The organism is Pseudomonas sp. DG56-2 (genome assembly GCF_004803755.1).
In the GTDB taxonomy this organism is placed as follows: Bacteria; Pseudomonadota; Gammaproteobacteria; order Pseudomonadales; family Pseudomonadaceae; genus Aquipseudomonas; species Aquipseudomonas auratipiscis.
Genome location: NZ_CP032311.1, coordinates 5043609 through 5100904, shown reverse-complemented (window position 1 = coordinate 5100904; position 57296 = coordinate 5043609). Strand labels below are relative to the sequence as shown.

Below are 57296 nucleotides of genomic sequence, written 5' to 3'. Positions count from 1 at the left end.
CAGTCAAGACAGCCTTTGCCTGGCTGGGCCAAGGCGACCCAGACAAGGCCTTGGTCGCTGCTGCCAAGGCGTATGAAGGAGATGGCCAGAACAGTTTTGGAGAACGCAGTGAAAGCACCGCATTGGCACGTCAGTTCACCGACTTCGCGGCCCTGACGGCTAGCGAAGAGTTCGAGGGCTGGTGCGAAGCCTTGTACCGACCGATGTTCGATGCGCCCTGGCAGACCTTGGGCAACGAGGAGAATGCTCAATGAGTCGCAACACGCCACTGGCACTGACCTTCCCACTGCACGGCAGTCAGCTGATCGAGGCCAGCGCCGGTACCGGAAAGACATTTACCATTTCTGCACTCTATTTGCGCCTGGTGCTAGGCCATGGCGGCGAGCAGGGTTTCGGGCGCGAATTGTTACCGCCGCAAATTCTGGTAGTGACCTTTACCGACGCGGCGACCAAGGAGCTGCGTGAGCGAATTCGTACCCGTCTGGCTGAAGCTGCGCGTTTCTTCCGCGGCGAATTGACGGCGGTCGACCCTTTGCTGCAATTGTTGCGTGACGACTACCAAGCAGACCTGTGGCCTGCGTGTGCCAATCGTCTTGATGTAGCCGCGCAGTGGATGGACGAGGCTGCAGTCTCAACCATTCACAGTTGGTGTCAGCGCATGTTGCGCGAACATGCTTTCGACAGCGGCAGCCTGTTCACGCAAACACTGGAAACCGACCACAGCGAGTTGCTCGGACAGGTCATGCGCGATTACTGGCGGCGCTTTTGCTACTGTATGCAAGGTGATGCGCTGGCCTGGGTGCGGAGTAACTGGGTGAGTCCCGATGCTTTACTGCCCCGGGTGCGTGCCCTTTTTGGTCGCCAACGTATCGAGAGCACCACAGAAGAACCGCAGGCATTGATCGAGGCGGTGTTGCAGCAGCGGGCAGAGCAATTGCGCAAGCTCAAGGCTCCATGGGGGCAGTGGTCCGGCGAATTGCTGCAGATTTGTCGAGACGGCTTGGCTGCCAAGCAAGTCGACGGTCGCAAGATGCAGGCGCGTTACTTCGAGCCCTGGTGCGAGAAGCTTGCCCAATGGGCGGCCGACGAACAGGCACTGGAACTTGATCTGGGCACCGGTTTCACTCGCCTTACGCGCTTCGGCATGGCCGAAGCGTGGAAGGGCGAACCGCCAAGTCATCCGGCACTGCAGGCCATGGAAAGCCTGAAAAAGGAACTCACGGCGCTGCCTACTCCCGATGCCTGTCTGCTGGAACACGCTGCCGCCTGGGTCGGCGCGCGCTTCGAGCAGGAAAAGCGTCGTCGTGCAGAGATGGGCTTCGACGATATGCTGGTACGCCTCGATCACGCCTTGCAAGGCGATACGGGTGAGCGTCTGGCGGGTTTGATCCGCGAGCAGTTTCCTGTGGCCTTGATCGATGAGTTTCAGGACACCGACCCTGTCCAGTACCGGATCTTTCAACGTATCTACCGTATCGAGGACAACGTCCGGGATACGGGCTTGTTCATGATAGGTGACCCTAAACAGGCAATCTACGCCTTTCGGGGGGCCGATATCTTTACCTACTTGGGCGCCCGTCGCGCTACCAGTGGACGCTTGCATAGCCTAGACACCAACTACCGCTCCAGTGCTTCGATGGTCAGCGCAGTCAACCATGTGTTCATGCGCGCCGAACTGAATGAGCTTGGTCGCGGCGCTTTTCTGTTCCGAGAAGGTGGTGACAATCCGGTGCCTTTCGTCGAGGTCAAGGCCCAAGGTCGCGGTGAACAGTTCCAGGTTCATAGACAAACGCTAGCCGCTCTCAATCTGTGGCAGTTAACCAGCGACGAGCCCGTTTCCGGCGCGGTCTATCGACAGCAATTGGCTGCCAGCTGCGCCAGCCAGGTTGTTGCGCTGCTCAACGGTGGGCAGCAGGGCCATAGTGGATTTCTCCAGGCCGACCAGTCGCTACGTGGCTGCCTGCCTTCAGATATCGCCATCCTGGTGCGCGATGGTCGTGAGGCGCAGTTGATTCGGGCTGAACTGGCCGCTCGCGATGTACGCAGTGTGTACCTCTCAGACAAGGATTCGGTTTTCGCCGCGCAGGAAGCCCAAGACCTGCTGGCCTGGCTCAAGGCTTGTGCCGAGCCGGATGTCGAGCGCCTGCTGAAGGCTGCACTGGCCAGCATCACGTTGAATCTGCCGCTGGCGGATCTGGAGCAATTGAACCAGAACGAGCGGGTGTGGGAGCGCTGGGTCATGCAATTCCGCCAGTACCGGTTGATCTGGCGAACCCAGGGCGTATTGCCGATGCTGCGACGATTGCTGCATGACTTCCAACTGCCGCAGGTGTTGATCGCTCGCAGCGATGGCGAGCGAGTGTTGACCAACCTGTTGCACCTGGCCGAGCTGCTGCAGCAGGCGGCCACGGAGCTGGATGGCGAGCAAGCTTTGATTCGCCACCTGGGCGAGCACTTGGCCAGCGTCGGACAGGCGGGAGAAGATCAGATCTTGCGTTTGGAAAGCGATGAGCAACTGGTCAAAGTGGTGACTATCCACAAGTCCAAAGGGTTGGAGTACCCGCTGGTATTTCTGCCGTTCATCTGTACCAGCAAACCGGTAGATGGCCAGCGCTTGCCGTTGGCCTGGCACGACAGCGACGGGCACGCGCATCTCACCTTGACCCCGGACGCGGAGCAAATCGCCCTGGCCGACGATGAGCGGCTGGCTGAAGATCTGCGTCTGCTCTACGTCGCCCTGACCCGTGCCCAGCACGCGTGCTGGCTAGGCGTTGCAGACCTCAAGCGCGGCGCTGGCAAAACCTCGTTGTTACACCGTTCGGCGCTGGGCTATTTGCTGGGCGGGGGTGCCCCACTGGCAAACTCCAGTCAACTCAATGACTGGTTGCAGGCATTGCAAGCCGACTGTTCGGCGATTGCTTGCAGCGCCATGCCCGAGCCAGATGAGCAGGCCTATAGCGCGCCACTCAATCACTCGGAGCTTTTGCCCGTACGTGAGCCCAAGCGTCGTGCTGCCGAGAACTGGTGGATTGCCTCCTACAGTGCCTTACGAATAGGCGAGGACGCGATGACCCTGGCAGCAGACAGCTCTCAGGCTCAACAACTACTGGATGACGAACGACCCGATCCGCAGCAACTGCGCGAAGTTGCGCCCGGCAGCGGTGATATCCATCGCTTCCCGCGTGGCCCGAATCCCGGGACGTTCCTTCACGGCTTGCTCGAATGGGCAGGGCTCGAAGGCTTTGCGCAGGTGACGGCCAACGACGCAGCGCTCAAGCGTACGGTCGGCCAGCGCTGCAACCGTCGTGACTGGGAGGGCTGGATCAACACCCTCAGCGACTGGCTGAAACAATTGTTGCTGCAGCCCATGGCGCTGGAACCGGCGAGCCCGATGGTCGCCTTGAATCAGCTGAGCCAGTACCAGATCGAGATGGAGTTCTGGTTTGCCAGCCATAGGGTCGACGTCGGTCAACTGGATCGCCTGGTGTGTGAGCACACCCATCAGGGCGCGAGCCGAATCGCGGCTCAGCCGGCCCAGCTCAACGGTATGTTCAAGGGCTTTATCGACTTGGCTTTCGAACATGATGGGCGCTTCTATGTGGCCGATTACAAGTCCAACTGGCTGGGCCCCGATGATCTGGCCTACAGCGAGCTGGCCATGGAGTCGGCGATTCTAAGTCACCGCTACGATCTGCAATATGTGCTGTATCTGCTGGCCTTGCACCGTCAGTTGCGTGCGAGGCTGCCGGACTACGACTACGACCGGCATGTGGGCGGTGCACTGTTCATCTTCTTGCGTGGCGTGCACTCGGCGAGCGGTGGCGTGTATTTCGTCAAGCCGCCACGGGAACTGATCGAGCGCCTCGATGCTTTGTTCCGCGGTGTCAGTAAACCGCAGCAACATGACCTGTTCCTGGGAGATGCACCATGAGCCGTACGCTCGATGATCTGCTGCCGACACCGCTGGATGCCCGGCATTTGGCGGCACTTGAGCCATTGAATAACAGTGCCGATCTGCTCGCGCTGCTTGATCGCTGGGTTGAGCGCAATTGGCTGCGCGCCCTGGACCGGGCTTTTGTCGGATTCCTCGAGGAGTTGGACCCGCAAGGTGATTCCCTGGTCCTGCTCGCCGCAGCGCTTGCCAGCCATCAGTTGGGGCATGGCCATGTTTGCCTGGACCTGGGCGAAACGTTGGCCGAGCCTGACTTTGCCCTGTCGTTGCCGCCGGAGGGTGATGCCCTGGCCGGCCCCTTGTTGCTACCGTCGCAATTGCTTGAGCAACTGACCTTGGCAACCTGGTTGCAGCGTCTGGCCGACAGCCGTCTGGTTGCCAATGGTGCCCGGAAGGAAGATGCCGCTCGGCCCTTGGTGCTGAGTGGCCAGCGCTTGTATTTGCGCCGTTACTGGACCTATGAACGACAGATCGACGGCGCCTTGCGCCAGCGCCTTGAACAGGTCGAAGCCATTCCATCCGATTTGCCAGCGCGCTTGGCGCAGTTGTTTGCCACGGGCAGTCAGGCAAGGCAGGTGGACTGGCAAAAGCTGGCCTGTGCCCTGGCCACACGCGGTGGGTTCAGCATCATTACCGGCGGTCCGGGTACCGGCAAGACCACGACCGTGGTGCGTTTGCTGGCCTTGCTTCAGGCGCCAGCGGTAGAGGCCGGACGGCCGCTGCGTATACGGCTGGCAGCACCTACAGGCAAGGCGGCGGCGCGTTTGACCGAGTCGATTGGCCAGCAGGTCGAACGTCTGTCGGTTGACGCCCAGGTGCGGGAAAACATCCCTACCGATGTCTCGACCGTGCACCGCTTGTTGGGCAGTCGCCCCGGATCGCGGCATTTTCGTCATCACGCGGGCAACCCTTTGCCGTTGGATGTATTGGTGGTCGACGAAGCCTCGATGATCGATCTGGAAATGATGGCCAATCTGCTTGCCGCGCTACCCGCTCATGCCCGTCTGGTGTTGTTGGGCGACAAGGATCAATTGGCATCGGTGGAAGCCGGCGCCGTGCTTGGCGATCTGTGCCGCGATGCCGAGGCCGGACGCTACAGCCCCCAGACTCAGGCCTGGCTTGAACAGATCAGTGGTGAGTCATTGGCGGGCAGTGAACTGCAACCTGGCAGCCGTGAGCAATTCCCACTGGCGCAGCAGGTGGTGATGTTGCGCTTTTCCCGACGCTTTGGTGAGAGCAGTGGTATTGGCCGGCTGGCACGCCTGGTCAATCTGCAAGACGCTGAACAGGCCCGGGCATTGCTCAAGCAAACTCAAGATGATGTGTACGGTTTGACCCTGCGCGGCGAACAGGACCGCGCCCTCGACCGTCTGCTGCTTGATGGTCTGGGTAGCAGCGATGGGCCGCAGGGCTATCGCAGCTATTTGCAGGCAATTGGACGCCAGCGCCCTTCACTGGCCACGCCAGCGCTAGACCCACGCTGGGAAGCCTGGGCGATGGCGGTGTTGCAGGGATTTGAAACGTTCCAGCTGCTGTGCGCCGTTCGTAAGGGGCCGTGGGGCGTCGAAGGGTTGAACCAGCGTGTTGCTCGGGTATTGGGTGCCGCCGGATTGATCGATGTCGATCAGCCTTGGTATGAGGGGCGCCCCGTACTCATGACGCGCAACGACTATGGCCTCGGCTTGATGAATGGCGACATCGGCATAGCCTTGCGCCTGCCGGATGAGCAACAGCCTGGTCAGCAGGTGCTGCGGGTAGCCTTTGCTCGAAATGACGGCCGCGGCGGCGTACGGTTTGTACTGCCTAGTCGCCTGAACGATGTGGAAACCGTGTACGCAATGACCGTGCACAAATCCCAGGGCTCCGAGTTCGACCATACTGCCCTGGTGCTGCCCGATGTTCTCAATCCGGTGTTGACCAAGGAGTTGATTTACACCGGTATTACCCGGGCAAAAAGCTGTTTTACTTTAATCGAGCCGCGTCAGGGAGTGTTTGAAGACGCAGTGCGTCGCAAGGTCAAACGTATCTCCGGACTCATGCTGGAGCAGGTATGAACAGGGTGAATCGGACTTTGAGCGGATTTTCAGGAGGGCGTTCCCTCACTGGGAATATGGCCATTGTGCTATCGTTGCGACATGATTTTCTAGCGTTCTGAGATTTCCTTCATGAAAGTGGCCGCCTCGACATCGGGACGTGTAACGAGTCCTGGGCGCTCGCTGGTGGCCGCTTTTTCCTTGCTGTTTGCCACCCTGGCCTGCGCCGAATCAACGCAGACTTCAAGTATGGCCGAGCAACGTGCTTCTGCCGTAACTCAGGTAGTGCTGGGCATACTCAGCTACGCGCGCTGGCCGGTGGAGCCGACGCAGCTGCGTTTGTGTCTGGTTGGCCCCACCGAGTACACCGACGACCTGGTAAAGGGCACCACGCAGGCTACAGGCCGTGCATTGGTGGTAAGGCGCTTGCTGGCCGGGGATCCGCGCATTGCCAATGAATGCGACGCGGTTTATCTCGGCCAGATGAGCGAGGATGAACGACGCCAGTTGTTCAGTGCCATTGCTGGTCATCCGGTCTTGAGCATCAGTGAGGCCGACGACCTTTGCACCGTCGGCAGTGTGTTTTGCCTGCGTGTTAGCGACCAGCAGGTGGCGTTCGACGTCAATCTTGATTCAGTCTCGCGTAGCGGCGTACGCATCCACCCCTCTGTGTTGCAATTGTCGCGTCGGCGGGCGGCACATCCATGATCGGTTTTGGCTGGGGAAACCAGCGTCCGACCTTACGTGCGGTGCTTGGGCGTCGCCATTTGAGCGTGGCCTTGCTGGCCGTCGGCTTGGCAGGTATTTCCCTGACGTTGCTGGGGGTGCTGGCGTTGCGGTCATATGCCAACCACAACCTGCACTTGATCGCGCGCTCGATCAACTACACGGTCGAGGCCGCCGTGGTGTTCAATGACAGCAGCGCGGCCAATGAAGCCCTGGCCTTGATCGCGTCCACGGAAGAACTGGCCGACGTCAAGGTGTTCGATGACAGCAACCAACTGATGGCGAGCTGGCATCGCAGTGACGACAGCCTGCTGGCGCGGATGGAACAACAAGTTGCGCACATGTTGCTGGATGAGCCGGTCACCTTACCGGTAATGCATCAGGGGCAGCAGGTCGGTCGCATCGAATTGATCGGACAGGGGGGGAGCTTGATGCGCTTCCTGCTCAGTGGCTTGGCCGGCATCATTTTTTGCACAGCGCTCAGTGTCGTGGGGGCCTTGTACCTGTCGCGGCGTATGTTCGGTGATATCGTCGGGCCTTTGCGCAGCTTGGCCACGGTCGCCCACGCTGCGCGCCGCGAGCGCAGTTTCGACCGCCGCGTGCCATCAGCACAGATTGCCGAACTCAATGAGTTAGGCAACGACTTCAATGCCCTGCTCGACGAACTGGAAAGCTGGCAGAACCATCTGCAGCGCGAGAATCGGAGCCTGGCGCACAAGGCCAGTCACGACAGTCTGACCGGTTTGCCCAATCGCGCCTTTTTCGAAGGCAGACTCAGCCGCACGTTGCGCAATGCCAGCAAATACCAGGAGAACATGGCGCTGCTGTTTCTCGACAGCGACAACTTCAAGGACATCAATGACAGCCATGGCCATGCCGCGGGCGATGAAGTACTGGTGAGTGTTGCCAACCGGGTGCGCTCACAACTGCGCGAGAGTGACCTGGTGGCCCGTTTGGGGGGCGACGAGTTTGCCGTGCTGCTGGCGCCGCTGCACAGTCGTGAAGATGCCATGCGCATCGCCGAGAAAATCATTGCCAGCATGCATGTGCCGATCTACCTGTCGGCAGGACAAAGTATTGTCACCTCGTTGAGTGTCGGTATTGCCTATTTCCCGGATGATGGTCTGACGCCATCGGACTTGCTTCAAGCCGCCGATGCGGCGATGTACCAGGCCAAACGCAACACCCGAGGCCAGTGGCAAACGGCAGAGACGGAGCACTCTGCCAATCAAGTAAAAAACAGGAGCTGAACCGTGACACACCTGAGTCAATATCTACGTTCTCACTTTATCTGGCTGGCCCTGATGCTGCTGGCCCTGGCGGGTTGCCAGAGCACACCACCCAAAGGCCTGACTGCTGAGCAGATCGCCATGCTCAAGCAACAAGGATTCCAATTGACCGATGAAGGCTGGGAGTTCGGCTTGTCGGGTAAAGTATTGTTCGGTAGCGACCTGGATTCACTCAACAGCGAGAGCCGAGCCATCGTCGAGCGTATTGGCACGTCGCTGTTGTCGGTGGGCATCCAGCGCGTGCGCGTTGATGGTCACACCGATTCTTCCGGCAAGGCGGCCTACAACGAGCAACTGTCGCTGCGTCGTGCAAAGAGCGTGGCCAACGTGCTCACGGCCATTGGCATGCGCGCGGAAAACGTCGAAACCCGAGGCTTGGGCAGTCGCGTACCGGTGGCCAGCAATGACACCCGCGCCGGCCGAATGGAAAACCGCCGGGTCGCCATCATTGTCGCCTCCGACTAATCGGCGAAGCTCATCGTGCGCGACTCGCCCATCAACAGTGGCGCGTTGCGCTCCGTCACCCCGCGGATGTAATCCCGCAACAGGGTAATCCGCTTCTAAGTCCTATCACTACAGACGCAATGGCAGATCGTGTTTCTCATGGGCTCTACGAATTTTTCAGTGAGTTCCATGCATTCGCTCACAATCCATTCGTTAGTCTTTGAATCCCGGCAAGCCCTGAGCAGCACGCCATTCCTTCACCACCCGCGTGACGTCTTGCGCCGATCCGCTTGATCCATTTTCTGGGTAGTAAATGAGGTCGGTACCATCTGGATGACCGGTAACTTCACAAAATTGGTCCAGCAGAACATCTAACACGTCATCAGTTGCTGATTTGTTTTCAGCCAGCAGCTTGAGCATGAAGCTGATGAATTCGTCTTCGGTGCAGTCGCTGATATCTTTTTTCATTATCAGTGTTAACCGTTTCTATAAATATCGATGTGGTGTTTGGGGGTTACGACGTTCGTGTTGTTTGATTACACCTCCAGCCGTGCGCACGACGCACCGTTGCGCTTGCTGGAACGCTATCGCGGGTATGTCAGGACCGACGATTACACAGGCATAATGTGTTGGCGTTGCCCCCGCGTCCCGCGACTCGCCCATCAGCAATGGCGTGATGCGCTCCGTCACCCCGCGGATGTAATCCCGCAACAGGGTAATCCGCTTCCAAGTCCTATCACTACAGACGCAATGGCAGAGTGTGTTTCTCATAGGCTCTACCAATTTTCAGTGAGTTCCATGCGCTCGCTCGCAATCCATTCGTCAGTCTTTGAATCCCGGCAGGCCCTGAGTAGCACGCCATTCTTTCACCGTTTGCGTAATGCCAGCCGCTGAATCATCGGCATCGTCTTCTGGGTAGAAAATCAAATCAGACCCAGCAGGGTGCTCGCTCACCTCTTCAAAGTGGAACACTAGCTTGTCCACTTCCGGCTGCGTGTCATCGTGACTAATGATGCGCTGTAGCAGGTCTACAAATTCGTTTTCTGTGTAGTCGCTGATTGTGTTTTTCATGGTTTCTACCAATTAATTCAGCGAGTTCCATGCGCTCACTTACAATCCATTCGTTGGTCTTTGAATCCCGGCAGGCCCTGAGCAGCACGCCATTCCTTCACAATCTGTGCCACGCCTTTAGGGGAGTTGTCTGCACCGCTACCTGATTTGTTGAAGAGCTATCAGTCGGCGAAGCTCATCGTGCGCGACTCGCCCATCAACAGCGGTGCGTTGCGCTCGGTCACCCCACGGATGTAATCCCACAACAGGGTAATCCGCTTCAACTTGCGCAAGTCCTCGCGGCAGTACATCCAGAATTGCCGGGTAATCTCCACCTCATCGGGCAGTATCGCTACCAGGCGTGGGTCTTGTGCGGCCAGAAAGCAGGGCAGGATCGCCAGCCCACGGCCCTGTTGAGCCGCCACGTACTGGGCGATCACGCTGGTGCTGCGCAGATTGGCACTGGCGGAGGGGATCAGGTTGGCCAGGTACAGCAACTCCGAGCTGAAGGCCAGGTCGTCGACGTAGCTGATGAATTGATGACGCGCCAGGTCGCTGCTGCGGGTGATTGGTTCATGGCTGTCCAGATATTCCTGGGTGGCGTATAGGCGCAGGCGGTAGTCGCACAATTTGCAGCATACGTAGGGACCGTGCTCTGGTCGTTCCAGGGCGATGACGATGTCTGCTTCGCGCTTGGACAGGCTGATGAAATGCGGCAGCGGCAGGATGTCCACCGAGATAGCCGGGTAGGCATCGACGAAGTGGCTCAACTGCGGTGTAACAAAAAAACTGCCAAAGCCTTCGGTGCAGCCCATGCGCACATGCCCGGACAGCGCCACGCCGGAGCCCGATACCTGTTCGCAAGCCATGTGCAGGGTGCTTTCGATCGACTCGGCGTAGCTGAGCAGGCGCTGGCCCTCAGCGGTCAGGACAAAGCCGTTGGTCCGCGATTTCTCGAAGAGCAGGGTGCCCAATGCGCTTTCCAGCGAACTGATGCGTCGGGACACCGTGGTGTAGTCCACCCCGAGGCGCTTGGCCGCGCTGCTGGCCTTGCGGGTACGGGCTACCTCCAGAAAAAACTTCAGGTCGTCCCAGTTCAAAGCGCCTAGCGAAGTGATGTTTTTTTGCATGTTGGTCCGGCTTTTATGTGCGTTTTTATTGGATCTTTGCACATCTATACTCCAAAACAAGCCCTAGACCCAAGCGCCCGTCGTGGTTGTCCCGGCGGCGTCGATCTCTCCCTAACAACAATTTCAGGAGAACGCACATGAACGCATCCCTTACTCCCGGCCAAACCAAGGTCGAGCAGGTCAAGCTGCTGATCGACGGCCAATGGGTCGAATCGAAGACCAGCGAATGGCGCGACGTGGTCAATCCGGCCACGCAACAAGTGCTCGCCCGTGTGCCGTTCGCCACTGTCGAAGAAGTTGATGCAGCCATCGCTGCCGGCCAGCGTGCTTTCAAGACCTGGCGCGACACGCCGATCGGCGCACGCATGCGCATCATGCTCAAGCTCCAGGCGCTTATCCGTGAGCATTCCAAGCGTATCGCTGTGGTACTGAGCGCCGAGCAAGGCAAGACCATCGCCGATGCTGAAGGCGATATTTTCCGCGGCCTGGAAGTGGTCGAGCATGCGTGCAGCATCGGCAGCCTGCAAATGGGCGAGTTCGCTGAGAACGTCGCTGGTGGTGTCGATACCTATACTCTACGTCAGCCAATTGGGGTGTGCGCGGGCATTACGCCGTTCAACTTCCCGGCGATGATTCCGCTGTGGATGTTCCCGATGGCCATCGTCTGCGGTAATACCTTCGTCCTGAAACCGTCCGAGCAGGATCCGCTGTCGACCATGATGCTGGTGGAGCTGGCTCTGGAAGCCGGTGTTCCGGCCGGTGTGCTGAACGTGGTACATGGCGGCAAGCAGGTGGTCGACGCCCTGTGCACTCACACTGACATCAAGGCCATTTCCTTTGTCGGTTCCACAGAGGTGGGCACCCACGTCTACAACCTCGCAGGTCAGCACGGCAAACGCGTGCAGTCGATGATGGGCGCGAAGAACCACGCCGTGGTGCTGCCGGACGCCAACCGTACGCAAACCCTGAACGCCCTGGTCGGTGCCGGCTTCGGCGCGGCTGGCCAGCGCTGCATGGCGACTTCGGTGGCGGTATTGGTCGGCAAGGCGCGTGAGTGGCTGCCCGAACTCAAGGCGCTGGCTGCAAACCTCAAGGTCAACGCCGGTAGCGAACCTGGCACTGACGTCGGTCCGCTGATTTCCAAGCGTGCCAAGGAGCGCGTGCTGGGTCTGATCGAAAGCGGCATCCAGGAAGGTGCCAAGCTTGAGCTCGATGGCCGTGATGTGAGTGTGCCAGGCTTTGAGCAGGGCAACTTCGTCGGGCCAACCCTGTTCTCCGGGGTGACCACCGACATGCAGATCTACACCCAGGAAATCTTCGGCCCCGTACTGGTGGTGCTGGAAGTCGACACCCTCGACGAAGCCATTGCCCTGGTCAACCGCAACCCGTTTGGTAACGGTACTGGCCTGTTCACCCAAAGTGGTGCTGCGGCGCGCAAGTTCCAGAACGAAATCGACGTCGGCCAGGTCGGAATCAATATCCCGATTCCCGTGCCGGTCCCGTATTTCAGCTTCACCGGTTCGCGTGGTTCAAAACTTGGCGACCTGGGCCCGTACGGCAAGCAAGTGGTGCAGTTCTACACTCAGACCAAGACCGTCACCAGCCGCTGGTTCGATGACGACAGTGTCAACGACGGTGTGAACACCACTATCAGCCTGCGCTAAGGAGTTCATCATGCGTATTGCATTCATCGGCCTTGGCAACATGGGCGCGCCAATGGCCCGCAACCTGATCAAGGCCGGACACCAGCTGCAGCTGTTTGACCTGAACAAAACCGTGCTGGCCGAGCTTGCCGAACTCGGCGCCCAGATCAGCAGCTCGCCGCGTGATGCAGCGCAGCAGAGCGAACTGGTCATCACCATGTTGCCTGCCGCCGCCCATGTGCGCGGTGTGTACCTGAACGAAGACGGTGTGTTGGCAGGCGTGCGTGCCGGCACCCCGGTGGTTGACTGCAGCACCATCGATCCGCAGACCGCCCGAGATGTCGCCGCTGCGGCGGCCAAGCAGGGTGTGGATCTGGCCGACGCACCGGTATCAGGCGGTACCGGCGGTGCGGCCGCGGGCACCCTGACGTTCATGGTCGGTGCCAGCGAGGCGCTGTTTGCCACGCTGCAACCGGTACTGGCGCAGATGGGGCGCAACATTGTTCATTGCGGTGAGGTAGGGACTGGCCAAATCGCCAAGATCTGTAACAACCTGCTGCTGGGCATTTCGATGGTCGGGGTTTCCGAAGCCATGGCCCTGGGCAATGCCTTGGGAATCGACACGAAAGTGCTGGCGGGCATTATCAACAGCTCCACGGGGCGCTGCTGGAGCTCCGATACCTACAACCCCTGGCCGGGCATTGTCGAGACCGCGCCAGCGTCACGGGGTTATACCGGTGGCTTTGGTGCCGAGTTGATGCTCAAGGACCTGGGCCTGGCTACCGAAGCTGCGCGCCAGGCGCATCAACCGGTAATCATGGGCGCCGTGGCCCAACAGCTTTACCAAGCCATGAGCCTGCGCGGTGATGGCGGCAAGGACTTCTCGGCGATTGTCGAAGGCTATCGCAAACCCGAGTAACCAGGCATCGCTAGCAAGGCGGGCTTCCACAGGTACTGCGCACACCTGATTCTGTGGGAGCTCGCCTTGCCAGCGACGGGTTGTTTGGCCGCCCGGATGTAATCAGGCAAAAACGAAATATTTGCGCACCGTCTCCACCACCTCCCAGGTGCCTTTCATTCCCGGCTCGATCACGAATACATCACCTGCCTTCAGGTGAATCGGTTGCTCGCCTTCCGGCGTGATCACGCAGTAGCCGTCGAGGAAATGACAGTATTCCCACTTCTCGTAATTCACCTCGAACGTACCCGGGGTGCAGATCCATGTGCCCATGATCTTGCTGCCATCTGTGGAGAGGTAGGCGTTGAGGTTCACGGTGTGCGGGTCGCCGGCAATGCGTTTCCACTTGGTTGCATCCAGTACCGGGGTCGGGCAGGTGTTGCGTAGAACGGTGATGAAGTCGGACATGTCAGCTCCAAACGGTCTGATGAGAGGTCCGTTACCATAGGTCCGATCTAGTCGCTGGAGTTGTCTGGGCTCGACCTCGAGCGCTCGATCTGCGCCGCTTGCTGTTGGGCTTGCAGGTGCCGCACCAACGCTTGGCCATGCCCAGGCAGGCTAGCGAAGTCACGCGCACACAACAGCAATTGACGCTGGGCCCAGGGTTCTTCGAGGCTCATGCTGCGCAAGGCCAGTACGCCCTGCCAGCGCCGCACGGCTGCCAGCGGCACCACCCCCAATCCTGCGCCATGGGCCACCATGCGGATCATGCCATCGAAGCCTTCGGCCCGAACTCTCACCTGGAGTCGCTGGCCAAGGTGCAGGGCTTGCTCTTCAAGATGCAGGCTCAAGGCACTGTCCGTCGACAGGCCCACGTAGCCATGGGCGAGAGTGTCGGCAAAACGCAGGTGGGTGTGGACGGCCAAGGGATGTTCGGGCGCCATGATCAGCACGAGCGGGTCGTCACGAAAAGCGCGCGTTTGCAGGTGCTCGCTGGTAACGGCGGTAGAAATGATGCCGATATCCGCCGCGCCCTGGGTAATAGCCTGGACAATACGCAAACTCGGCAGTTCCTGGACGTCAAGGGTGATGGCCGGATGCCCGGCCAGAAAGCCTGCGAGCAGTTCAGGCAGGTATTCGCTCAATGCTGCGGTGTTGCACAGCAAGCGTACCTGGCCTTGCAGGCCCAGGGCATATTGGGCCAGATCGAACTGCAAGCGCTCCACCTGCTGGCCGATCAGCCGCGCATGCTGGAGCAGGGCCTGACCCGCCGGGGTCGCTTGTACGCCACGGCGGTTTCGTTCGAGCAGTGCTGTACCAAGGCATGCCTCCATGGCACGAATACGCGCACTGGCTGCCGGCAGGGAAAGATGGCTGCACTGCGCACCGGCAGTGATGTTGCCGCATTCCAGCGTGTGCTGGAAAAGTCGCAGGTCAATCAGATCGAAATGCATGAGCCTCTGCCTGGGCAATAGTCTGGCTCAGTATATGGCAGATATTCAGCGGTCGGCGCGGCAGGCACCATGACCCCATGACGAACTTCATTGGCTTTTATCAGGAAATTGGCCCGGCTCTATCGCTGCTGGTACTGCTCACTTTTGTTCTGGCGGGCGCGGTGAAGGGCGTGATCGGTTTGGGTTTGCCGACCGTTGCCATGGGCGTGCTCGGGGTGGCTATATCTCCGGCACAGGCTGCGGCGCTGCTCATCGTGCCCTCAACTTTGACCAATCTCTGGCAACTGGCTGCGGGCGGGCATTTGGCAGCGTTGTTGCGGCGCTTGTGGCCGCTGATGCTGATGACCTTTGTTGGCACCCTGGTGGGCAGTGCCTGGCTGGGAATCAACAGTGGTGCCTGGGCGGCCCACGCTTTGGGTGGGGCGCTGCTGGTGTATGCAGTGTATGGATTGGTCGCTCGTGGCTTCGCGACGCCGCCCTCATGGGAACGCTGGAGCGCCCCCGTGTGCGGTTTGCTCACCGGAATAGTTACCGCGGCCACGGGCGTCTTCGTCATTCCTGCGGTGCCTTACTTACAGAGTCTAGGCCTGAGCCGCGATGAGATGGTTCAGGCTTTGGGCCTGTCTTTCACGGTGTCGACGCTGGCGTTGGCGCTGGGCCTGGCTGGTCAGGATGCACTCGGTGCGCAGACGTTGGCAGCGTCCTTGCTGATGCTGGCGCCGGCGCTGCTGGGCATGCTGGCGGGCCAATGGTTGCGCCAACGCATCAGCGCCGCGCTGTTCAAGCGCTGTTTCTTTGTCGGCCTGGCGCTGCTTGGCGCGCACCTGTTGCTTAACGGCTAGCGGAGGACGGGCTGAGCATATCGATCAATTGAATGTCGAAGTCGCGCTCCAGATAGTCCATGCGTTTGTCGAAGAATGCCTGCATGTGCGGCAGGGCCGAGTGCACATCCAGCGCGGCTTTGCTGGCCCAGATCTCGTAGAACACGAACAGGCTCGGATCCTCCTTGTCGCGCAGCATGTGGTATTCGATGCAGCCGGGTTCGGAACGGCTGGGTTGCACGTAGGCGCGGAACAGTGCTTCGAAGGCCTCGGCTTTTTCCGGACGGGTTTTGGCTTTGAGAATGAAGCCGTAGGGTTCGCTCATGGTGCACCTCTGGTTTGGGGTGAACTGATTTTATTTCATTAATGTGTGTTGTATTCGTGCTTTTAGGACAAAAGTAATTTGCGTGGGCGATGGTTTTTCTGCCGTGTTTCTACCTCTAATCTGCCGCCATCCAAATTGATCCGATCCGACGGCCAAGACGCCGTAGTTGATCGCACGACAGATGAGGCAAGTGATGAAAAAAGTTCTATTGCTCAACGGCGGTAAAAAATTTGCTCACTCCGATGGCCGTCTGAACGAAACCTTGCATGAGGCCGCCCTAGCGTTCCTCGATCGTGCCGGTTTCGACGTCAAGACCACCTACATCGATGGCGGTTATGACAACGCCGAAGAAGTGCAGAAGTTCCTCTGGGCTGATGTCATCATCTATCAAATGCCAGGTTGGTGGATGGGCGCTCCATGGACGGTGAAGCAGTACCTGGATGAAGTGTTCACAGCAGGTCACGGCAGTCTCTATGCCAACGATGGGCGCACACGTTCCGATGCGTCGCAGAAGTATGGCAGCGGCGGCCTGATTCAGGGCAAGCAATACATGCTCTCTCTGACCTGGAACGCACCGCAGCAAGCGTTCGATGACCCGGATGATTTCTTCGAAGGCAAGGGTGTGGACGCGGTGTACTTTCCCTTCCACAAGGCCAATCAGTTTCTCGGTATGAGCGCGCTGCCGACCTATCTGGCGGTAGATGTGATGAAGCGTCCAAACGTCGAGGCCGCAGTTGCTGCCTATGAGCAGCACCTTGCCCAGGTTTTCCAGATCCAGGCCTGATGAAACCTTGCGTTGCCTGCTACAAGCGGCTATCTATCACGGCTGTCGTTCACCCCGAGGTACAGCCGTGAAAGCCAGATCCGATGAATTGCAGGTGTTCGTCTCGGTCATCGAGTGCGGCTCTATTTCCGCGGCGGCCGAGCAGGGCGGGCAGACGCCTTCGGCGATCAGTCGCACCTTGTCGCGCCTGGAGGCCAAGCTTGGCACCACGCTGATCAACCGCACCACCCGGCGTATGGACCTTACTGAAGAAGGACGGTTTTTCTTCGAGCGGGCCAAGTCGATCCTGCAGCAGATGGACGATCTCGAAGAGCACCTGTCGGTCCATCACCAGACACCTTCAGGACGCCTGCGCATCAATGCTGCCTTGCCCTTCATGCTGCACGCAATCGTGCCCTGGGTGAGTGAGTTCCGCACGCTGTACCCGCAGATTCAGTTGGAGCTCAATACCAGCGACTTGATCATCGATTTGATCGAACAGAGTACGGATGTGGCCATTCGTATTGGTGACTTGGCCGACTCCAGCCTGCATGCGCGCTCGTTGGGGTGCAGTCCACTGAACGTCTTGGCCAGCCCGGACTATTTGGCGCGCCATGGTCAGCCCAAACGAGTCGAAGACTTGTTGGAGCATTCGCTGCTGGGCTTCACCCAAACCGAAACGCTCAACCATTGGCCGATACGTCATGCCGAAGGGGATCGCCTGCTGATCCGTCCGAGCCTGTCTGCTTCCAGCGGTGAAACCCTGCGTTCACTGGCCTTGGCCGGAGAAGGCATTGCTTGCCTGTCGCACTTCATGACGCATGAAGACATTCGAACGGGGCGCTTGCAGGTGGTGCTGCCCGAATTCAACAGCGGCTATCGTCAGCCAATCAACGCCGTGTACTACCGTAACTCGCAGTTGGCCCTGCGCATTCAGTGTTTTCTCGATTTCATTCAGCACAAGCTGGCGATCTACGCCTGCTGATTGCTTCAAGCGCGACAAAACCTTCCTGCAAACGGCGATTTTTCCGGCGCTGTTTGATTAGTTTTCGGACATCAGCCTTAATGGCTGTTCAACGAAAACAACACCAAGGAAGCTCTCATGCGCGTTGTGATGTTCCGAACCCTGGGCCTGAGTGCCGCGATAATCGCCAGCTCATCGGCCTACGCTGTGACGTTGGAGGGTGGCGCGGTAGCCGCCCCCGATCAATATGGTGCACAGGTAGCCGCTGAAGTGCTCAAAAAAGGCGGTAACGCGGTAGACGCCGCCGTCGCCACCGCCTTTACCCTGGCGGTGACCTACCCTGAAGCCGGGAACATCGGCGGGGGTGGTTTCATGACTCTGTACATGGATGGCAAACCCTACTTCCTCGACTACCGCGAAGTAGCGCCCAAAGCTGCCAGTCGCAACATGTACCTGGACGAAAAGGGCGAGATCATTGAAAACCTGAGCCTGGTCGGTTCCCGCGCAGCCGGGGTACCAGGCACGGTGATGGGCTTGTGGGAGGCGCATCAGAAGTTCGGCAAGTTGCCTTGGGCCGAGTTGATCACCCCGGCAGTGGGCTACGCGAAAAACGGTTTCAAAATTGCTGCCAAGCAGTACCAGTATCGCGAAGATGCCTTGGGATTGTTCAAGGACAGCACCAACTTCAATGACTACTTCGGCAGCATGAAAGTTGGCGAAACCTTCAAGCAGCCTGAGTTGGCGCAAACGCTGGAGCGCATAGCCGACAAGGGCGTCAGCGAGTTCTATCAGGGCAAGACTGCCGATCTGCTGGTCGCGCAGATGCAGGCCGACAACGGCTTGATCAGCAAGGACGACCTCAAGGACTACAAAGCTGTATGGCGTGATCCGATGGCGATCGAGTGGCGCGGCAACATGGTCTATACCGCTCCGCTGCCAAGCTCGGGTGGCGTAGCCCTGGCACAGCTGCTGGGCATCAAGGAAAACCGTGCAGCGGACTTCAAGGGCGTCGAGCTCAACTCTGCCCGCTACATCCATCTGTTGGCAGAAATCGAGAAGCGCGTGTTTGCCGACCGTGCCGATTACCTGGGAGACCCGGCGTTCTCCAAGGTGCCTGTGGATAAGTTGATTGCCAAGGACTACCTGGTAAAACGCGCCCAAGAGATCAATCCGACGGCAATTTCCGAAACCGAAAAAGTCCGTCCGGGCCTGGAACCGCATCAGACCACTCATTTCTCCATCGTCGACAAGCAGGGTAACGCGGTCAGCAACACCTACACCCTGAACTGGGACTATGGCAGTGGCGTCGTGGTCAAGGGGGCGGGCTTCCTGCTCAATGATGAGATGGACGACTTCAGTTCCAAGCCAGGCGTGGCCAATGCGTTCGGCGTGGTGGGCGGCGATGCCAATGCCATCGAGCCGGGCAAGCGCATGCTCTCGTCCATGGCGCCGACGCTGGTCACGCGCGATGGCAAGGTCACGTTGGTACTGGGCACGCCGGGCGGCTCGCGGATTTTCACTTCGATCTTCCAGGTGTTGAACAACCTGTATGACTACAACCTGCCACTGGAAAAAGCCGTAGCCGCACAACGTGTGCATCACCAACTGCTGCCTAAGGACACTATCTATTTCGATGCCTACGCGCCGCTGACTGGCAAGGTTGCCGAAGAGCTGAAGAAGATGGGTTACATCCTTGAGGATCAAGGTTGGGAAATGGGTGATATCCAGGCGATCCGCGTCAATGGCACGACGTTGGAAACCGCTTCCGACCCACGTGGTCGTGGGGTTGGACACGTTATCAAGTAAGCACCACCGCTCCTGCAGATCATGATCTGTAGGAGCGGCTCGGTTTTATGCTCAGACGCGGAAGTGGCTGACCAAGGTTTGTAGCTGGTTGCCAAGTCGAGCCAGTTCAACGCTGGAGGCCGCAGTTTCATCGCTGGCCGCCGCGGTCTGCTCCGAGACGTCACGCACATTGAGGATGCTGCGGCTGATCTGCTCGGCCACTGCGCTCTGCTGTTCGGCTGCCGCTGCAATCTGCTGGTTCATCGACTGAATGCTCGACACGGTGCGCGTGATGCTTTCCAGCGAAGCCCCGGCCTTGCGCGTCAGTTCAACACTGCTTTCGGTCAAGTTGCGGCTGCCGTGCATCACATTGGCCACCTGTTGAGTGCCGCTCTGCAGGCCGGCCACCAGTTCTTCAATCTCTTCGGTGGACTTCTGCGTGCGTTGAGCCAGGCCGCGAACTTCATCGGCAACAACCGCGAAGCCACGTCCGGCTTCACCGGCGCGAGCTGCTTCGATCGCTGCGTTCAGCGCCAGCAGGTTGGTCTGTTCGGCAACCGACTTGATGACATCCATGACGCTGCCGATCTTCTGGCTTTCCTGCTGCAACTGCCCCATGGCTTCGGTGGAGCGACGCACTTCTTCAGCCAGGCGTTCGATCTGGCCGATCGCCTCGGCAACCACCTGGTCTCCGGCGCGTGCCTGAGCGTCGGCATCGGTAGCGGCAGAGGAGGCGTGTTCGGCGTTGCGTGCGACTTCTTGCACGGTGGCAGCCATTTCGTGCATGGCGGTAGCGACCTGGTCGGTCTCGACTTTCTGGCTGTTGACCCCGGCGCTGGTTTCTTCGGTCACCGCCGACAGCTCTTCGGCAGCGCTGGCGATCTGAGTTACGCCATCGCGGATACCGCTGATGAGGTCACGCAAGGTCGCGCCCATGCGCTGGATGCCTTGTTGCAGTACGCCCAATTCGTCGCGACGGGTAATGTGCAGATTGTGGGTGAGGTCACCGGAAGCGATCTTGTCCACTACGGCCAAGGTCTCGCGCAACGGGCGAGTGATCTGGCGGGTGATGATCACTGCAGCCAGTATGCCGACCAACAACGCCAGCAGCGTAGCGGTGACCTGCAAGGTTCGGGCCTGGGCACTTTCGCTGTCTCGACGATCAAGCTGGATTTTGTACAGGGCATCACTGGTCTTGACGATCGTCGCGCCTTGTACGGTCATTTCCTGGCGAGCGACAGCAACATCGGCAATGGCATCGCGGAACTGGCGCACGGCATCGCGGTAAGCCAGCACGGCACTTTCGAACTGCTGGATACGCGCTGCCTCATTCGGCATCTGACGGTTCAGACCGGCAATTTCGGCGAGCGCGCCATCCAGCTGACGCAGGGCCAGTTGTTCGGTTTCGCTGCTGATGTCGGCTATGTAGCTGCGCACTGCCAGGCGTACTTGAAACAGTTGCTCTTTGGCCTGGGTGATAGTACGGAACTGATCCAGACGGCTGGCGTCGCTTTCGGGCAGGGCGAGAATATCGCGATTGATCGCCTCCACCAGCTCGATGGCGCGTGAGGCTGCCAGGTTCATCGCGTCTCGCGCGGCAAGGCTGGTTTTGTAGCCCGCGCGCATTTTATTGATCGAAACCTGGTACTCGCTAATGGTCTGGCCCAGGTCCTGGAGCAGCTTGACGTTTTCCGGGCTCTTGAAGCTTTTAAGCAGCTTCTGTTGTTGTTCACTGAAGGCATTCAACTTGACCTGCACGTTGCCGGCGGCGGCATCGTCGCCATTGGTCAGCATGTATTGCAGGCGGGTGATGCGCAGGTTGGTCAAGTCGCTGTTGAGCTGGGTTATGTCGCTCATCCAGTTGCTGCGATTGATCAATCCACCCATGCTGTTCCAGCCGGTCAAGGCCAGCAGACTGGTGAGCAGCAGCACCAGGCCGAAGCCCAGGCCAAGTTTCAGGTTGACGCTGATGTTGGCAAACCAGCTATTCATACAGTCCCTCCAGGAACGTTGTGCTTCTTGATCCATATCGCTGGAAGGTTGTTCTTTTTGAAGGCCAGTCGATGCTTTGAGCAGGGTTTATCGGCGGCTTGCGCCGGAGCTGAAACGCTTTTTCAGCAAATATGCTCAATGGTCGTTTCGAGGTGTTGCCGCGGCAGACCAAAGACTGCCGCGGCAACAGAAGCGAGGGCTACAAGGCGCGGGCAGCGAAGGTGTCACACTGGTTGATATCACCCTTGGCGAATCCGGTTTTAAACCAGCGTACACGCTGCTGGGACGTGCCGTGAGTGAACGAGTCCGGTACTACCCGACCCTGACCTTGTTGTTGCAGACGATCATCACCAATCGCGTTGGCGGCGTTCAAGGCTTCCTCGATGTCACCTGGCTCAAGCCAGTTCAGACGTTGCTGCGCCTGGTAGGCCCAGACACCGGCCAGGCAGTCGGCCTGTAACTCCTGACGAACCAGCAGGCCGTTATCGCCCTCCATACGTTCGCCCCGCTGGCGCGCGGCCTGGACTTTGGTCGAAACACCCAGCAGGGTCTGCACGTGGTGGCCGACTTCATGGGCAATAACATAAGCCTGGGCGAAATCACCGGCAGCAGAGAAGCGCTGCTCCATTTCGCGGAAGAAACTCATGTCCAGATAGACCTTTTGATCGGCCGGGCAATAGAACGGACCGACAGCCGACGAAGCGAACCCGCACGCCGAATTGATCTGGCCGCTGAACAGGGTCAGAGTCGGGTCTTTGTATTGACGACCCGCCTGGGCGAAGATCGCCCGCCAGGTGTCTTCAGTGTCGCCCAGAATCGAGGCGACGAATTCTGCTTGTTCATCGTTGGCAGGGGGAGCTTTGGCCGGGCCAGTACTGACCGGTGCGCTTTGCTGATCCATCTGCCCAGCCAACTGGCCGAGGATCTGCAGAGGATCCTGCCCGGTAACCCAGCCGATGCCGACGATCAACAGGATCGCGCCTATGCTCAGGCCCTTGCCACCGCCGAAGCGCATGCCGCCGCCACCCTCACCACGGGCATCGACCACATTGTCGCTACGCCTGCCTTTTCGCCATTGCATGAGTGCTCTCCTGCGCTTGGAAACATGAGCTCAAAGATTAGTTCACCCGCCATTGCTCTGTCAGGTTCCTGCGTTAAGCATAACCATTTGGTTATGTTAGCCCGGACTCTTTTCAATGTTATCTACAGCCTGCTTATCGGAAACTGCAAGCTCGCCTGCCACGACCAGGCGCTCCAATAATTCCAAGACAGGAGAACGGCATGTCTGCGCAAGACAACAGTCGCTTCGCTATCCGTGATCGCAACTGGCATCCAAAAGCCCTTACCCCAGACTACAAAACCTCCATTGCCCGTTCGCCACGTCAGGCGCTGGTGAGCATTCCCCAATCGATCAGCGAAAGCACGGGTCCGGATTTCTCCCATCTGAAGTTTGGCCAGCACGATCATGACTTGCTGCTCAATTTCAACAATGGCGGTTTGCCGATTGGCGAGCGGATCATTCTTGCTGGCCGCGTCTGCGATCAGTATGGAAAGCCGATTCCGCACACCTTGGTAGAAATCTGGCAAGCCAACGCCGGCGGCCGCTACCGCCACAAGAACGACCGCTATCTGGCACCGCTGGACCCCAATTTTGGTGGTGTCGGCCGCGCCTTGACCAACAGCGAAGGCTATTACAGTTTCCGCACTATCAAGCCGGGTCCGTACCCCTGGCGCAATGGTCCAAACGACTGGCGCCCGGCGCACATTCATGTGTCGATCAGCGGCCCGTCGATTGCCACGCGCTTGATCACCCAGCTGTACTTCGAGGGTGATCCATTGATTCCGATGTGCCCGATCGTCAAATCGATCACCAACCCTGAAGCAGTGCAGAGCCTGATCGCACGCCTGGACATGAGCAACGGCAACCCGATGGATTGCCTGGCTTATCGTTTTGACATCGTCTTGCGCGGCCAGCGCAAAACCCATTTTGAAAACTGCTGAGGAGGTGTCTATGCCCATTCAATTGCTGCCAGAAACCCCTTCGCAGACCGCTGGCCCGTATGTCCACATTGGTCTGGCCCTGGAAGCGGCCGGTAACCCGGGTCGTGATCAGGAAATCTGGAACCGCATGGCACGCCCGGATGCGCCCGGTGAACATATTCTGGTGTTCGGCAACGTCTACGACGGCAATGGCCACTTGGTGCGCGATTCATTCCTGGAGTTCTGGCAGGCAGATCACAATGGCCAGTACCACAGCGATTTCGATCTGGAGAAACCCTTCAATAGCTTTGCCCGTACGGCCACCACCTTTGATGCGGGTGAATGGACCCTGCATACCGTCAAGCCAGGTGTGGTCAACAATGGCGCAGGCGTACCCATGGCGCCACATATCAATGTCAGCCTGTTCGCCAGGGGGATCAACATCCATCTGCAAACGCGCCTGTACTTCGATGACGAGGCCCAGGCCAACAGCCAGTGCCCAGTGCTCAACCTGATCGAGCAACCGCAACGACGCGAAACACTGGTGGCGACCCGTTGTGAAGTTGATGGCAAGTTGGCCTATCGCTTCGACATTCGCATTCAAGGTGAAGGCGAGACGGTGTTTTTCGACTTCTAAGGTGAGTGGACCTGGTCGCGGGGCAACTTGAGACGCCCCGCCATTATCGGCGCCTTGGCCGTGGCTCTTTGGCATCGGTACATATCCCAGGGATCGAACCCATGGCTGGCAGTCAGATCCAACGCGCCTTCAATCTTCTTGAGCGGCTCACCAGCGAGCCACGCGGGTTGCCCATGCAAAATAACCCTATAGACTGAGCCGTCCAGCCCGCTGCTGTTGCAGCGCTATCCTGCGAGCCGAGCAAATGCCCCGTCCTACCTCGCTCACCGATACCAGCCAGCCATTACGGGGCATTTTGCTGGTGGTGTTGGCAACGTTCCTGTTTGCCAGTCACGACGCATTGTCCAAGTACCTGGCCGGGTTTTATCCGATCCTGTGGGTGGTGTGGGCGCGTTACCTGGTGCATACCCTGCTGATGATGGTGATTTTTCTGCCGCAGTCCGGGCTGCGCGTGTTGCGCACCAAACGGCCGGGCCTGCAGACCCTGCGGGCCTTGTGCCTGCTGGGCACCAGCCTGTTGTTTACCACCGCCTTGCAATACATCCCGCTCGCCGAAGCCACGGCGGTCAACTTCCTTGCGCCATTGCTGGTGACAGCGCTGTCGCTACCCTTGCTGGGCGAGAAGGTCACTCGTGGGCAGTGGGTGGCAGTGTTGGTGAGCTTCGTCGGGGTGACGGTGATCATTCATCCAGGCGGCGAACTGTTCAAACCTGCGGTGTTGCTGCCTTTTGGTTCGGCCTTGTGTTTCTGTTTCTACCAATTGCTGACCCGCAAACTCAGCGGCATCGATAGCCCCACCACCAGCAACTTCTTTACCGGCTTGCTCAATACGCTGGTGATGAGCGCTGTGGTACCGATGTTTTGGCAGACGCCGAGCCTGATTCACGGGTTGATGGCCGTGGCACTGGGTACTTTCGGGATGACCGCGCACCTGTTTTTGACCCAGGCTTTCCGACATGCGCCACCGGCCATGCTGGCGCCGTTCAGTTATTGCCAGATCGTGTTTGCTGGAATTCTCGGTCTGGTGCTGTTCGGACACAGCCCGGACATAGCCGGGCTGGTTGGTATTGCCTTGATCTGCTTGAGCGGACTCGGTGCAGCCTGGTTGCAACGCAGTCGTTAAGCTTCGACTTTCGGCACTTTGCGTGGTGCCAGCAGGTACATCCAGATCAACGCAAGGAAGTACATGGCCGGGATCAGGGTGAACAGCACCGTGTAATTGTTATTGGTGGTAGTCAGGATATAGCCCACCAACTGGGTCATGAACATCCCGCCAATGGCGGCGCACATCCCGCCAAAACCGAATACCGTACTCATCATGTGCTTGGGCGTGTAGTCCATCACCAGGCTCCAGATATTGGCAGTCCAGGCCTGGTGTGCGGCAATAGCCAGGGCAATGGCCATCACTGCTACCCATAAGCTGCTGGCACCTGCGGCAAAGATCACGCCGATGATGGTGACGGCGAACAACAGCATCGACAGCAGTCGGGCCTTGACCGCTGCCATGCCACGGCCGATCAGGAACGACGAGAGAATGCCGCCGCCGATGCTGCCGAAGTCGGCGCTGATGTAGATGACGATCAGTGGAATACCCATCTGCGTCACGTTGATTCCCAGGCTGTACTGCTGGTTGAGAAAAGGCGGCAGCCAGTACAGATAGAACCAGAACACTGGCGCTGTCATCGAATAGGCCAGCGCGAATGCCCAGGTGCCGCGCATGCGCAGGATGCGTGAGAACGGTACACGAGCCTGATCGGGTTCAACTTCACTCTGCACGTAGGCCAGCTCTTCTTTGCTGACGGTTGGATGGTCTTCCGGATTGAAGTACTTCAAGCCCCAGAAAATCACCCAGACCAGACCGAGCGCCGCCATGCCAAAAAAAGCGGCCTGCCACCCCCATACGGTGAGAACCAGTGGCAGCAACATTGGCGTGAACATCGCCCCCACGTTAGTTCCGGCATTGAATATGCCAGTGGCCACTGCGCGCTCGCCTGCCGGGAACCACAAGCGCGTGGTTTTGACGCACGCGGGGTAGTTGGCCGCCTCGGTCAAGCCAAGAATGAATCGGCAGACCATGAACCCTGCCGCTGAAGTGGCCAGGCCATGGGCGCCGGTGGCCAGGCTCCAGAGCAGCACGGCGCAGAAGAACACACGCTTGACACCGATGCGGTCGATCAAGCGTCCCTGAAGGACAAAGCCAATGGCGTAGCCGACCTGAAACCAGAAGTTGATGTTGGCGTAGTCCATCGCTGTCCAGCTCATTTCTTTGGCCAGGATGGGCTGCATGACGCCAAGGGCGGCGCGGTCGATGTAGTTCAGGGTTGTGGCGAAAAATACCAGGGCAAGCATGGACCAACGGGTCTTGCCGACCGCCATGGCACCTCGAATTTTGTCGCCGATACCGGCGTGCGCAGTACTGACCATTGGCTGGGCTATGCGGGTGCTTTGCGAATGAATCATGGGAAGGTTACCCGTATTTTTATGTTTATGGGTCAAGCCTGGTGACGCAATGCTCAAAGCCGCCGGGGTGCCCGGCTGTCGATTGAAACGGCAAGCGTCAATGAGCTTTTGGCCCGTGGATCGCGTTGCCCTGTGTCGAAATGGTGCGCCTGTGGTCAAAAACGGGTCAATTCGTGGATCGCTATTATGGGCGATAATCGAACACAAAACTAACCAGTTAGTCCCTTTTTTGTTGAGCAATAAATGCGCAGCTCCAATAATCGCAATATCCGGGTTTTGCCTGCCCATCGGAGCCATAAAAATGCAGCGTTCGATTGCCACTGTATCCTTGAGCGGTACCCTGCCAGAGAAACTTGAAGCTATCGCCGCGGCGGGCTTCGATGGTGTCGAGATCTTTGAAAATGACCTGCTGTACTACGCCGGCAGCCCTCGAGAAATCCGTCAGCGCTGTGCCGACCTGGGTCTGAGCATCAGCCTGTTCCAACCGTTTCGAGATTTTGAAGGCTGCCGTCGTAATCGCCTGGAGCGCAATCTGGATCGCGCCGAGCGCAAGTTCGACTTGATGCAGGAACTGGAAACCGACCTGGTGCTGGTGTGCAGCAATGTCGCTGCCGACTCTTCGGGCGAGCATCAGTTGCTGGTTGATGATCTGCGTCTGCTGGCGGAACGAGCAGGTGCGCGCGGCCTGCGAATCGGTTACGAGGCGCTGGCCTGGGGGCGCCATGTAAATACCTGGCAGCAGGTCTGGAAAATTGTCCAGGCTGCGGATCACCCAAGCCTGGGGATGATTCTCGACAGTTTTCATACCTTGTCGCTCAAGGGGGATCCTTCGGCGATCGCCCAGGTGCCTGGGGACAAGATTTTCTTCGTGCAGATGGCCGACGCGCCGATCCTGGCGATGGACGTGCTGGAGTGGAGCCGCCATTTTCGCTGTTTCCCGGGGCAGGGTGAGTTCGATCTGGCAGGCTTTTTGGCACCGATTCTGGCAAGTGGCTACCGTGGGCCCTTGTCGCTGGAAATCTTCAACGATGGCTTTCGCGCCGCGCCGCCGCGGGCCAATGCAGCCGATGGCTTGCGTTCGCTGCTGTACCTTGAGGAAAAGACTCGCCAGCGCCTTGAACTGCAGGCTCGACAGCCGCTCGACGATCTGTTGTTCGCGCCCCCTGCGGCCGATGCCTACGATGGCGTCGAGTTCCTTGAGTTCGCGGTGGATGATGCCCTCGGAGCCAAGCTTGGCAATTGGCTGCAGCGTCTTGGGTTCAGGCGCGCTGGTGCGCACCGTTCGAAGAATGTCAGCTTGCTGCGCCAGGGCGATATCAATCTGATCCTCAACGCCGAGCCCTATTCGTTTGCGCACAACTTTTTCGAAAGCCATGGTCCGTCGTTGTGTGCCACCGCAATCCGGGTCAAGGACAGTGCACAGGCTTTGGCACGTGCGGTTGCTTACCAGGGCCAACCTTATCGTGGTCTGGTCGGCCCCAATGAGCGTGAACTGGCAGCTGTACGTGCTCCAGATGGTAGCCTGATCTACCTGGTCGATCAGGATGCGCAGGGTCGAACCATTTACGATACCGATTTCAGCCACGTGCAAGCCGCGGGCAAAGGCCTGGGTCTCAAGCGCATCGATCACATGGCCCTGGCATTGCCCGCTGAGGGTCTGGACAGTTGGGCTCTGTTTTATAAAAGCGTGCTGGATTTCGCCGCCGATGACGAAGTGGTGTTGCCCGATCCCTATGGCCTGGTCAAGAGCCGTGCTTTGCGCAGTCGTTGCAGTTCGATACGCCTGCCCTTGAATATCTCGGAGAATCGCAATACTGCGATTGCCCATGCGATATCCCACTATCGTGGCTCGGGTGTGCACCACATCGCGTTCGAGTGCGATGACATCTTTGCAGCGGTGAAACAGGCCAAAGAGGCCGGCGTGGCCTTGCTCGACATTCCGCTCAACTATTACGACGACCTGGCTGCACGCTTCGACTTCGATGATGAGTTTCTCAGCGAGCTGGCCTACTACAATGTGCTTTACGATCGTGATGCCCAGGGCGGGGAGCTGTTTCACGTCTACACCGAGCCGTTCGAGGAGCGCTTCTTCTTTGAGGTGTTGCAGCGGCGCGATGGCTACAGCGGTTATGGCGCAGCCAATGTTGCGGTGCGTCTGGCGGCGATGGCCAAGGCGCGCACAGGCGTGCAGTCGCCAGCACGTTTGTAGAGGGTTGGGCTGCAGGCTTTCTTCCTTGAGTCCTGCAGCTCATAATCGCCGGGTTAATTGTTGGCCACGAGTCCCGTATGACAACTACTCCAGCACTCTGCGCCGCCTCTACACCAGGGGCGCGTAAGGGGCGCAAGAACAATCCGGAAAAGACCCGCGAGAATATCCTTCAGGCGGCTATCAGCGAGTTTGTCCAAGAGGGCCTCGCCGGGGCGCGGGTCGATGCCATTGCCGAGCGCACGCAAACGTCCAAGCGCATGATCTATTACTACTTCAACAGCAAGGAGCAGCTGTACGTGGAGGTGCTGGAGAAACTCTACGGTGATATACGCAATACCGAGAGCAGCTTGCACCTGGCTGAGCTGGAGCCGCGTCAAGGCATCCGGCGCCTGGTGGAGTTCACCTTTGATCACCATGACCGCAATGTGGATTTTGTGCGGATCGTCTGCAACGAAAATATGCATCACGCCGAATACGTGAAGCGCTCATCGGCCATTCGCTCGATGAACAGCACCGTACTGGCGGCACTTGACGAAGTACTGTGCCGCGGGGCTGCCGAGGGGGTATTTCGCCAGGGCCTGGAGGCGTTGGATGTGCACTTGCTGATCAACTCTTTCTGCTTTTATCGCGTTTCAAATCGCAACACCTTTGGCGAGATGTTCCAGGTCGATTTCGAAGATGCGACGCTCAAGGCGCGGCACCGCGAAATGATTTGCGAGGCAGTGCTCAAGTTTTTGCAGGCCTGACCTTTTGCAACCGCGGAGCAGGTCAACCTGGCTTGCTCCGCGCTGTACCTCACCTTCCCATATTGTTGAAGTGTTCCAGCATGCGCGCCGCATCCGGCTTCAAGCCGCTGAACAGCTCAAACGCTTTCACCGCCTGAAATACGGCCATGCTCGACCCATCCAGGGTGCGGCAACCCAAGGCTCGGGCATCACGCAAGAGCTCGGTTTGCAATGGGAAATAGATAATTTCCGCAATCCACAACTCAGGTCGCAGCAGGGCTTTGGGTACAGGAGTACCCGGAAGTTTGGCCATGCCCAGAGGCGTGGTATTGACCAGACCATCAGCGTCGCCCAACACGCTTGGCAAGTCATGCCCGATGCGTGCCCGGGCACCGCGAAAATGCGCATTGAGGTTGTCCACCAACGCTTGTGCTCGGGCTGTCTCGAGGTCAAACACGAACAACTGCTCGACACCTTCTGCCAGTAGCGCATGGGCTACCGCTGCGCCAGCGCCACCGGCTCCCATCTGCACCACGTTGCCACATGCAGCATCGGCCAGGCCTCGACGGAAGCCTTCAGCAAAGCCCAGGCAGTCAGTGTTGTGGCCGATGCGTTTGCCATCCTTGAGCACCACGGTATTGACCGCACCAATGCCGCGGGCTTCTGCAGACAACTCGTCGAGCAGCGGCAGGATTGCCTGCTTGCAAGGGAAGGTGATGTTCAAACCGGTAAAGCCCATGCATTCGGCGGCGCTGAGCAGCTGTTCAAGGGCGCTGCTGTCAAGCTTCAGGCTGTCCAGGTCGATCAGGCGATACAGGTAGTTCAGACCTGATGCACGGCCTTCGTGCTCATGCAGTGCCGGGGTACGTGAGGCCTGGATGCCTGCACCGATCAGGCCGGCAAGAATGCCGGGAGAAGTAGCCGGATTCATCGGGTTGACTCCATTGTTGTTCTTGGGCAGAGACGCGCCTTGCAAAAATGTACCGGATGGTTAATTCGGTCAATTGGTCAAAGCGCCGCGTCCCACTTTTCTGTGCGCTGATCGCACAGCCTGTGCTACACCTGTTCTGCACTTGACCACGGAGGGAGACACGGCGATGCCGCTCAGAGACTCGCAGTTGATGGGGGAGACCTGGCCAGGTCTGGCAAACCTGACCCAATCGATCTTTGCCGCGCTGGGAGGGCGGGGTTTACGTAACAATTTTCGACTCGACCGCTCCCAAGCGACCTGCTTGCTGTTGATCGACGGCTTGGGCTGGAATCTGTTGCGGGCTCATGCCCGGCATGCGCCGTTTCTGGCCTCGTTGATGCAACCGGACTCGCACTTTCGTGTGGGCTTCCCGGCTACGACTGCCTCCAGCCTTGCCTCGGTAACTTCCGGGCTGGGCAGTGGTGCCCATGGCATAGTCGGCTGCAGTTTTGCCCTGGACGAGCAGACCGAGTTGTCGCCGCTGTCCTGGACCACTACAGCTCTGCGCGCCGACGTGCCGCCCGCTGCAGCACCCTCACCGGAGTCCTTCATTGTGCCTCCCGACGCCTGGAGCCTGGCCAGCGACCAGGGCATAGCCATCAGCACCGTCATGCTTGGTCGTTATGCCAATTCGGATTTCAGCAGGGCGATCTACAAAGCCGGACGGATTCTTCCGGCGCCTGCTTACGACGCCTATCCAGACTTGATCAACGCAGCCCTGGAAGGTGGCGAACCGTCTTTTTGCTTTGCCTATTTCGGTGATCTGGACTTTGCCGGGCATTTGTTCGGGCCGGGGTCGCCAGCGTGGCTCAAGCAACTGGAAATTGCTGATCAGTTGGCGCAAGCCATTGTCGGTAAACTGCCGGAGCGGGTGCAGGTCATGGTGATCGCGGATCATGGAATGCTGGCGCTCGATAGCGAGCAGGTGCGCGACTTCGACTCAGATCCGGTGTTGCAGGAGGGCGTGCGCGCGATTGCGGGGGATGTTCGCGCACGTTATTTATATGTTCCTGCTCAGCAGGACCGGGTCCACGAACGTTGGCAAAATCGTCTAGGTGACAATTATCGGGTGTTTTCCAAGGCCCAGGCCATCTCTGCAGGACTGTTCGGTGATGTACTGCTCAGCCATGCAGAGGCGCGGATTGGCGACCTGATCGTGGTGCCAACAGGGGCCGGTGGAATTATTCGCAGTGAAATGGAAAAACACGCCAGCCAGTGGCGTGGGCACCACGGCGCGTTGACCGATGACGACCAGTTGGTGCCGTTGCTGATGTGTTCAGGGGCGCTGCGCTAATCCACGCCTGCGCGGATTAGCGCAGGCGGCGCGGGCTTGCCCCGCGCTTACCTAGTTAGCGTCGAACCAGCAACACACCACTTTCCATGTGGTGGGTATACGGGAACTGATCGAACAGCGCGCAGCGCTCGATGCGGTGGGTGTCGTGCAATTGGGCGATGTTCGCCGCGAGGGTTTCCGGGTTGCACGAGATGTACAGGATATTGTCGAAGCGTCGGGTCAGTTCGCAGGTATCCGGGTCCATACCGGCACGCGGCGGATCAACGAAGACGCTGCCGAACTGGTAGCTCTTGAGGTCGATGCCTTCGAGGCGACGGAATGGACGCACTTCGTTCAGCGCTTCAGTCAGCTCTTCGGCAGACAGTCGCACCAGGCGCACGTTGTCCACACCGTTGTCATCGAGGTTGTGCAAGGCGGCGTTGACCGAGGTCTTGCTGATCTCGGTGGCCAGTACCTTGCGCACCCTCGTTGCCAACGGCAGGGTGAAGTTGCCGTTGCCGCAGTACAACTCAAGCAAGTCGTCCTGACGCTCACCGAGCGCCTCGTAGGCCCAGTTGAGCATCTTCTGGTTCACCATACCGTTAGGTTGGGTGAACGCGCCTTCGGGCTGACGATAACGGAAGCTACGGCCGGCGACCTGCAGTTCCTCGACCGCGTAGTCGCGGCCTATCACCAGGCGTTTGCCCTTGGAGCGACCAATGATGCTTACGTCCAGGTCTTTGGCCAGTTGCTGCGCCGCTGCCTCCCAGTGCTCGTCCAGAGGGCGGTGATAGCACAGGGTGATCATCGCGTCGCCGGCCAGTGTGGTCAGAAACTCCACCTGGAACAGCTTGAAACTCAGTGCCGAACTGGCTTGCCATGCAGCCTTGAGCCGCGGCATCAAATCATTGATGCGCAGGCTTGCAATCGGGAAGTCTTCGATCAGGATCGGCGTGTGCTTCTCGCCCGGGGCGAACATCGCATAGAAGCGTTGTTCGTTCTCACGCCACAGGCGAAATTCGGCACGCAGGCGATAGTGCTCGCGTGGCGAATCGAACACCGCAGGCTCGGGTGCATCAAAAGGCGCCAGCAACTCGCGCAGGCGTGCAGCCTTGGCGTCGAGTTGCTGGGTGTAGCTTGAAGGGTCTAAAACAGCACTCATGCGTTGAACCAGCCCAGCTTGATGACAAACAGGATCGAAAGAATCACCAGGGCTGCGTTCAGGTCATGGCGACGACCAGAGAGCAACTTGATCGCGGTCCAGGAAATGAAACCGAAAGCGATACCGTTGGCAATCGAGTAGGTCAGCGGCATGGCCAGCGCGGTCACGACCACGGGGGCTGCCTCGGTAATGTCGTCCCAGTTTATTTCAGCCAGGCCCGAGGCCATCAAAACGGCGACGAACAACAGGGCCGGAGCGGTGGCGAAAGCTGGAACACTGCCGGCCAGTGGGGCGAAGAACAGCGCCAGGAGGAACAGCACGGCAACCACGATGGCGGTCAGGCCCGTGCGTCCGCCAGCACTCACGCCCGCAGCCGATTCGATGTAGCTGGTGGTGGTCGAGGTGCCCAGCAGGGAACCGGCCATGGCCGCAGTACTGTCGGCGATCAGCGCACGTCCCATTTTCGGCATGTGGCCGTCTTTGCGCATCAGACCGGCACGCTTGGCGACGCCGATCAGGGTGCCGGAGTTGTCGAACAGGTCAACGAACAGGAAGGCGAAGATGACGCTGATCAGACCAACGTCCAATGCACCCTTGATGTCCAGTTGCAGGAAGGTCGGAGCCAGCGATGGCGGCATCGACACGACGCCATTGAACGGGGTGACACCCATGACGATCGACGCCACAGTCACCGCCAGAATGCCGATCAACACGGCACCACGCACTTTCATCGCCTCCAGAGCGACGATCAGGAAGAAGCCCAGGGTGGCGAGGATCGGTGCGGGTTGCTTGAGATCGCCCAGGCCCACCAGGGTCGCAGGGTTATCGACCACGATACCAGCGTTGTGCAAGGCGATCAGTGCCAGGAACAGGCCGATACCCGCCGCAATTGCCGAGCGCAGGGGCAGGGGGATGCTGTTGACGATCCATTCACGGATGCGAAAGATCGACAGCAGAAAGAACAGCACGGCCGAAATGAACACCGCCCCCAGCGCAACCTGCCAGGTGTGTCCCATATGCAGGACCACGGTGTAGGTGAAGAAGGCGTTCAAGCCCATGCCCGGCGCCAGGGCGATCGGATAGTTGGCGATCAGGCCCATGGTCGTCGAACCGATGGCGGCAGCCAGGCAGGTAGCGACGAACAGTGCACCTTTATCCATGCCTGTCTCGCCGAGAATGCTCGGGTTGACGAACAGGATATAGGCCATGGCCAGGAAGGTAGTGACGCCCGCGAGAATTTCGGTGCGGACATTGGTGTTGTGTGCTTTTAGTTGAAACAGCCTTTCCAGCATGCCTGCTCCCCGTGGCGCGCCCCGGCGCCGTGAATGTATCGACCCCATCAGCAAAGCACAGACCGTACCGGACGGTATGTGGATTTTGAATGGGCCGCAAAAAAGCCGCGCATCATACCAGCATGCTCGGCGAGCGGTAATTAATGTCGCGATACACTACAGATATCTACAAATTCTGCACCGATCCCTCCATCACCCCATGAGCAGCCGCTGTGCAACTGATTGACTACCGTGACCTGAGCCAGCCCCAGCGTGATCAACTGATCGACATCGAAGTCAGCGCAGAGCAGCGACGCTATGCCGGGGATATTTCCAGCGCGTTGTACATTCTTTTAAGTATCGACAGTGATGACATGCGCGGTGTGGCGTTGTTGCTCGATGGCGTGCCACGAGGGTTCCTGTTGCTCCAGCGTGGCGCGTTTCTTCCGCCTTGGGCCGCTGCCGATGCGGCGGCGATCAACGCCTTGCAAGTGGATCGAAGGGTTCAGGGCCGCGGCTTAGGGCGATTCTGCATGCAGGCCATTCCCGATCTGGTTCGCGATTTGTGGCCCGGTGTGCGCCGCCTGCAATTATCGGTGGAGCCCAACAACGACGCAGCGCTGGCACTTTATCGGGCCACCGGTTGGGTTGATTCTGGCAATGGCTATCGGGCTCGCCAGGGCTACGAGTGCCAGTTGACCCTCATGCTGTGAGCGGCAGTGCGCTGTTCAGGCTTAGCGATTTGTTCCAGCTGCCAGGCTGTGCAGATGATCCCGTCCCGCCAGGCTCGGGAACAGTTTTATCCACACCCCGGTGACCACCAGGGTGCCCACCCCACCCAGGACCACCGCCGGTACGGTGCCGAACCAATGCGCTGTCAGCCCCGACTCGAACTCGCCAAGCTGATTGGAAGCGCCGATGAACAACCCGTTCACCGCACTTACTCGGCCACGCATTTCGTCGGGCGTTTCCAACTGCACAAAGGCCCCGCGGATAACCATGCTGATCATATCCGCGGCTCCCAGTACCGCCAGTACGGCCAAAGAGAACCAGAACGAGGTCGACAGGCCGAAGGCTATTGTCGCCACACCGAAGATGCCGACGGCGGTGAACATCACCCGACCCACCTTGCGCTCTACCGGAAAGCGCGACAGCCACAGCGACATGAGCAGGGCGCCAACCGCCGGCGCCGAACGTAGCAACCCCAACCCCCAAGGGCCGGTGAGCAGGATGTCCTTGGCAAATACCGGCAGCAAGGCCGTCGCGCCGCCTAGCAGCACAGCGAATAAGTCCAGGGAGATAGCCCCGAGAATGTCTGGGCGACTGCGAATAAAGCGAATTCCGGCCAGCAGCGACTCCAGGTTGGCGCGGCCCTGCAGCGGGCGTTGCCGGGGAACGTTCAAGCTCAGGGTCAACAGGCAGGCGATCAGGTACAGCAATACCGTTGGCCCATAGACCCAGATACTGCCAAATGCGTAGAGAAAACCGCCTACAGCGGGTGCGACGATGGTTGCAGCCTGCATCGCTGACGCGGAAGCGGCCACTGCCCGGGGAAACAACTGGCTGGGAACCACGTTAGGCAGCAGCGCCTGGGTGGCTGGCACCTCGAAGGAGCGAGCACTGCCAAGCAGGAAGGCAAGGACGAAGATCAATTCGCGGCTGACATTGTTTGTGCTGCTACCCACCACCAGCGCCAGGGCGATCAAGGCCTGAGCAGTTTGGCACACAGCGGCGACCCGGCGTCGGTCATAGCGGTCGGCGACATGCCCGGTGTGCAGCATGAACAACACCCGCGGCGCGAACTCCACCAAGCCCACTAGGCCCAAATCAAGCACGTTGCCAGTCAGTTGGTAGAGATGCCAGCCAATGGCCACGGTCAGCATCTGGAAACCGCTGGCGGTACACACCCGGGCCAGCCAGAAGGCGAGGAAGGGACGATGGTGGCGCAACAACAGTGGCTGATGGTCTGACATCGGCGAAGTAGAGCCTCTGTAAAGAAATCGGCGTGCAGATTAACACCAGTTTGTAACAGTAGGTTGCAGGAAACGCGAGCGAGGGACTTTTTGTGCACTGTTTTGGGGCGCGCAAAATCAGTGACAACTGATCTGCGGCAATCAACCACAGAACTGTGCAGGGCTTTCAGGACTATCCTTTCTGGCAATCGTTGATTTGGATCAATAGTTTCATTTGCAACGGTGGGCCCGACGGCCGAATTCCCTGCGAAGTGAAGTTTTTAGAACAATTCCAACTAGCCGCACTCAACTACCGTGGGGGCAGTTGGCGCCAAGGCCTTCGCCTGACGCCGGTTTACCTGACAGAGGAAGCACTATGTTCGGATTAGAGGCTCTAGATCTCGCCCGAATCCAGTTCGCATTTACCGTGTCGTTTCACATCCTGTTCCCGGCCATCACCATTGGTTTGGCGAGCTACCTTGCGGTGCTTGAAGGGTTGTGGCTCAAGACCAACAACAGCGTCTACCGTGATCTTTACCACTTCTGGTCGAAAATCTTTGCCGTCAACTTCGGCATGGGTGTGGTTTCCGGTCTGGTCATGGCCTATCAGTTTGGGACCAACTGGAGCAAATTCTCCGATTTTGCCGGGTCCATTACCGGACCGCTACTGACCTATGAAGTGCTTACCGCTTTCTTCCTCGAGGCCGGATTCCTCGGCGTCATGCTCTTTGGCTGGAACCGTGTTGGTCGAGGCCTGCACTTCTTCGCCACGGTCATGGTGGCCCTCGGAACTATCATTTCCACCTTCTGGATTCTTGCGTCCAACAGTTGGATGCAAACCCCCCAAGGTTACGAAATCGTCAATGGCGTAGTGATCCCGGTGGATTGGTTCGCGGTGATCTTCAATCCGTCGTTCCCTTATCGCCTGGCACACATGGCTACTGCGGCATTTGTCGCCACCGCATTTTTTGTCGGCGCTTCGGCGGCCTGGCATCTGCTGCGTGGGCGTGACAACCCAGCGATTCGCAAGATGTTGTCGATGGCGATGTGGATGGCCTTGATCGTTACGCCGATTCAAGCGGTGATCGGTGACTTCCACGGACTCAACACCCTAAAGCACCAGCCTGTAAAAATCGCGGCAATTGAAGGTCATTGGGAAAACGTCGGCGACGAGCCGACCCCGCTGATTCTGTTCGGGATTCCCGACATGGAAGCCGAGACCACTCGCTTCAAGTTGGAAATTCCGGCGTTGGGCAGTTTGATCCTGACTCACAGCCTGGACAAGCAAGTCCCGGCGATGAAGGAGTTTCCAAAGGAAGACCGGCCAAACTCTACCGTGGTGTTCTGGTCGTTCCGAGTGATGGTTGGCTTGGGGATGCTGATGATCCTTGTTGGTGTGTGGAGCCTTTGGCTGCGCAGGGGTGACAAGCTCTACAGCTCGCGGCCATTCCTTTATCTGACCCTGTGGATGGGACCTTCCGGCCTGATCGCGATTCTCGCCGGCTGGTTCACCACCGAGATTGGTCGTCAGCCTTGGGTGGTCTATGGCCTGATGCGCACTGCCGATGGGGTCTCGAATCACAGTTATGCCCAGTTAGGGATAACCCTGGTGATGTTCGTGGTGGTCTATTTCGCCCTGTTTGGTGCGGGCTTGGGCTACATGATGCGTCTGGTGCGCAAGGGACCGAAAATCGGCGAAGGTGATGAAACCACGCCGGGTGGTCCTGGCCAGAAACGTACGCCAGCACGGCCGCTGTCTGCTGCTGATGACGAACACGCCAGCCTGAGCAAGGGGAACTGAGTCATGGGTATTGATCTTCCGCTTATCTGGGCCGTGATCATCATCTTCGGCATCATGATGTACGTGGTCATGGATGGCTTTGACCTGGGAATCGGCATTCTCTTTCCCTTCGTCAAGGGCGAGCAGGACCGTGATGTGATGATGAACACCGTCGCACCGGTCTGGGACGGCAACGAAACCTGGTTGGTACTGGGCGGTGCCGCGCTGTTTGGCGCCTTTCCGCTGGCCTATGCAGTCGTCCTTTCGGCGCTTTATCTACCATTGATGCTGATGCTGGTCGGCCTGATCTTTCGCGGTGTGGCTTTCGAGTTTCGCTTCAAGGCAACGGCTGAAAAACGTCACCTTTGGGACAAGGCGTTCATCGGGGGCTCGCTGACCGCTACATTCTTCCAGGGTGTGGCCCTTGGCGCCTTTATCGAAGGCTTCAACGTGGTCGACCGCAGCTACGCCGGTGGCTCCCTTGACTGGTTGACTCCGTTCAGCCTGTTTTGTGGGCTGGGTTTGATCGTTGCCTATGCCTTGCTTGGCTGTACCTGGCTGATCATGAAAACTGAAGGCAAGTTGCAGTTGCAGATGCACGACCTGGCCCGGCCGTTGGCCCTGGTGCTGTTGGCTGTGACCGGTATCGTCAGTATCTGGACGCCGCTTGCGCACCCGGAGATCGCCACGCGCTGGTTCACGTTGCCGAACCTGTTCTGGTTCCTGCCGGTCCCAATCCTGGTGCTGGTGACCCTGTACGGTTTGTTGCGGGCCGTGGCACGCAATGCCCATTACACGCCGTTCCTGCTGACCCTGGCGCTGATCTTCCTGGGCTACAGTGGCCTGGGCATCAGCTTGTGGCCGAACATCATTCCACCATCAATCTCGATCTGGGACGCTGCTGCACCGCCGCAGAGTCAGGGCTTCATGCTGGTGGGGGCGCTGTTCATCATTCCATTCATCCTCGGTTACACCTTCTGGAGCTATTACGTGTTCCGCGGCAAGGTGACCCATGAAGATGGCTACCACTAGGAGGGCCTGAAATGACTGGCAAACAAACCTTTGAGGAAGAGAAAAAGCCGCTCTGGCAGCGCCTGGGTTGGCTGGTCGTGATCTGGGCAGGCAGCGTGACCGCCCTGGGTATTGTGGCCTGGCTGATGCGTATGTTCATGGCTGCCGCAGGCCTGAGCACGCACTGATCGTATTTCCCATCCCGCCTTGCGGCGGCTTTAGCGCCCTTCGCAGCTCAGGTTGCGAAGGGCTTTTTTTTGGTTCTTCACGAAATCCCAGGGGCATGATCTTTGGGCTGGGCTGGGCTGGGCTGGGCTGGGCTGGGCTGGGCTGGGATTTGAGGCTGTGAGCTTATCCATTCGATGCGGCGGCGCTGTTGGCCCCTTCCGCCCTTACGGCGGGTCCCTTTTGTCTTGGCAAAAGGAACCAAAACCGTGTGTCCCTGCATTCGGCCCTACGCTGCGCTCCGGGTCCCTTCGCTCCGGCATTGCTCCCGTCGGGACCGCACCGAAGGGCCGTCCTGGCCCTACGGTGCTCGCAGGCCATCCATGGCCTGCACCCGACTACGCAATACCTACACTCAGCCTACTGAAGGGACGATCCAGGGTGTCTGGGCTGGCGATGTACGAAGAGCCAGATCAAAAGCAAAAGCTGCACACCAGCACCTCGCTGTTGCCGTTGCCGCTGCTGTGCTTCTACCTGCACAAATCGTGCAGACGCCACAAATCGTCCCTTCAGTAGGCCGAATGGAACCCTTGCGTAGTGGGGCGACGGCCATGGATGGCCGGCGAGCGCCGCAGGGCCAGGACGGCCCTTCGGCGCGGTCCCCACGGGAGCAAGGGTGGAATGAGGGAACCCGAAGCGCAGCGTAGGGCCGGATGCAGGGACAGGGGGTTTTGCCCACTTTTGCCCCGACAAAAGCGGGTCGCCGTAAAGGCGAAACCAGCCAGTGGTGCCACCACATCAAACGGATATGCCCATCGACACCTGAGCCACATTCCGGTGCGTAGGTGGTGCCCCATTCAGCCAGTGCTGATCCATTGGCTTAGGCGGTTTCGGATCTCCTTTGCGCTCTTACGGCGCATCCCTTTTGTCTAGGCTGCACCCGACTACGCAATACCTACACTCAACCTACCGAAGGGACAACCCGGATGGCAGGCGATAATGTGTCAACGATGTCTCCGTACACGTGTCCACCATGTGTCCGGTCCATACACCCCGACGAAAGTGGGTCGCCGTAAAAGCGAAGCCGGCCAGTAGTGCCACCCCAACAAACGGATATGTTCATCGCCATTCGAGCCACATTCCGGTGCTCACTCGCTAGCAGGCCCCGGTGCGTAGTTCCCGGAATTCCGTGAACAACCTTTTTTTGTCCGGGTGAAATTGTCTGCACTGACTTACTTGCGCGCTTTAAGCACCACGAACTTGGGGGTCGCTGCCACCTGTTCGACGCCACGGAACAAGCGCGCCAGTTTGCTGTGATAGCCCAGGTGGCGGTTGCCGACAATGTACAGCGCCCCCCCGACCACCAATGCTTCGCGCGCTTGCTGAAACATGCGCCAGGCGAGGAAGTCGCCGACTATCTGTTGTTGGTGGAAAGGCGGGTTGCACAGTACGACGTCCAATGACTGGGCTGGCTGACTGGCCAGGCCATCATCGGCGCGTATCACGACCTCACGCTTGCCCAGGGCCGCTTGCCAGTTTTCCAATGCTGATTGAGTGGCCATGTAGGACTCATCGACCAAGGTGTAATGTGCCTGCGGATTGTTCAGCGCACTGGCGATGGCTAACACACCATTGCCGCATCCAAGGTCGGCGACCCGGGCAGAGCCAAGATCATTGGGCAGGTGGGGCAGAAACGCCCGGGTACCGATGTCCAGGCCTTCGCGGCAGAACACATTGGCATGGTTGAGCAGGTGCAGGCGTGGTGTATCGAGTTGATAGCTCGATGGGTAGGGAGAGGTAAAAGGGCCCTTCGTCTGAGCGGTAGCGATCAACAGGCGGGCTTTTTTGCGTGCCAGCGAAGCCTGTACCGGACCGATGTACTTTTCCAGTAGGTCACCGGCAGCGCGAGGCAGGTGCTTGATCATTGCCCCGGCAATCACCTGCGCTCCCGGCGCCAGTTGCGCCTGCAGGCGAATCAGCTGCTCTTCGAGCAATGCCAGGGTCTTGGGGACGCGCACCAGCACTCGCTCGAACGGACCTTGCCAGTGGGTACTGGCGGGCGTGAACGGCACTGCGTCGAATGGCTGGCCGTTGCGCACCAGGTTTTTCTCCAGCGCCAGTCTGGCCAGGTACGAGTCACCACTGCTGGTCACCTGCGCATGGCGGCACAGGCTGATGGCCAAGGCACCAAAGCTGTCGTTGAGCACCAATACTCGCGCATTTGCAGCGGGTGGCTGTTCGGCGAGATGTTCCAAAAGGTACTCATCGGCAGCATCGAAGGCTTGCAAAGGGTCATTGGCTTGCTCGGGCTGACGAAGCAGGTCGAGTTCGGCGAAAGGGCTGGTCAACAAGGGCATGGCGTAAGGCTCTGAGGCAAGATCACACCGCCAGTTCGGCGGAGCGTTACAGGGCCGTGATTCTACAGCGCTTTGCCGCGCAAGGGGTCAGTCCAGTAGACCGTCCACGCCAGCCTTCCCAATCGCGCCCGCTTTGTTGGTGCAGTCCATCTTGGTGATAAAGTTGCGGATATGGAAATGTACGGTGCTCTGGGAAAGGGTCAGGATGCAGGCGATGTCTCCCGCCGTCTTGCCGGCAGCTGACCATTTCAGCACTTCCAGTTCGCGGTGTGAGAGCTGGTAGGCTGGCGGATTCATTTTCAGCTGTCGAGCCAGCATCAGCTCGTGCATCAAGTTACACATCCAGAGGGTATGTCCGGCGTTGTTGTGGAACTCTTCCATGCTCACCGGCGTATGGCTGCGGGCTACGCTCAGAATGCTGTGGTTTTTGTGCACGTCGTGGTGGGATTGACTCCAACCGAAGCGTAAACCGTGACAGCAGCAGGCGTCGCGGAATTCAGGGGTCGACTGAAAAACCTCTTCGTGCCACAGAATGGGCAGCGCGGATGCTTGGCAATGGGCGAAAACCGGATCGATGTCAGCATAGGCGCACTGCCAGTACCGATCATTCCAGGCTTTGGGGTAGTTGTTGAAGGTCTCGACGGGCGGGTGCAGGGCTTGGGAATGTAGGCATGCGGTAAATGAAAAATATTCCATATTCAGTGATTTCGCCAAGGCTGAAGCGAGTTCGAACCTTTTTATTTCATCTGTTTCGTTCAGCAGAATCTCTAGCTGCCGCTCCCTCCACTGGTTCATGGCGATAATCTCCCTAATTTTAGAACTTGATTCCGTTATCTGGAAGGAGTGTAGGAAATGTCTGACTTGCATGCTGCGGTTTCGACCTCTACCGCTGAAAATTGCGGGTGAGGTAAATTTCGGACCCTGGGGGTCTACAGGGGTTCAAAGGATTTTTGCAACGATGTCATTACAATCCGACGGTGTTTATCCTGCTAGGTTTGCGCGACACTGGGCGCATCTGTTTTTTGGAGTAAGCCATGACTGCCAGCGCTGAAAAGTTCACCCGACAGACGTTGCTCGACGTCCAGCCGCTGACCCCCAGCCTGTTCAGCTTGCGGACCAGTCGCGATCCGGGCTTTCGCTTTCGTTCCGGCCAGTTTGCCCGGCTGGGTGTCACCAAGGCGGACGGCAGTGTGGTCTGGCGTGCCTATTCAATGGTTTCGGCGCCGCATGACGAGCATCTGGATTTCTTCTCTATTGTCGTTCCGGGTGGTGAATTCACCAGCGAACTGAGTCGCCTGAAGGAAGGTGACAGTTTGCTCATCGATCGCCAGGCCTTCGGTTTTCTCACCCTGGATCGTTTCGTCGATGGTCGTGACCTTTGGTTGCTGGCTACGGGAACCGGCATCGCGCCGTTCGTGTCGATTCTTCAGGACTTCGAAGCCTGGGAGCGTTTCGACTCGATCAAGCTGGTGTATTCGGTGCGGGAGGCGAAGGAGCTGGCCTATCAGGATTTGATCGCCGGCCTTGAGCAACGCGATTACCTGGCCGAATACGCCGGTAAACTGCAATTCATTCCGGTGGTTACCCGAGAGCAGCATCCAGGTGCGTTGAACGATCGTATTACTACCCTGATCGAGAATGGCGAGCTTGAGCGTGCGGCAGGATTGGCACTTACGCCGGAGCATTCGCGGGTCATGCTCTGCGGTAATCCGCAGATGATCGATGACACTCGCCAGGCACTCAAGCAGCGGGGCCTGCAACTGAGTTTGAGTCGCCGCCCCGGCCAAGTGGCGGTGGAGAACTATTGGTAAATCGACCACCAACAAAAAACGGCGCCTGGGGGCGCCGTTTTTTGTTGTGTCAGGGTTGGCGATTCTGGGTCTTGAGCAGGTCGCGGATCTCGGCCAGCAGCTCTTCTTCCTTGGTCGGTACTGGAGGCAGTGTTGGCGCCGCAGCTTCTTCGCGCTTGAGGCGGTTGATGGCCTTTACGCCCATGAAAATCGCAAACGCGACGATGACGAAATCAAGGACGGTCTGAATGAACTTGCCATAAGCCAGCACCACTGCGGGTATGTCACCCTCAGCAGCTTTTAGGGTGATGGCCAGGTCACTGAAATCCACTCCACCGATCAGCAGACCAATGGGTGGCATGACCACATCGCCTACAAAGGAGGAAACGATTTTGCCGAAGGCTGCGCCGATGATGATACCGACGGCCATGTCGACCACATTCCCTTTGACCGCGAAGGCCTTGAATTCACTGAGCACGCCCATGGTTTATTCCTTGTAACAGATGAGGTTGGTAAACGCAGTGTAAATCAGCTATCCGCTTCATGCGCCGCGCTGCTGCAACAGACTGCAGTTATATCGAATAGTTTTGTCGGTTTCTGAAGCGGTCCAGGTCACTCAGGTCGGCTATCATGGTCCCTTTTTCCGAGGACTGTCCCCCATGGCCAAGGCCAAGCGCATGTATGGCTGCACCGAATGCGGCGCGACCTTTCCTAAATGGGCAGGGCAGTGCGGCGAGTGCGGTGCCTGGAACACCCTGGTCGAGACCGTACTGGAGAGCGGCGCCGCCGCAGCGCCCAGTGGACGTACCGGCTGGGCGGGGCAGCAAGCCCAGATCAAGACCCTGGCCGAAGTCAGTATCGAAGAAATTCCACGGTTCAGTACCGCCAGCGCAGAACTGGACCGTGTGCTAGGCGGTGGTTTGGTCGACGGTTCGGTGGTGCTGATCGGTGGTGATCCGGGCATCGGCAAGTCCACTATCCTCCTGCAAACCCTGTGTGCCATCGCTACCCGTATGCCGGCACTGTACGTCACGGGGGAAGAGTCACAACAACAAGTCGCGATGCGAGCGCGGCGCCTGGGCTTGCCCCAGGATCAGTTGCGAGTGATGACCGAGACCTGCATCGAGACCATCATCGCCACTGCCCGATTGGAAAAGCCCAAGGTCATGGTGATCGACTCGATCCAGACCATCTTTACCGAACAGTTGCAGTCGGCACCCGGCGGTGTATCCCAGGTGCGCGAGAGTGCAGCCTTGTTGGTGCGTTACGCCAAGCAGAGTGGCACGGCCATCTTCCTCGTGGGTCACGTTACCAAGGAGGGTGCACTGGCTGGGCCGCGCGTACTGGAACACATGGTCGATACGGTGTTGTATTTCGAGGGCGAGTCCGATGGACGCCTGCGATTGTTGCGAGCGGTGAAAAACCGTTTCGGCGCAGTCAACGAACTGGGTGTATTCGGTATGACTGACCGTGGTTTGAAGGAGGTTTCCAACCCTTCGGCGATCTTCCTGACCCGAGCCCAGGAAGAGGTGCCCGGCAGCGTCGTGATGGCGACGTGGGAGGGCACTCGGCCAATGCTGGTGGAAGTCCAGGCACTGGTTGACGACAGCCACCTGTCCAACCCGCGGCGGGTCACCTTGGGTCTGGACCAGAATCGCCTGGCCATGCTCTTGGCGGTCCTGCACCGGCATGGTGGTATTCCCACCCATGATCAGGATGTCTTTCTCAACGTGGTCGGTGGGGTCAAGGTGCTGGAAACGGCATCCGATCTGGCGCTGATGGCGGCGATCATGTCCAGTTTGCGCAATCGTCCGCTGGACAACGGCCTGCTGGTTTTTGGTGAAGTGGGGCTGTCTGGGGAGGTACGCCCCGTGCCCAGTGGGCAGGAGCGCCTGAAGGAAGCGGCCAAGCATGGTTTCAAGCGCGCCATCGTACCCAAGGGCAATGCACCGAAGGAGTCACCACCAGGGTTGCAGGTAATTGCGGTAACCCGGCTGGAACAGGCGCTGGATGCGCTGTTCGAATAACGATCAGGTGCCAATAAAACCAAAGGGCCGGTGCATGTGCACCGGCCCTTTTATTTTTTCAGCCTGTCGGATCAATGCTCCGACACGGCCTCTCGTCGCGCTGGCGGCTCTCCATGCTCGCCTTCCCCCCTGACTGGAACTTCTATCCCATCAGCGTTGAACAGCTTGCCGTCCTCGAAGTAGTCACCGTCACGAAGGGCGGAGATATCCGAGTAGTGGATGGTGCGTTCATAGGCGGCAGCGAATACAGACTGCTGGTCGGAGTTGCCTGCGGTGAAGTGGTTGAACACCAGGTTCAGGACAATGGCCATGATCGCTGCCGAGCTGATGCCGGAGTGGAAGATGGTCTCGAACCAGTTAGGGAATTGTGCGTAGAAGTTGGGAGCAGCGATCGGGATCATGCCAAAGCCCAGCGAGGCTGCGACGATGATCAGGTTGACGTTGTTCTTGTAGCTGACTTTGGAGAGCGTACGGATACCGCTGGCTGCTACGGTGCCGAACAACACGATGCCGGCGCCACCGAGGACTGAAGTCGGTACGGCGGCAATCACCCGGCCCATGATGGGCAGCAGGCCCAGTACCACCAGGATCACTCCACCGGTTGCCACCACATATCGACTCTTCACACCGGTGACCGCCACCAGCCCGACGTTCTGAGCGAAGGCGCTTTGGGTGAACGAGCCGAATATCGGCGCCAGGATGCTCGATGCCATGTCGGCGCGCAGACCATTACCCAGGCGCTTGGAGTCGACCTTGGTGTCGATGATTTCACCGACAGCGAGGATGTCTGCCGAGGTTTCCACCAAGGTAACCATGATCACGATGCACATCGACAGGATGGCGGCGATGTGGAAGGTCGGCATGCCGAAGTGGAAGGGCGAAGGCATCGCGACCAGCGGGCCGTCTAGAACCTTGCTGAAATCGGCCATGCCCAGCGACCAGGCAATCAGGGTGCCGATCACCATGGCCAGCAGGATGGACAGGCGCGAAATTGTTGCGCTGCCCAGTTTGCTCAGGATCAGGACGATGGCGAAGGTCAGTGCTGCCAGGCCGATATTCGACATGCTGCCGAAATCGGGGGCTTTGCTGTTGCCTCCCATAACCCAACGTGCTGCAACTGGCATCAGCGTCAGGCCGATGGTGGTGATGACGATACCGGTCACCAGTGGCGGGAAGTACTTGGTGATCCGCGAGAACACCGGTGTGATCAGAAACCCGATAAAGGACGCTGCCATGACAGCGCCAAGGACGCCAGGCAAGCCGCCGCCACCTTCACTGCTGAGGATCGCACCCATGGTCGCCACGCCTGCAAACGAAACCCCCTGCACCAATGGCAGTTGGCAGCCGAACCAGGGCAGACCCAGCGTTTGCAGCAGCGTTGCCAACCCACCCGCAAACAGCGATGCAGCGATCAGCAGGCCGATATCCGCCGGCGTCAGGCCCGCGGCCTGACCAAGGATCAGGGGTACCGCGACAATGCCGCCATACATCGTCAAAACGTGTTGCAGGCCGTACGCCAGGTTGGCACCTAGGCCCAGATTCTCGTCTTCGGGACGTGGGGCTGAAGACGTGCTAGGGGAGGACGTATTCATGGACGGGGTCTCTGATTTATTGTTGTGGCGCTACTGTAGACAAGTCCGGCATGGGAACGCCAGAACAATTGTATACAATTTTTAGATTTGCGTAGGAACAGTCTTACAGGCCATTTGGCTCGGTAAGTGAATGCAGTTATCGTTCCAACACCCGCACGCAGGCCTCGCAAGGCTGCGTGGGGACACAGGAAAGGGTTGGAAAGCTGTCCAAACGGACAGAAATGCCAAGAGCGGAAAACTAGGTAGCAGGCTAAAAGATTTTAAACTTCGATCAATTCCCGCAGCTCACGCATCATTTCTGTGCTGTCTGCCAGGTTGAGTTCCACAAGACGGTGCAAATGACTCATTGAATCGACATCGATATAGAGGCAAATAAAGCCCAACTGATGGCCCTCTTCATGGCGCAGTTCGACTTGCATCTGCAACGTCACCTCCGGGCTGAGCGTGACGATGGCCTCGAAATCCTGGGTCAGATCGGGAGCCCAGGGCTCTGGACACTTGATCAGCAAGCCTTTGAGAGACAAGTCGAGCAACTCGACCTCCCAACTTCGCTCTCCCTGGCGCAGAAGGGTTGGGGCATCGAAGGTGACACGCTGGAAACGTCGACGTTCTTCGTGGTCGCTCATGTTCAGTCACTCCGGGGTTCTTCCTGACTATAGCTCAACACTTGCCATGGTCCGCGCAAGGGCGCATAACGAGCGTTGTTCAACCCGCGTTGAGGGCTCTAGACCAACGTGGGGGGTGGTCTTTCCTGACAGTATCGCTAGACTCGAAAGGCAGTCTTTTATCCACTAGCTGGAAGCAAACCATGAACAACAATAATAGCCTGCTACGCCACATTCCGTGGCTGGCGCTGGCAGTCATAGGAGCCTGTGCGCTGGGTGTGGTTGCCCTGCGTCGTGGCGAAGCCATCAACGCCTTGTGGATTGTCGTCGCTTCAGTGGCTATCTACCTGGTCGCGTACCGTTACTACAGTCTGTTTATCGCCACCAAGGTGATGCAGCTGGATCCGCGTCGGGCTACCCCCGCGGTGCTCAACAATGATGGTCTGGACTATGTGCCGACCAACAAGCACATCCTGTTTGGTCACCACTTTGCTGCCATCGCTGGTGCAGGCCCGTTGGTCGGCCCGGTGCTGGCTGCGCAGATGGGCTACCTGCCCGGTACGCTCTGGCTGATTGCCGGTGTGGTGCTGGCCGGTGCCGTGCAGGACTTCATGATCCTGTTCCTCTCGACCCGTCGCAACGGCCGCTCGCTGGGTGACATGGTCCGTGAAGAAATGGGGCGTATTCCCGGGACCATCGCGCTGTTTGGCTGCTTCCTGATCATGATCATCATCCTTGCGGTGCTGGCGCTGATCGTGGTCAAGGCCCTGGCCGAGAGCCCTTGGGGTATGTTCACGGTCATGGCGACCATTCCGATCGCAATGTTCATGGGCATCTACATGCGCTACATCCGCCCAGGTCGTATCGGGGAAATCTCGCTGATGGGCGTGGTGCTGTTGCTGCTGTCCATCTGGCTGGGGGGGCAGGTTGCCGCGGATCCGGTCTGGGGCCCGGCGTTCACCTTCACCGGTGTACAGATCACCTGGATGCTGGTTGGCTACGGCTTCGTTGCTGCGGTACTGCCGGTCTGGCTGGTACTGGCACCACGTGACTACCTGTCGACGTTCCTCAAGATCGGTACCATCGTCGGTCTGGCCATCGGTATTCTGATCATCGCACCTGAGCTGAAAATGCCGGCGCTGACCCAGTTCACCGACGGCACTGGCCCTGTCTGGAAGGGCACCCTGTTCCCATTCCTGTTCATCACCATCGCCTGTGGCGCGGTGTCGGGCTTCCATGCGCTGATCTCGTCGGGCACCACGCCCAAGTTGCTGGACAACGAAACCAACGCCCGTTACATCGGATACGGCGGCATGCTCATGGAGTCGTTCGTGGCGATCATGGCCATGGTTGCCGCTTCGGTGATTGAGCCAGGCGTGTATTTCGCCATGAACAGCCCCGCCGCGGTCGTCGGCTCCGATGTGGTGTCGGTGGCCCAGACGGTGAGTAGCTGGGGCTTTGCGATCACACCTGATGCACTGGAAGCGGTCGCCAAGGACATTGGCGAGCACACCATTCTGGCGCGTGCCGGTGGTGCGCCGACGCTGGCGGTGGGGATCGCGCAGATCCTGCACCAGGTGCTGCCGGGTGAAAACACCATGGCTTTCTGGTACCACTTCGCGATCCTGTTTGAAGCGCTGTTTATTCTTACTGCAGTGGATGCCGGTACCCGAGCGGGTCGATTCATGCTCCAGGACCTGCTGGGCAGCTTCGTTCCAGCGCTCAAGCGCACTGAATCCTGGGCTGCCAACCTGATCGCCACCGCAGGCTGTGTGGCGCTCTGGGGTTACCTGCTGTACCAGGGGGTCATCGATCCATTGGGCGGCATCAACACCCTTTGGCCACTGTTCGGCATCTCCAACCAGATGCTCGCCGGTATTGCGCTGATGCTGGGTACTGTGGTGCTGATCAAGATGAAGCGCCAGCGTTACATGTGGGTCACCTTGCTGCCGGCGGTGTGGCTGCTGATCTGCACCACGACTGCTGGCTTCATCAAGCTCTTCGATCCGAACCCGGCAGTCGGCTTCCTGGCGTTGGCCAACAAGTACAGCACTGCATTGGATGCAGGTCAGGTACTGGCACCGGCCAAGGACATCGGTCAGATGCAACACGTGATCTTCAACGCTTACACCAACGCGGCCCTGACCGGCCTGTTCCTGTTCGTGGTCTTCAGCATTCTGTTCTTTGCTCTCAAGGTCGGCATTGGCGCCCTGAACAAGAAAGAACGGACTGACAAAGAGTCCCCGTTTCAGGCACTGCCGGATGCGTAACTCAAGAGGAATGCAGTGATGTTCAACGATCTCGGTCGACTGGGTAAGTACCTGGGGCAGGCAGCCCGCCTGATGGTCGGTATGCCCGACTACGACAATTACGTCGAGCACATGCAGACCAAGCATCCGGACAAGCCGATGATGAGCTACGAGGAGTTCTTCCGCGAACGCCAAGAAGCCCGCTACGGCGGCAAGAGTGGGCCCAAGTGCTGTTGAACCACAGCTACTGACGGCGACACAACCTGTGGGAGCCCGGCTTGCCGAGCTCCCACAGTCATTTCAGCTCAGGAGATTTTCCGTTTGCATGCGCCCATTCCCGTAACAGTACTCAGCGGTTTTCTGGGGGCCGGCAAGACCACCTTGCTGCGCCATCTGCTCAAGGCTGAACATGGCCTGAAGATCGCGGTGATCGAAAACGAATTCAGTGATGCCGGTATCGACAGCCAACTGCTTGGCGATGAACCGGTGCAGGTCATGACGCTGGCCAATGGTTGCGTGTGTTGCAGTATTCACACTGACCTGACCAAAGCGCTGTTTCTGCTGCTTGAGCGACTGGATGCCGACGATATTGCCTTCGATAGATTGGTAATCGAATGCACAGGCCTGGCTGATCCCGCGCCAGTAGCGCAGACCTTTTTCATTGAAGAGGAGCTACGCGACCGCTACATCCTCGACGGTATCATCACCTTGGTCGATGCGGCTCATGCCGAGCAGCATTTGACCCAGGCCATTGCGCAGGCACAGGTAGGCTTTGCCGACCGCTTGCTGGTGAGCAAGACCGATCTTGTCGAGCCGGCCAGCTTTACGGCGTTAAGTGAACGCCTTGGCCGAATCAACCGGCGCGCGCCGATCCGGGTGGTCGAACATGGGCGCATCGATCTGGCCGAGCTGCTTGATGTACGCGGCTTCAATCTCAATGCTGACCTCGGTGGTGGCTTGAGCCTGCGGCCTGTTACCCAGGCGCTCACCCCTGATCGCATTTCCAGTCTGGTATTGCGTACTGAAACGCCGCTGGACATCGACCGGCTCAGCGACTTCATGAATCAGTTGCTGGAAGATCATGGCAAACAGTTGTTGCGCTACAAAGGTGTGCTGAATATCGCCGGTGAAGATCGGCGCCTGGTGTTCCAAGGCGTGTTGAAACTTTATGGTTTCGACTGGGATACCGAATGGGCCGAAGGTGAGACAAGGGAAAGTGTGATGGTGTTTATCGCCGACGACCTGCCCGAAGCAACGATCCGTGAAGGGTTTGAAGCCTTGAGCAGGCCTTGAGAAATTACTGAGCAATAACCAATAAAAAGCCCGGCTCAAGAGCCGGGCTTTTCAGTCAACTGCGATCAGTTGCCGTATACCGGCAACTTCTTGCAGATGGCCTTGACCTTCTCGCGCACGGCGTCGATCACCGCTTCGTTGTTCAGGTCGGCCAGGATGTCGCAGATCCAGCCAGCCAGTTCCTTGCACTCTGCTTCCTTGAAGCCGCGAGTGGTCACGGCCGGGGTGCCGAAGCGCAGGCCGGAAGTGACGAACGGGGAGCGTGGGTCGTTTGGCACCGAGTTCTTGTTGACGGTGATGAAGGCGCGACCCAGGGCGGCGTCGGCGTCTTTACCGGAGATTTCCTGCTTGATCAGCGAGAGCAGGAACAGGTGGTTTTCAGTACCACCGGAAACCACGTCGAAACCGCGCTCGATGAATACACCGGCCATGGCTTGGGCGTTTTTCACGACCTGCTGCTGGTAAGCCTTGAACTCAGGCTGCAGGGCTTCTTTGAAGCAGATAGCCTTGGCGGCGATGACGTGCTCCAGCGGGCCGCCTTGGGCGCCCGGGAAAACGGCAGAGTTCAGCTTCTTCTCGATGTCGGCGTTGGCGCGAGCCAGGATCAGGCCGCCACGGGGACCGCGCAGGGTCTTGTGGGTAGTGGTGGTGACCACGTCGGCGAAAGGAACTGGGTTCGGGTACACGCCTGCAGCGACCAGACCGGCAACGTGAGCCATGTCGACGAACAGGTAGGCACCGACTTTATCGGCGATTTCGCGGAAACGTGGGAAGTCCAGGATCTGCGAGTAGGCCGAGAAACCGGCGACGATCATTTTTGGCTTGTGCTCAACGGCCAGACGCTCTACTTCGTCGTAGTCGATCAGGCCATTGGCGTCGATGCCGTACTGGACAGCGTTGTACAGTTTGCCCGAGGAGCTGACGTTGGCGCCGTGGGTCAGGTGACCACCGTGAGCCAGGCTCATGCCCAGAATGGTGTCACCGGCAGACAGCAGTGCCAGGTAGACGGCAGCGTTGGCTTGCGAGCCTGCGTGAGGCTGGACGTTGGCGTAGTCGGCGCCGAACAGTTCTTTGGCGCGGTCGATAGCCAGTTGCTCAACGACGTCGACGTATTCGCAACCACCGTAGTAGCGCTTGCCAGGGTAGCCTTCGGCGTATTTGTTGGTCAGAACCGAGCCTTGGGCTTCCATGACAGCCGGGCTGGTGTAGTTTTCCGAAGCAATCAGCTCGATGTGCTCTTCCTGGCGCTGAGCTTCTTGCTCCATAGCGGCAAAAAGATCGGCGTCGTACTTGGCAATGGTCAAATCACGGCTGAACATGGCGGTCCTCAAGGATCGTGCTGAAATAGGCAGGCATTCTACCTCATCAGCTTTTGTCTGGCATATGAAAGGGCATCATGTCGCAGACAAATGGGGCTCATGACTGACAAGCTGCGTGCATGGGACTGACGCTTACTCGAACATGAACAGGGTCTCGTTGCTGAACTGCGCTTCGAACTGGTTGGCCGGCATCGGCCGTCCGAACAGATAACCCTGTACTTCGTCGCAATCGTGTTCGCGCAAAAACTCCAATTGCTCATGGGTTTCGACGCCTTCGGCGATTACTGCCAGGTTCAGGCTGTGGGCCATGGCGATGATGGCTCGGGCGATCTGCGCATCCTGTTCACCTTCGGGCAAGCCGTCGACGAAGGTGCGGTCGATCTTCAGCACATCGATGGGGAACTGTTTTAGGTAGTTCAGTGACGAGTAGCCGGTACCGAAGTCGTCGACCGCGATGCTCAGGCCAAGCTTCTTCAGACTGTCGAGGATCATCATGGCCTCGTGGACCTCGCGCATCAGAATACTTTCGGTCAGTTCCAGCTCCAGGCATGCCGGTGGCAGGCCGGTATCCTTGAGAATGGTGGCGATGCGCTCGCCCAGTTGACCGTCGGAGAACTGCCGCGCCGAGATGTTTACAGACACCTTCGGCACCCGCAGCTTGGCCTGATGCCAGGCCTTGAGCTGGCGACAGGCTTCCTTGAGCACCCAATCGCCCACATCGACGACAAGCCCCAGTTCTTCGATAACCGGGATAAAGTCCCCGGGCGGGACCAGCCCACGTCGTGGATGGCGCCAGCGCAGCAGGGCTTCGGCGCCGGTCAGGCGCTTGCCGTCACCGCTGAACTGCGGTTGGTAGTAGAGCGTGAATTCGTTTTGTTCCAGGGCATGGCGCAAGTCGCTTTCCAGCTCCAGGCGTTCCAGAGCACTGGCGTTCATGTCGGCCTGGTAGAACTGGAAGTTGTTCTTGCCACGCTCCTTGGCGTGGTACATGGCGGTGTCGGCGTTTTTCATCAGTTGGCTGAGTTCGCTACCGTCCTGAGGACTCAGGGCGATGCCGATACTGGCAGTGACAAAGAACTCGCGATTTTCCAGCACGAACGGTCGTACCAGGCTGCCCAGAATTTGTTCGGCAACGTTGATGGCGCGGTTAAGGGCCATTTCTCGCGACGCTCGGGGTTGCAGCAGCAAGGTGAACTCATCGCCGCCCATGCGTGCCACAGTGTCATCATCATCGACACAATCGAGCAGGCGCTCTGCCATGTCCTTGAGCATACGGTCGCCGGCGGCGTGACCGAGGGAGTCGTTGATCGGCTTGAAACGATCAAGGTCAAGGAACATCAACACCACCCAGGCCTTCTGCCGCTCGGCCTGTTGCAGGGCCGTGTGCAAGCGGTCCTGGAACAAGGTGCGGTTAGGCAGGTGGGTCAAGGCGTCGTAATAGGCCAGGCGATGGATGCGTTGCTCACTGGCTTTGCGTTCGCTGATGTCGGTGAAGAAGCATACATAGCTGGCCAGGTCGCCCTCGTCGTCGAGAACCGCAGTAATGCCGACCCAGGCCGGGTAGTGCTCGCCACTGCGCCGTTTGAGCCACACTTCACCTTCCCAGGTGCCGCGTTGGTTGAGCTGCTTGAGCACGTAGCGCAGGTGCGCTTCCTGGTGTTCGTCAACGGTCAGCATGCTTGGCAGTTGGTCGAGCACGTCAGCCACGGCATGCCCGCTGACCCGGCTGAAGGCCTCGTTGGCCTGGACAATATAACCGGCTGGGTCAGTGATCAGGATGGCCGAGGTCGAGTGTTCGAATACTGTAGCGGCCATGCGCAGGTCTTTTTCGGCCCGACGCTGCTGGCTTATGTCCCGGCCGACACCGAGGATACCTTCAAAACGTTGTTGATCGTCCCAAACCAGCACCAGGCGCAGCTCTATGGGAATCTTGCGACCGTCTGCACGCAGGCAGTCGAACAGGAACAACTGGTTCGGCAGTTGGGTGCGCAATTGCTCCAGTTGCTCAGGATCGTCCAAGGCCCGGTTGAGGCGCTCGATCAGATTGTAGATACCGGTCAATTGAGTCGGATTGGCGATGGTCGAATGCCAGCCGTTGTCGAAGATCCATTCCACCTCATAGCCCAGCACGTTCTGCACCGAGGGGCTGACGTAGTTGAGCTCCAACTGGTTGTTGGTAGAGAAAATGACGTCGCTGATGCTCTCGGCGAGCATGCGATAGCGCTGTTCGCTGTCGCGCAGCGATTCGCTGGCTTCGATCTGATCGGTGATGTCCTTGCCCACGCCGATGATGCGGGTAACCACGCCATTGTGATCGCGGGTCAAGGCTTGCTCGCGAATGTCATAGCGCCGCCAGCGCTGATCCTGGTGGCGGAAGCGCAATTGGCAATGCAGTTGTTCGACACCGCTGGAGTCGAGCAACTGCTGGCGAATCTGCTGATAACACGTGGCATCTTCCGGATGCAGGAGAATTTCCCAGAAGCGTTCGCCCATCTGCGTAAGCTGGACACGGTCGTAACCCAAGGTGTGGCCCAGATTACGGTTGCTGAAGATCATTTGCTTGCTCTGGACATCCTGCACATACAACTGGTCGGGTACGGTGCGTACCACGTCAGACCAGAAGCTTTCACGCTCAAGCAAGGAGAGCTCGACCTGTTTACGACTGGTGATGTCACTGATGCTGAGGATCACCGCCTGATAGTCGCGCTGCTGCTCGGGGAACTTCACCATCAACCACAGGTGCAAGTCCTGGCCGTCAGCAATCGGCAAGCGTACTTCCAGTTCCAGCTGTCGCTGGTTGTCCAGCACCGCCTCGAGCAGTTGCACGCCAATACCGTCGATACCGGCGTCATTTCCTTCCACCAGGCATTGCCAGGCTCCGTCGCAGCAGTTTACCCCGAGCAATTGCAGGGCCACCTGGTTGACCTCGGTGACCTTCAGTTCCTGCAGCAAGGCGCGGCGGAGCGAGCGATCGTATGCCAGGCGCTGTTGTAGGGCCTGGCGATTGCGCAGGCGATGACGCTCCAGCAGGCTGGGCAGGCCGGAAAGGTCGAGCACGCAAAGGGCGACGCCGGTCCCTTCGAAAATATCGTGATAGCGACGGCGGCTTTCCTGTAGCAGGCGCTGCCGGCGTCGCATGTTGACCAGGGCAAGCAAGGGAATAAGCGCGCAGAACAAGCCCAGCACGCATTTGCCGATCAACGCCGGGAGAAGTTGTTGGCGGGCCAATCCTGCATCGAACAGCCCGCGCAACTGCCAGGTGCTGTTATCCAGAAAGGCCAGCATCACGCTTTGCAGCGGTTCGTCGCTGCCCGGGGCGGGATGGTGGCGATTGATGATTTCGCCGGTACGGCTGTTTTCCAGGAGCCACAGCGGGTGGTTGGGGCGATCAAGATGCGCGGTCAGCACGCTGTAGTACGCCGATCCCAGGCGCAAGAACCAATGACCCGGTGAGTCGCCGGGTTGGCGCAGCAATAAATAGACTTGGCTATTGTCCGCCGAGTTGCTGAAGTAAAAGTCATGGCCTTGGCTCAGGCGCAGAAGCTCCTGCAGCGTAGGCAGATCTGGCGTGCTGCCTAGGCTGTCGGTCAGCACCTGCTCGTTTGCGTCGATCCAGACCACACTTTGCAAGGCCGGCAACTGTGCACGCAGGTGCGCGAGCACATGCGGCATTTGAGTCGGCTCTGGCGACGAATGGTAAGGCTGCAGAATGTTCTTTGCGACCTGGGCCTTGAGTTGCATGTTCAAGGTCATGTGGTCGGCCAGCTCGGCATTGGCATCGAGGCTGTGTTGATACTCGTCGGCCTGGGTATGACGATACTGGTCGACCAGTTGCCAGAGCAGCAATCCGAGCAGCAGCAGGACCAGTAGGGCCAACGCGCTTTTCAGCGAGCCACGCAATGGAGAGCCGGACGCGCTGGACGGCTTGCGCAGGGATTTCGGCTGAGAGAGATTGGTCAAGCGATGATCCTGCGGTATGGCTGGATGGCAGGTTTAGAGTTGCTGGCTGGCAAGGGCCGCGGTCCTGGCGGCTACTCTGGTCGAGCACTATAAGCCCGGCACCCACGGACCGGCTAGCATGCCCGCAAACGTGGCAAAGTGCCAGCTCTGTTCGTCGATGGTTTGCCCAACAAGGCGCATTACGGTAGCTTTGGCCCTTTCCGGGAAGTCGCGGCTTCCATCATCTGTTTCGCATTCATTTTTTCGTCTCTGACGCTAGGTTTTTCCATGGCTCAATACGTCTACACCATGCATCGGCTGGGCAAAGTTGTCCCGCCGAAGCGGGAAATTTTGAAGAATATCTCCCTGTCGTTTTTCCCCGGCGCCAAAATCGGCGTATTGGGCCTGAACGGCTCGGGTAAATCCACCCTGTTGAAGATCATGGCCGGGGTCGATAAAGAGTTCGACGGCGAAGCCCGTCCGATGCCTGACCTCAATATCGGCTATCTGCCACAGGAACCACAACTGGATCCGACCAAAACCGTTCGTGAAGTGGTCGAGGAAGCGGTCAGCGTCATCAAGGACGCCCAGGCGCGCCTGGACGAAGTCTACGCAGCCTACGCCGAGCCGGATGCCGACTTCGATAAGCTGGCCGCCGAGCAGGCCAAGCTGGAAGCCATTCTACAGGCTAGCGATGGCCACAACCTTGAGCGCCAACTGGAAGTCGCAGCCGATGCACTGCGTCTGCCGGCCTGGGACGCCAAGGTCGAGCACCTGTCCGGTGGTGAAAAACGTCGTGTGGCTCTTGCCGCCTGCTGCTGTCTGCCCCAGACATGCTCCTGCTCGACGAACCCACCAACCACCTGGATGCCGACTCCGTTGCTTGGCTGGAGCACTTCCTGCACGACTTCCCGGGCACCGTGGTAGCGATTACCCACGACCGTTACTTCCTCGACAACGTTGCCGGCTGGATCCTCGAGCTTGACCGCGGTGCCGGTATTCCATACGAAGGCAACTATTCGGGCTGGCTGGAAGCCAAGTCGGATCGTCTGGCCCAGGAATCCAAGCAGCAGTCGGCACATGAAAAGGCCATGAAGGAAGAACTGGAGTGGGTGCGTAAAGGCGCCAAGGCTCGTCAGTCCAAATCCAAGGCCCGTCTGCAACGCTTCGAAGAAATGCAATCGCAGGAGTTCCAGAAGCGCAGTGAAACCAACGAAATCTACATTCCGGCCGGTCCGCGCCTGGGTGACAAGGTCATCGA

47 protein-coding genes and 6 pseudogenes (2 of these 53 cut by a window edge) are annotated in these 57296 nt (G+C 58.8%); 30 read left to right on the top strand and 23 right to left on the bottom strand.

Translation table 11 applies throughout. The features are described from left to right. From recC to D3Z90_RS23435, 6 genes are all read left to right on the top strand, one after another. Positions 1-254: the final stretch of an exodeoxyribonuclease V subunit gamma gene (recC, locus tag D3Z90_RS23460; protein WP_136478272.1), read on the top strand. Its footprint begins 3226 nt before the window's first position; 254 of the gene's 3480 nt are visible here — the last part of the coding sequence; its start codon lies off the left edge, out of view; its stop codon occupies positions 252-254. Next, positions 251-3931 (top strand): exodeoxyribonuclease V subunit beta, encoded by a 3681-nt coding sequence (gene recB / locus D3Z90_RS23455; RefSeq protein WP_136478271.1) that lies wholly within the window; start codon positions 251-253, stop codon positions 3929-3931. Before recC ends, recB begins: the two co-directional genes overlap by 4 nt. Beyond that, complete coding sequence (gene recD, locus D3Z90_RS23450; RefSeq protein WP_136478270.1) at positions 3928-6006, top strand: exodeoxyribonuclease V subunit alpha; 2079 nt, start codon at positions 3928-3930, stop codon at positions 6004-6006. The genes recB and recD overlap by 4 nt, the downstream gene beginning before the upstream one ends. A gap of 111 nt (positions 6007-6117) precedes the next feature. Continuing rightward, entirely contained in the window at positions 6118-6693 is a 576-nt protein-coding gene (locus D3Z90_RS23445) for a YfiR family protein (RefSeq protein ID WP_136478269.1), read from the top strand. Then, positions 6690-7961 carry a diguanylate cyclase domain-containing protein gene (locus tag D3Z90_RS23440; RefSeq protein WP_136478268.1) on the top strand — a complete coding sequence of 424 codons (1272 nt, stop codon included), beginning with the start codon at positions 6690-6692 and terminating at the stop codon, positions 7959-7961. Before D3Z90_RS23445 ends, D3Z90_RS23440 begins: the two co-directional genes overlap by 4 nt. A 54-nt stretch (positions 7962-8015) precedes the next feature. Next, positions 8016-8465 (top strand): OmpA family protein, encoded by a 450-nt coding sequence (locus D3Z90_RS23435; protein ID WP_136479031.1) that lies wholly within the window; start codon positions 8016-8018, stop codon positions 8463-8465. Here the strand turns inward: D3Z90_RS23435 and D3Z90_RS23430 are convergent. After that, positions 8462-8560 (bottom strand): annotated as a pseudogene (locus D3Z90_RS23430) (LysR family transcriptional regulator); the annotation flags it as partial. The gene D3Z90_RS23435 and the pseudogene D3Z90_RS23430 sit on opposite strands and share 4 nt — an antisense overlap. A 97-nt stretch (positions 8561-8657) precedes the next feature. Next, positions 8658-8912, bottom strand: a complete 255-nt coding sequence (locus D3Z90_RS23425; RefSeq protein WP_136478267.1) for a bacteriocin immunity protein — start codon at positions 8910-8912, stop codon at positions 8658-8660. Between the two features lie 57 nt (positions 8913-8969). Here D3Z90_RS23425 and D3Z90_RS27205 point away from each other — a divergent pair. Next, positions 8970-9104 (top strand): annotated as a pseudogene (locus D3Z90_RS27205) (hypothetical protein); the annotation flags it as partial. A 162-nt stretch (positions 9105-9266) separates the two neighbouring features. Here D3Z90_RS27205 and D3Z90_RS23415 read toward each other — a convergent pair. From D3Z90_RS23415 to D3Z90_RS23405, 3 genes and pseudogenes are all read right to left on the bottom strand, one after another. Further along, positions 9267-9515 carry a bacteriocin immunity protein gene (locus D3Z90_RS23415; protein WP_136478265.1) on the bottom strand — a complete coding sequence of 83 codons (249 nt, stop codon included), beginning with the start codon at positions 9513-9515 and terminating at the stop codon, positions 9267-9269. A gap of 35 nt (positions 9516-9550) precedes the next feature. After that, positions 9551-9646 (bottom strand): annotated as a pseudogene (locus D3Z90_RS23410) (bacteriocin immunity protein); the annotation flags it as partial. A 30-nt stretch (positions 9647-9676) separates the two neighbouring features. After that, a complete protein-coding gene (locus D3Z90_RS23405; protein WP_136478264.1) occupies positions 9677-10624 on the bottom strand; it encodes a LysR family transcriptional regulator in 948 nt (315 codons plus the stop codon). 137 nt (positions 10625-10761) lie between these two features. On the opposite strand from D3Z90_RS23405, the gene D3Z90_RS23400 reads away from it, so the two are divergent. Beyond that, positions 10762-12288: a CoA-acylating methylmalonate-semialdehyde dehydrogenase gene (locus D3Z90_RS23400; RefSeq protein WP_136478263.1), complete on the top strand. Its 1527-nt coding sequence runs from the start codon at positions 10762-10764 to the stop codon at positions 12286-12288. Between the two features lie 10 nt (positions 12289-12298). Then, the gene (gene mmsB, locus D3Z90_RS23395; protein ID WP_136478262.1) at positions 12299-13186 is read left to right on the top strand and encodes a 3-hydroxyisobutyrate dehydrogenase; all 888 of its coding nucleotides are present in this window, start codon (positions 12299-12301) and stop codon (positions 13184-13186) included. A 102-nt stretch (positions 13187-13288) separates the two neighbouring features. On the opposite strand, the gene D3Z90_RS23390 is transcribed toward mmsB, so the two are convergent. Both D3Z90_RS23390 and D3Z90_RS23385 read right to left on the bottom strand, forming a co-directional pair. Continuing rightward, complete coding sequence (locus D3Z90_RS23390; protein WP_136478261.1) at positions 13289-13633, bottom strand: cupin domain-containing protein; 345 nt, start codon at positions 13631-13633, stop codon at positions 13289-13291. A 47-nt stretch (positions 13634-13680) separates the two neighbouring features. Then, positions 13681-14619: a LysR family transcriptional regulator gene (locus D3Z90_RS23385; protein ID WP_136478260.1), complete on the bottom strand. Its 939-nt coding sequence runs from the start codon at positions 14617-14619 to the stop codon at positions 13681-13683. Between the two features lie 77 nt (positions 14620-14696). Here D3Z90_RS23385 and D3Z90_RS23380 point away from each other — a divergent pair, with 77 nt between their 5' ends. Next, complete coding sequence (locus tag D3Z90_RS23380) at positions 14697-15461, top strand: sulfite exporter TauE/SafE family protein (RefSeq protein WP_136478259.1); 765 nt, start codon at positions 14697-14699, stop codon at positions 15459-15461. Here D3Z90_RS23380 and D3Z90_RS23375 read toward each other — a convergent pair. Then, a complete protein-coding gene (locus tag D3Z90_RS23375; protein WP_136478258.1) occupies positions 15451-15765 on the bottom strand; it encodes a putative quinol monooxygenase in 315 nt (104 codons plus the stop codon). The two genes, D3Z90_RS23380 and D3Z90_RS23375, sit on opposite strands and share 11 nt — an antisense overlap. Positions 15766-15958: 193 nt before the next feature. Here D3Z90_RS23375 and D3Z90_RS23370 point away from each other — a divergent pair, with 193 nt between their 5' ends. From D3Z90_RS23370 to ggt, 3 genes are all read left to right on the top strand, one after another. Then, positions 15959-16549, top strand: coding sequence for an NAD(P)H-dependent oxidoreductase (locus D3Z90_RS23370; protein ID WP_136478257.1), 591 nt, complete (start codon positions 15959-15961; stop codon positions 16547-16549). A 67-nt stretch (positions 16550-16616) separates the two neighbouring features. Continuing rightward, positions 16617-17513: a LysR family transcriptional regulator gene (locus D3Z90_RS23365; protein ID WP_136478256.1), complete on the top strand. Its 897-nt coding sequence runs from the start codon at positions 16617-16619 to the stop codon at positions 17511-17513. A gap of 117 nt (positions 17514-17630) precedes the next feature. Then, positions 17631-19298, top strand: coding sequence for a gamma-glutamyltransferase (ggt, locus tag D3Z90_RS23360; protein ID WP_136478255.1), 1668 nt, complete (start codon positions 17631-17633; stop codon positions 19296-19298). Between the two features lie 51 nt (positions 19299-19349). Here the strand turns inward: ggt and D3Z90_RS27470 are convergent, their stop codons facing one another. From D3Z90_RS27470 to D3Z90_RS23350, 3 genes and pseudogenes are all read right to left on the bottom strand, one after another. After that, complete coding sequence (locus D3Z90_RS27470) at positions 19350-20063, bottom strand: methyl-accepting chemotaxis protein (protein ID WP_371922334.1); 714 nt, start codon at positions 20061-20063, stop codon at positions 19350-19352. Positions 20064-20204: 141 nt separating this feature from the next. After that, positions 20205-21134: pseudogene (locus D3Z90_RS27465) on the bottom strand (methyl-accepting chemotaxis protein); the annotation flags it as partial. A gap of 334 nt (positions 21135-21468) precedes the next feature. Beyond that, positions 21469-22350: a neutral zinc metallopeptidase gene (locus D3Z90_RS23350; protein WP_136478253.1), complete on the bottom strand. Its 882-nt coding sequence runs from the start codon at positions 22348-22350 to the stop codon at positions 21469-21471. 200 nt (positions 22351-22550) lie between these two features. Here D3Z90_RS23350 and pcaH point away from each other — a divergent pair, with 200 nt between their 5' ends. From pcaH to D3Z90_RS23330, 4 genes and pseudogenes are all read left to right on the top strand, one after another. Continuing rightward, the gene (pcaH, locus tag D3Z90_RS23345; protein WP_136478252.1) at positions 22551-23270 is read left to right on the top strand and encodes a protocatechuate 3,4-dioxygenase subunit beta; all 720 of its coding nucleotides are present in this window, start codon (positions 22551-22553) and stop codon (positions 23268-23270) included. A 10-nt stretch (positions 23271-23280) separates the two neighbouring features. Continuing rightward, positions 23281-23886 carry a protocatechuate 3,4-dioxygenase subunit alpha gene (pcaG, locus tag D3Z90_RS23340; protein ID WP_136478251.1) on the top strand — a complete coding sequence of 202 codons (606 nt, stop codon included), beginning with the start codon at positions 23281-23283 and terminating at the stop codon, positions 23884-23886. Between the two features lie 101 nt (positions 23887-23987). Beyond that, positions 23988-24065 (top strand): annotated as a pseudogene (locus D3Z90_RS23335) (IclR family transcriptional regulator); the annotation flags it as partial. A gap of 65 nt (positions 24066-24130) precedes the next feature. Beyond that, positions 24131-25009, top strand: coding sequence for a DMT family transporter (locus D3Z90_RS23330; protein WP_136478250.1), 879 nt, complete (start codon positions 24131-24133; stop codon positions 25007-25009). Here the strand turns inward: D3Z90_RS23330 and D3Z90_RS23325 are convergent. Continuing rightward, positions 25006-26346: an MFS transporter gene (locus tag D3Z90_RS23325; RefSeq protein ID WP_136478249.1), complete on the bottom strand. Its 1341-nt coding sequence runs from the start codon at positions 26344-26346 to the stop codon at positions 25006-25008. The genes D3Z90_RS23330 and D3Z90_RS23325 overlap by 4 nt on opposite strands. 301 nt (positions 26347-26647) lie before the next feature. Here D3Z90_RS23325 and quiC point away from each other — a divergent pair, with 301 nt between their 5' ends. Together quiC and D3Z90_RS23315 are read left to right on the top strand one after the other, a co-directional pair. Beyond that, positions 26648-28555, top strand: a complete 1908-nt coding sequence (quiC, locus tag D3Z90_RS23320) for a 3-dehydroshikimate dehydratase QuiC (RefSeq protein WP_136478248.1) — start codon at positions 26648-26650, stop codon at positions 28553-28555. A gap of 77 nt (positions 28556-28632) precedes the next feature. After that, complete coding sequence (locus D3Z90_RS23315; RefSeq protein ID WP_136478247.1) at positions 28633-29301, top strand: TetR/AcrR family transcriptional regulator; 669 nt, start codon at positions 28633-28635, stop codon at positions 29299-29301. A gap of 49 nt (positions 29302-29350) precedes the next feature. Here the strand turns inward: D3Z90_RS23315 and D3Z90_RS23310 are convergent, their stop codons facing one another. Continuing rightward, positions 29351-30211: a shikimate dehydrogenase gene (locus D3Z90_RS23310; RefSeq protein WP_136478246.1), complete on the bottom strand. Its 861-nt coding sequence runs from the start codon at positions 30209-30211 to the stop codon at positions 29351-29353. Between the two features lie 166 nt (positions 30212-30377). On the opposite strand from D3Z90_RS23310, the gene D3Z90_RS23305 reads away from it, so the two are divergent. Further along, complete coding sequence (locus tag D3Z90_RS23305; RefSeq protein WP_136478245.1) at positions 30378-31544, top strand: alkaline phosphatase family protein; 1167 nt, start codon at positions 30378-30380, stop codon at positions 31542-31544. Between the two features lie 55 nt (positions 31545-31599). On the opposite strand, the gene trmA is transcribed toward D3Z90_RS23305, so the two are convergent. Beyond that, positions 31600-32685, bottom strand: coding sequence for a tRNA (uridine(54)-C5)-methyltransferase TrmA (gene trmA, locus D3Z90_RS23300; RefSeq protein ID WP_136478244.1), 1086 nt, complete (start codon positions 32683-32685; stop codon positions 31600-31602). Further along, positions 32682-33977 carry an NCS2 family permease gene (locus D3Z90_RS23295; protein ID WP_136478243.1) on the bottom strand — a complete coding sequence of 432 codons (1296 nt, stop codon included), beginning with the start codon at positions 33975-33977 and terminating at the stop codon, positions 32682-32684. Before D3Z90_RS23295 ends, trmA begins: the two co-directional genes overlap by 4 nt. A gap of 212 nt (positions 33978-34189) precedes the next feature. On the opposite strand from D3Z90_RS23295, the gene D3Z90_RS23290 reads away from it, so the two are divergent. Beyond that, positions 34190-34669 (top strand): GNAT family N-acetyltransferase, encoded by a 480-nt coding sequence (locus D3Z90_RS23290; protein WP_136478242.1) that lies wholly within the window; start codon positions 34190-34192, stop codon positions 34667-34669. Positions 34670-34690: 21 nt separating this feature from the next. Here the strand turns inward: D3Z90_RS23290 and D3Z90_RS23285 are convergent, their stop codons facing one another. Then, positions 34691-35929 carry an MFS transporter gene (locus tag D3Z90_RS23285; protein ID WP_136478241.1) on the bottom strand — a complete coding sequence of 413 codons (1239 nt, stop codon included), beginning with the start codon at positions 35927-35929 and terminating at the stop codon, positions 34691-34693. A 355-nt stretch (positions 35930-36284) separates the two neighbouring features. Between D3Z90_RS23285 and D3Z90_RS23280 the strand changes: the two genes are divergently transcribed. The 3 genes from D3Z90_RS23280 to D3Z90_RS23270 are packed head-to-tail and all read left to right on the top strand — an operon-like array spanning position 36285 to position 38887. Next, positions 36285-37709 (top strand): cytochrome ubiquinol oxidase subunit I, encoded by a 1425-nt coding sequence (locus tag D3Z90_RS23280; protein WP_136478240.1) that lies wholly within the window; start codon positions 36285-36287, stop codon positions 37707-37709. Between the two features lie 3 nt (positions 37710-37712). Further along, the gene (gene cydB / locus D3Z90_RS23275; RefSeq protein ID WP_136478239.1) at positions 37713-38720 is read left to right on the top strand and encodes a cytochrome d ubiquinol oxidase subunit II; all 1008 of its coding nucleotides are present in this window, start codon (positions 37713-37715) and stop codon (positions 38718-38720) included. An 11-nt stretch (positions 38721-38731) separates the two neighbouring features. Continuing rightward, positions 38732-38887 carry a DUF2474 domain-containing protein gene (locus D3Z90_RS23270; protein ID WP_136478238.1) on the top strand — a complete coding sequence of 52 codons (156 nt, stop codon included), beginning with the start codon at positions 38732-38734 and terminating at the stop codon, positions 38885-38887. 1209 nt (positions 38888-40096) lie between these two features. Here the strand turns inward: D3Z90_RS23270 and D3Z90_RS23265 are convergent. After that, a complete protein-coding gene (locus tag D3Z90_RS23265) occupies positions 40097-41221 on the bottom strand; it encodes a methyltransferase (protein WP_136478237.1) in 1125 nt (374 codons plus the stop codon). Positions 41222-41308: 87 nt separating this feature from the next. Then, positions 41309-42016, bottom strand: coding sequence for an autoinducer binding domain-containing protein (locus tag D3Z90_RS23260; protein WP_136478236.1), 708 nt, complete (start codon positions 42014-42016; stop codon positions 41309-41311). A gap of 239 nt (positions 42017-42255) precedes the next feature. Between D3Z90_RS23260 and D3Z90_RS23255 the strand changes: the two genes are divergently transcribed. After that, a complete protein-coding gene (locus D3Z90_RS23255) occupies positions 42256-43032 on the top strand; it encodes a ferredoxin--NADP reductase (RefSeq protein ID WP_136478235.1) in 777 nt (258 codons plus the stop codon). Between the two features lie 49 nt (positions 43033-43081). Here D3Z90_RS23255 and mscL read toward each other — a convergent pair whose 3' ends face one another. Further along, positions 43082-43495: a large-conductance mechanosensitive channel protein MscL gene (gene mscL / locus D3Z90_RS23250; RefSeq protein WP_136478234.1), complete on the bottom strand. Its 414-nt coding sequence runs from the start codon at positions 43493-43495 to the stop codon at positions 43082-43084. 175 nt (positions 43496-43670) lie between these two features. Here mscL and radA point away from each other — a divergent pair, with 175 nt between their 5' ends. Next, complete coding sequence (gene radA / locus D3Z90_RS23245) at positions 43671-45038, top strand: DNA repair protein RadA (RefSeq protein ID WP_136478233.1); 1368 nt, start codon at positions 43671-43673, stop codon at positions 45036-45038. Positions 45039-45109: 71 nt separating this feature from the next. On the opposite strand, the gene D3Z90_RS23240 is transcribed toward radA, so the two are convergent. Further along, entirely contained in the window at positions 45110-46630 is a 1521-nt protein-coding gene (locus D3Z90_RS23240; RefSeq protein WP_136478232.1) for a nucleobase:cation symporter-2 family protein, read from the bottom strand. Between the two features lie 260 nt (positions 46631-46890). Next, positions 46891-47256, bottom strand: a complete 366-nt coding sequence (locus D3Z90_RS23235; protein ID WP_136478231.1) for a PilZ domain-containing protein — start codon at positions 47254-47256, stop codon at positions 46891-46893. Positions 47257-47438: 182 nt separating this feature from the next. On the opposite strand from D3Z90_RS23235, the gene D3Z90_RS23230 reads away from it, so the two are divergent. From D3Z90_RS23230 to yjiA, 3 genes are all read left to right on the top strand, one after another. Further along, complete coding sequence (locus D3Z90_RS23230; protein WP_136478230.1) at positions 47439-49505, top strand: carbon starvation CstA family protein; 2067 nt, start codon at positions 47439-47441, stop codon at positions 49503-49505. Between the two features lie 18 nt (positions 49506-49523). Then, positions 49524-49721: a YbdD/YjiX family protein gene (locus D3Z90_RS23225; RefSeq protein ID WP_136478229.1), complete on the top strand. Its 198-nt coding sequence runs from the start codon at positions 49524-49526 to the stop codon at positions 49719-49721. Positions 49722-49805: 84 nt separating this feature from the next. Continuing rightward, positions 49806-50777 (top strand): GTPase, encoded by a 972-nt coding sequence (yjiA, locus tag D3Z90_RS23220; protein WP_136478228.1) that lies wholly within the window; start codon positions 49806-49808, stop codon positions 50775-50777. Between the two features lie 65 nt (positions 50778-50842). On the opposite strand, the gene glyA is transcribed toward yjiA, so the two are convergent. Beyond that, positions 50843-52096, bottom strand: a complete 1254-nt coding sequence (glyA, locus tag D3Z90_RS23215; RefSeq protein ID WP_136478227.1) for a serine hydroxymethyltransferase — start codon at positions 52094-52096, stop codon at positions 50843-50845. Between the two features lie 132 nt (positions 52097-52228). Further along, positions 52229-56056 carry a bifunctional diguanylate cyclase/phosphodiesterase gene (locus D3Z90_RS23210; protein ID WP_136478226.1) on the bottom strand — a complete coding sequence of 1276 codons (3828 nt, stop codon included), beginning with the start codon at positions 56054-56056 and terminating at the stop codon, positions 52229-52231. 267 nt (positions 56057-56323) lie between these two features. Between D3Z90_RS23210 and ettA the strand changes: the two are divergent. Next, a pseudogene (gene ettA / locus D3Z90_RS27460) lies at positions 56324-57296 on the top strand (energy-dependent translational throttle protein EttA) (it continues 689 nt past the right edge of the window).

Bases quoted from the DNA above. Each gene is read 5' to 3' on its own strand.
- D3Z90_RS23385 (WP_136478260.1), bottom strand. From the start codon at position 14,619: ATGCATTTCGATCTGATTGACCTGCGACTTTTCCAGCACACGCTGGAA.
- glyA (WP_136478227.1), bottom strand. From the start codon at position 52,096: ATGTTCAGCCGTGATTTGACCATTGCCAAGTACGACGCCGATCTTTTT.
- D3Z90_RS23350 (WP_136478253.1), bottom strand. From the start codon at position 22,350: ATGCAATGGCGAAAAGGCAGGCGTAGCGACAATGTGGTCGATGCCCGT.
- D3Z90_RS23315 (WP_136478247.1), top strand. From the start codon at position 28,633: ATGACAACTACTCCAGCACTCTGCGCCGCCTCTACACCAGGGGCGCGT.
- mscL (WP_136478234.1), bottom strand. From the start codon at position 43,495: ATGGGCGTGCTCAGTGAATTCAAGGCCTTCGCGGTCAAAGGGAATGTG.
- ggt (WP_136478255.1), top strand. From the start codon at position 17,631: ATGCGCGTTGTGATGTTCCGAACCCTGGGCCTGAGTGCCGCGATAATC.
- trmA (WP_136478244.1), bottom strand. From the start codon at position 32,685: ATGAGTGCTGTTTTAGACCCTTCAAGCTACACCCAGCAACTCGACGCC.
- D3Z90_RS23265 (WP_136478237.1), bottom strand. From the start codon at position 41,221: ATGCCCTTGTTGACCAGCCCTTTCGCCGAACTCGACCTGCTTCGTCAG.
- D3Z90_RS23445 (WP_136478269.1), top strand. From the start codon at position 6,118: ATGAAAGTGGCCGCCTCGACATCGGGACGTGTAACGAGTCCTGGGCGC.
- D3Z90_RS23260 (WP_136478236.1), bottom strand. From the start codon at position 42,016: ATGAACCAGTGGAGGGAGCGGCAGCTAGAGATTCTGCTGAACGAAACA.
- D3Z90_RS23310 (WP_136478246.1), bottom strand. From the start codon at position 30,211: ATGAATCCGGCTACTTCTCCCGGCATTCTTGCCGGCCTGATCGGTGCA.
- D3Z90_RS23415 (WP_136478265.1), bottom strand. From the start codon at position 9,515: ATGAAAAACACAATCAGCGACTACACAGAAAACGAATTTGTAGACCTG.
- D3Z90_RS23425 (WP_136478267.1), bottom strand. From the start codon at position 8,912: ATGAAAAAAGATATCAGCGACTGCACCGAAGACGAATTCATCAGCTTC.
- D3Z90_RS23280 (WP_136478240.1), top strand. From the start codon at position 36,285: ATGTTCGGATTAGAGGCTCTAGATCTCGCCCGAATCCAGTTCGCATTT.
- recD (WP_136478270.1), top strand. From the start codon at position 3,928: ATGAGCCGTACGCTCGATGATCTGCTGCCGACACCGCTGGATGCCCGG.
- D3Z90_RS23230 (WP_136478230.1), top strand. From the start codon at position 47,439: ATGAACAACAATAATAGCCTGCTACGCCACATTCCGTGGCTGGCGCTG.
- D3Z90_RS23390 (WP_136478261.1), bottom strand. From the start codon at position 13,633: ATGTCCGACTTCATCACCGTTCTACGCAACACCTGCCCGACCCCGGTA.
- D3Z90_RS23240 (WP_136478232.1), bottom strand. From the start codon at position 46,630: ATGAATACGTCCTCCCCTAGCACGTCTTCAGCCCCACGTCCCGAAGAC.
- D3Z90_RS23270 (WP_136478238.1), top strand. From the start codon at position 38,732: ATGACTGGCAAACAAACCTTTGAGGAAGAGAAAAAGCCGCTCTGGCAG.
- D3Z90_RS23380 (WP_136478259.1), top strand. From the start codon at position 14,697: ATGACGAACTTCATTGGCTTTTATCAGGAAATTGGCCCGGCTCTATCG.
- D3Z90_RS23255 (WP_136478235.1), top strand. From the start codon at position 42,256: ATGACTGCCAGCGCTGAAAAGTTCACCCGACAGACGTTGCTCGACGTC.
- D3Z90_RS23435 (WP_136479031.1), top strand. From the start codon at position 8,016: ATGCTGCTGGCCCTGGCGGGTTGCCAGAGCACACCACCCAAAGGCCTG.
- D3Z90_RS23235 (WP_136478231.1), bottom strand. From the start codon at position 47,256: ATGAGCGACCACGAAGAACGTCGACGTTTCCAGCGTGTCACCTTCGAT.
- D3Z90_RS23305 (WP_136478245.1), top strand. From the start codon at position 30,378: ATGCCGCTCAGAGACTCGCAGTTGATGGGGGAGACCTGGCCAGGTCTG.
- D3Z90_RS23400 (WP_136478263.1), top strand. From the start codon at position 10,762: ATGAACGCATCCCTTACTCCCGGCCAAACCAAGGTCGAGCAGGTCAAG.
- D3Z90_RS23225 (WP_136478229.1), top strand. From the start codon at position 49,524: ATGTTCAACGATCTCGGTCGACTGGGTAAGTACCTGGGGCAGGCAGCC.
- D3Z90_RS23405 (WP_136478264.1), bottom strand. From the start codon at position 10,624: ATGCAAAAAAACATCACTTCGCTAGGCGCTTTGAACTGGGACGACCTG.
- pcaG (WP_136478251.1), top strand. From the start codon at position 23,281: ATGCCCATTCAATTGCTGCCAGAAACCCCTTCGCAGACCGCTGGCCCG.
- mmsB (WP_136478262.1), top strand. From the start codon at position 12,299: ATGCGTATTGCATTCATCGGCCTTGGCAACATGGGCGCGCCAATGGCC.
- D3Z90_RS23375 (WP_136478258.1), bottom strand. From the start codon at position 15,765: ATGAGCGAACCCTACGGCTTCATTCTCAAAGCCAAAACCCGTCCGGAA.
- recB (WP_136478271.1), top strand. From the start codon at position 251: ATGAGTCGCAACACGCCACTGGCACTGACCTTCCCACTGCACGGCAGT.
- D3Z90_RS23325 (WP_136478249.1), bottom strand. From the start codon at position 26,346: ATGATTCATTCGCAAAGCACCCGCATAGCCCAGCCAATGGTCAGTACT.
- D3Z90_RS23440 (WP_136478268.1), top strand. From the start codon at position 6,690: ATGATCGGTTTTGGCTGGGGAAACCAGCGTCCGACCTTACGTGCGGTG.
- radA (WP_136478233.1), top strand. From the start codon at position 43,671: ATGGCCAAGGCCAAGCGCATGTATGGCTGCACCGAATGCGGCGCGACC.
- quiC (WP_136478248.1), top strand. From the start codon at position 26,648: ATGCAGCGTTCGATTGCCACTGTATCCTTGAGCGGTACCCTGCCAGAG.
- D3Z90_RS23295 (WP_136478243.1), bottom strand. From the start codon at position 33,977: ATGCTGGAAAGGCTGTTTCAACTAAAAGCACACAACACCAATGTCCGC.
- D3Z90_RS27470 (WP_371922334.1), bottom strand. From the start codon at position 20,063: ATGCACGAAATGGCTGCCACCGTGCAAGAAGTCGCACGCAACGCCGAA.
- D3Z90_RS23285 (WP_136478241.1), bottom strand. From the start codon at position 35,929: ATGTCAGACCATCAGCCACTGTTGTTGCGCCACCATCGTCCCTTCCTC.
- D3Z90_RS23370 (WP_136478257.1), top strand. From the start codon at position 15,959: ATGAAAAAAGTTCTATTGCTCAACGGCGGTAAAAAATTTGCTCACTCC.
- pcaH (WP_136478252.1), top strand. From the start codon at position 22,551: ATGTCTGCGCAAGACAACAGTCGCTTCGCTATCCGTGATCGCAACTGG.
- D3Z90_RS23330 (WP_136478250.1), top strand. From the start codon at position 24,131: ATGCCCCGTCCTACCTCGCTCACCGATACCAGCCAGCCATTACGGGGC.
- cydB (WP_136478239.1), top strand. From the start codon at position 37,713: ATGGGTATTGATCTTCCGCTTATCTGGGCCGTGATCATCATCTTCGGC.